Below are 57,217 nucleotides of genomic sequence, written 5' to 3'. Positions count from 1 at the left end.
CCCTGAGCCCGGGCGCGGCGGGGCCTCTGCCGGCGCAGTCCACCGTGCGTGCCGCGCACGTCGGCGGAAGGCTGGGGGCATGACGACTGCGCGGCCCATCGTGATCTACCCGCCCGCTGCCGACGGCGGCCGGCGGGTGCGGGTGAACGACCGGTTCGTGGGCATGGCGTACGGGGTGCTGGACATCGTCGAGTTCCTGCGCCTGGCGGGCATGGACGACGTGGACGACGTGTGGGTACGGCAGTCGGATCTGATCGAGTGGCGCTCGGGCGGTCCCGGCGTCTGGGCTCACTGACCGGCGTCCGGACTCGCCTTCGGCCGGCGCACCCTGCCGGGGAGCGCCGGGGGACTGGACACCAAGTTGATCTCGGGGCGACCATGACATGCGCAAGGCGGCGCCATGCGGGGGCCCACCGCTTGTCGGCGCAGGTTCACTGCCCGGGCCGTCACGTCCCCGACATCCGACGGAAGGGCCGATCGCCGTGAGTTCTGGCGTCCCGTACCACCCCTACGCCCGCAGCAGCCTCCGGGACAGCCCGCCGACGGTCACCCGCACCAGGCTCCGCAAGGCGTGCCGCAGCAGTACGGGCAGCCGCCGCGGTACGGCTCCCCACAGCAGCCGTACGGCGGCCACCCGGCGGCGCCCGGTGTGCCGGGCCTCGGCATGCCGCAACTCGCGCACTGGGGCCGACGCGTCGGCGCCTACCTGCTGGACGTCGTGATCACCGTGAGCCCGATGTACGTCCTCGGGCCTGGTCGACCTCACCACCGGCGACAACCCGGACGAGCCCGGCGTCCTCTTCGTCTGCGGTGTTGTCCTCGCCCTCGGCATGGGCCTGTTCCAGATCTACAAGGAGGGCACGACCGGCCAGTCCTTCGGCAAGAAGGTGCTCGGCATCAGCGTGCAGCGGGAGGCCGACGGCCGACACCTCGGCTTCGGCATGGCGCTCGTCCGGAAGATCGCTCACGGCCTGGACTCCCTGGCGTGCCAGGTCGGATGGCTGTGGCCGTTGTGGGACGAGAAGAACCAGACCTTCGCCGACAAGGTGTGCGGCACCGTCGTCGTCGAGGTGCCGCGGGGCTGACGCCGCCCCCTCGCCGCCCGTCCCGGATCCGGCCCGGTCCCGCCGCCGTACCCCCGTATGGTGGACGCGTTCACGTCCCGTCTCTCGCGCCGGAGGACTCAGTGACCGCCGCTCGTCTCCTCGCCACCGTCGCCGCCCCGCTGGACCCGGGGTCCGCGGACGCCCCCGAGGTCCTGGCCCGGGCCGGGCGCCGGCTGATCGTGCAGCGCGCCGACGCCGCACTCGCCGTGCTCGACCCGGACTCGGGCGACACGGTGTCCTTCCCCGCCCCCTGGCCGCGTGGCTTCGGCACCGTGACGGTCTCCCCGGACGGCGGCACGGCCGTGTTCGCCGGTGTGCACGCGGTGCGCTGCGTGGACGCCTCCGGTGCCACCCTGTGGGAGCTGCGGCACGGCTGCTGGGGCGGTGAATGCCCCGAGCTGCACCGCGAGTTCGCCGACTACGCCGACGACGAGGACGAGCACGGGTGTCCCGACAGCGGGTCCACCGCGTTCTCCACCGACGGCAAGCTGGTCTGGGCGCATGTGCGCGGCCCGCTCGCCGGCGACGGCGAGGACGCGGAGGACGACGAGCTGTGGGTCGTCCTGGACGCCGCCGACGGCCGGGTACTGGGCCGCGCGTCCACCGGGACGGTCGCCTCGGGTTCCTTCCACACGCCGCACCCCGATCCGGCGCAGATGGGGCTGAGCGTCGGCGAGGGCGAGGAGGGCTCCCCGGCGCTGTGGGGCCGCTGGGACGGACGCCGGCTGACCGTTGCGAAGATCGACGACGAGACCGTCCTGCTGGACGTCAGCCCGTCGGGCCGGCACCTGCTCGCCACCGACGTACAGCAGGACGCGCTCTACCTCCACGCGACCGGGGACGGCGCGATCCTGCGCGACCTGGACGCGGACGGCACCGTGCCCGGACACGCCGGCGGGGGACGGGTGTACTGGGACATGGCGGCCGCCTTCGTCGACGAGGACACCGTCGTCGCCGGCACCTCGGGCAGCGACGCGGGACACGGCCCGGCCCGCCACTGGCTGGTGGACACCGCCGGCATGACCCTGCGCGGCGAGATCTCCTACCCGCAGCCGGTCGCCGGACCGGCCCGGCCGGCGGGCGACGGCAGCTGGTACACGGTCTCCGAGGACCGCGCCTTCCTCCACCTCTGGAACCTGACGGACGAGGGCTGACGCGGCGCGGCCCGCCGGTTGCCACCGGCGGGCCGCTCTGTGACGTGCGTCAGCGGGTGACTAGTACCGCGTGGTGAGCCAGAACATCCGGAACCGCGTCTTGTCGGACGCGCCCCGGAAGGTCTTCCCGCCCAGGTTCAGGGTCTTCTGCACCAGGGGAGCGCAGACGCCCTTGCAGACGTTCCTGGACGTGCCGCCGTAGACCACCTCGTAGTCCGGGTTCTTCTTCACCCAGTTGAACACGGCCTCCTCGGCGTGCTCGTAGGCCTGCTTGCCCTTCGGCGTCAGCCGGCCGGGCACGGCCTGGCCCTGGACGAAGTCCTCGCCCTTCTTGAGGACGTTCTGACCGACCTCCGTGATGTTCTTGCCGCCGGCCAGCGACACCTTCTCGGTGATCTCGCCGGTGACCTTGTGCCGGACACCGACCACGGCGACCGTCGAGTAGTCGTGGCCCTTGCCCCACTGCTTCTTGAGGTCGTCGGCACGCTTCTGCGCGGCGATCGCCTCGTTCTCGTAGCCACAGTTGTGGACCAGGACGGCGGTGTGGCCCTGGCCCACGTAGTAGGTGTGGACACCCTCGACCGACAGGTTGTAGACGCGCGCCGAGCGGTGCGCGGTGTCGACCGCGGTGATCTGGACCCAGGTGCCGGCCGCGGTCTGCAGCCACATGCCCGACTTCAGGTCGCCGGCCTCGGCCCAGCGGCCGTAGTCCGGCAGCCAGTACAGGTGCGCGGCCGTCGACGTCAGCTTCAGCGCCTTGGCCTTGCCGTCCTTGCCGTCGGGGTCGATGGTCAGGGTGACGAGGTCCTTCTCGCCCTGGTGGCTGCGGGCGTCGGTGACGTACCGCGCCTCGGTGTCCCCGGTCTCCGGGTCCGTGGCCACGACCTGGTCGCCGACCTTCAGCTTCTCGATGGCGGTGGTGCTGCCGTCCGCGAGGACGACCTGGGTGCCGGGCAGGAAGCTGTTGGTCTTGCAGGTCTTCGCGTCGGGCTTGTCCGGCGACTTGGTCGTCGGCGCGTCCACCTTGCGGGCGTCGTTCGCCGCGTCGACGGCGTCCTCGGTGCGGTTGGCCGCCTTGCGGACGTCGTTGGCCGTGTCGGCGGCCTCCAGGCCCTTCTTGGCGTACTTGCCGGCCTTGACCGCCGTCGCCCCGTAGCCCACCAGCGGGATCGCCGAGGTGAGCGAGAGAGCGGCGTCGACGTAGTTGCCCTCGGCCGCGTACCAGATGCCGTTGGCGACGTCCGCGACCTCGCCGACGACCGGCACCATGCCGACCACGTCGAGCGCGGCGTGCCCGATGTCCGACAGGGAGAGCCCGAACAGGTGCCCGTCGAGCTCGACGAAGCTGATCGGGTTGCCGCCGCCGAAGGCGTACCGGTTGCCGGTGAACGGGTCGGTGGCCAGGGACATGTCGGCGAGGGCACCGCTGTAGGCGTCCCGGGTCAGGAAGCGGTTCAGCCCCGGGTCGTAGTTGCGGAAGCCCATGTCGTACGTGCCCGAGGAGCCGTCCCAGCGCGAGGAGTTGAACCGGAACGCGTTGTACGCGTCCTTGTCCTCGGTGCCGGTGCCCGGCTTGTCCTCACCGGTCATCTGCGACGTGTCGTCGCTGCCGTAGGCCGTGTAGCCGTACGTGGCGCGGGTCTTGCCGTCCTCCTTGGTGATCGCCTCGACGTCGCCCCGGGGACTGGTGACGTACTGCGAGTACTCCTCGCTGCCGTCCTTGTGCTTGATCTGCGTGGCCCGCTGCCCGCCGGCGAGGTACTGGTAGTCCTTGTCGGCCTTGCCGTCGACCGTCTCGCGCAGCAGCGTGGTGTCGAGCCCGAGGTAGGTGAAGGCGGTGGTCTTCCCCTCGGTGCCGGAGGTGGTCTGGGAGACCGTCCGGTCGAAGGGGTCGAAGACGTACGACGTCGTCTTCGCGGCCGCGCCGGTGCCGGCCCGCACCTTCACCGTGCGGTCGAAGCCGTCGTAGTAGTACTTCTCGGCGGTCTGGCCGCCGGTGCTGACCGTGTCGAGCCGGCCCAGCGGGTCGTAGTTGTAGGTGGACGTGACACCCTGCGACGTCGCCGACAGCAGCCGGTTGCGGTCGTAGTGCTGGGTGGTGGTGACGTCGTCGACCGTCTGCTCGACGATGTTGCTGTTGCGGTCGTAGGTGTAGGACTCGCCGGACGGGTCGTCACCGGCCTTGGTGACCTTGGCGATCCGGTCCTGCGGGTCGTAGTCGAAGGTGTAGGTGTTGTTGATGTACGCCGAGTTGTCGTCGGCGTTCATCAGCTTGAGCACGTCCTTGGAGCGGTGCCCGTTGGGCGAGTACTCCAGGTCGTGCTGCGCGACCACCGTCCCGCCGGACGTCTTCTCGGTGGAGTTTTTGACCGAGCCGTCCAGGTAGTAGGTCAGGTCGAGCGTGTTGCCGTTGGGCTTGGTCTGCTTCAGCAGCTGACCGCGCCCCGTGTAGGTCATCGTGGTGATCTGCTGGTTGCCCGCCGTCGGCGAGTCGGCGTTGGTCACCTTCCGGACCAGGTCGCGCTCGTCGTAGTCGATCTTCGACCAGGTCAGGTCGTGCTGCGAGGTGACGGGGTTGCCGTTCTCGTCGTAGGTCAGCGCGGTGGTGTTCTTCACCGTGCCGCCGGCGAGTTCCTCGACCTTGCTGATCTGGTTGAGACCGTCGTAGGCGATCCGGTACGTGTCGATCTTCGCGCCCGGCGAGTGGTCCTGGACCTCGACCATGTTGCCGTTGGCGTTGTACTTGTAGGTGAAGTCCTTCCTCTCGTCGTCCGTGTCACCGGAGTTGGAGCGCACCAGCTTCACCGTGTCGGCGAGGACCGTGCCGTCGGCCGCGTCGGTCAGGGTGACCTTCTGCGGGCCGTCCTCGACGAACGCGTACGAACCCAGCGAGATCCACTCACCGGCGCGCTGCGTCTGGTCGACGGTCTTCGTCGCGCTGCCGCCGTCGTGGTCGATGGTGAACTTCGCGTCGGTGGCCGCGCCGGTCATCCGCGGGTGGCGGACGAAGACCTCGTAGGTGCCGTCCTGCGGGATGGTGAGCTGCCAGGACAGCGAGGCCGCGCCGGTGCCGGCGGGGTGCGAGTAGGTGTCGTAGCCGTACTGCTGCTCGGCCTGGGTGTGCGACCAGGTGCCCTGGATCGCGGTGTTGTTGAAGTCCGAGCTGTCGACCAGGACGACCTGCCGGCCGACGGGGATGCCGTCGTCGGCGCGGGCCTTCTGGTTGCCCGACAGGTAGTAGTCCCAGGTCATCGTGCGCTGCTGGGAACCGCCCGCCGAGGTCAGCGTGTTCTTCGTCTGCTGGCCGAGCTTGTTGTACTCGTAGGACGTGGTGATGTCCCACGGGTCCGTGGACGTCCGGGTCCAGCCGTTGTCGTAGTACGTGTACCGGGTGACGTTGCGGACCGTCTGGCCGTCCGACGGCGGCGCGGACACCGACTCGAGGTTGCCGACCGAGTCGTAGGAGTAGTACGTCGCGTCCGGGGAGGAGTAGCGGGCGTCGTCCTTGTCGAACGGCGAGCGCTCCTCCTTGACCCGGTTCAGCTCGTCGTAGACGGTCTCCGAGGCGAAGTCCGTGGTGTCGTCGGTGGTGGCGACGCCACGCGGGGTGATCGTCCTCGTCCGGTTGCCGACCTGGTCGTACTCGTAGCGGGTGGTGCGGTAGGTGATGTTCCCGGAGCCGTTCTCGCTCACCGGGACCCTGGACTCCACCAGGTCGCCGCGCTCGTCGTACGTGGCGAGCGTCTCGTTGCCCTCGGCGTCGGTCTGCCCGATCTGCAGGCCGTCCTTGTCGTAGCGGACCGAGGTGGCCCGCTGGAGGGCGTCGATGGTGCGCTTCACCCGGTGGTTGAGGTCGTACTCGTAGCGGGTGGTGTAGTCGTCGGGGTCGGCGGTGGCGTTCTTGCGCGGGTCCACGACCTTGGTGACGTTGCCGACGGAGTCGTACTCCACGGTGGCCTTGTGGCCCTCGGCGTCCGTCATCTCGACCGGCTGGTACACCGCGTCGTAGCGCGTGGTGGCGGTGAAGTCACCGGCCTCGGGCGTCAGGTTGCCCTGCGGGCCGGTGACCGTGAGGACGTTGCCGACCTTGTCGTAGGTGGTCGTCGTCTTGCGGCCCGGGTCGGTCGCCTCGTCACCGGGGTCGACGCTCTCCACGACCTGGTCGGCCTTGTCGTACACCGACGTGGACACCGCTCCGTTGGGCGCGGTCACCCGGGTGATGTTGTCGTTGGCGTCGTAGACCGGGGCGGGCGTGAGAAGGAAGTCGTTCGCCGCCTGCCTGACGGGCTCCTTCTTCTCCAGTGGCCGGCCGAAGGCGTCATAGGCCTGGGTGACCTCGGCGCCCTTGGCGTTGATCACCTTCGTGACGTTGCCGCGCACGTCGTAGGCGAAGTGCGAGTCGTTCGACAGCGCGTCGGTGATGGTCTCGGGGAAGCCGACCGGGTCGTAGTCGCCGTAGCGGGTGGCGTGCCCGTTGGCGTCGGTCTCCTGGGTGACCTGGCCGTAGGAGTCGTACGCGGTGCGGGAGGTGTAGTCGCCCTCCGCGGCCGTGGCGACACCCTTGGGGTCGGTGACCGAGGTCAGGTTGCCGAGGGTGTCGTAGCCGAAGCGGTAGGTGCGTCCCTCCGGGGACTTCTTCTCGAAGAGGTCGGCGACATAGCCGTCCAGACCCGTGCTGTAGGTGAAGGTCTGGCCCGGCGTGCCGTTCTTGTTGGCCTCGGGGTCCTTCTGCTCCAGCGGGTAGCCGGTCCTGGGGTCGAACGCGAAGGTGGTGACGGCCCCGTTGGCCTCCTCCAGCCGCGTGACGTTGTTGTCGGTGTCCCACGCCAGCTTCGTCGTCTCCGACTTGGCGTTGGTGATCTCGGTGGGACGTCCGTAGCCGTCGAGGGTCTGGACGGTTCGGTGGTTCTCGGCGTCCGTCACCGTCGTCTCGATCACCGAGCCCGCGGTGCCGTCCGGGTCGGCGTAGGCGTAGCCGGTGGTGCCGCCGAGCCGGTCGGTGAGGGACTGGGTGTTCCAGTGGAACTTCGGGTCGTCGCCCTCGCTCGGGTAGTAGTAGTCGAGCGAGGTCGCGTTCCCCCGCGGGTCGGTGACCGTGACCAGCTTGACGTTCTTGTTGCCCTGGGTGGCGTCGTAGGTGAAGCGGAACACCTTGGGCTGGCTGCTGCCCGCACCGTCGGTGAGGGTGGTCAGCAGACCCTTGTCGGAGTAGTCGAACGTCAGGGTGCGGCCGGAGATGTCACTCATCGACCGGACATGGTCGATGATCTTCGGGTTGTTGGTGTCGGCCTTCGTCCAGTACGTGACGGTGAGCGACTGCCGGCGGGCCGGGTCCTCGATGTAGGTGAGGAACTTGACCGGCTTGTTGTTCGACTTGCGCTCGGCGTACGTGTACGTCTGCGTGTTGCCGTTCTTGTCGACGACCGACGTCAGATAGCCGTCGCAGTCGAAGAAGAACTGGGTGCGGTCCGGCCGGGTGAGCGACCAGGCGCGCGGGTCGCCGTCCTTGTTCGGCACGCAGTCCACGCCGGCGCCCTGCCGCAGCAGGTAGTGCACGCCCGCCGGGGCCCGCCAGGTGCCGTCGTCCTGCTTGCGGAAGACGTGCGCGGTGCCGTCGCCGTCGGGCAGCGTCACCTCGGTCGGGCGGGGGTTGGGGTGGAAGTCCAGCGCCGCGCCCAGCCGCAGCGGCATCGCGGCCTGCGCCGACCAGCCCGCGCCGAGCACCGTGTCGGAGGTGTCCTGCGAGTTGTACGCGAACCGTGCGAACGTGGCCAGGCCCCGCCCGGGGTTGTTGAACGCGTTGTACTGCCAGACGGTGTTGCCCGCGTACAGGTTCGTCATCAGCGACGAGCCGGCGCCCGTGTTCTTGCCGGCGTAGGAGTAGAAGTCCTCCATGCCGAGCTGGTCGGACGTCGGGTCCTCGGTGCGGACGTTCTGTGCGAGCGGCGCGATGCCGTCGGTGGCGGACAGCCACGTGCCGTTGGCGGTGTTCTTCAGGTCCCACTTCAGGACGTACTCGAGGCGCTTGTTGCCCGAGTCGGAGTTGATGGGAGCCTTCAGCTTCGCCGGCACGGTGATCGCGTCACCGGGCAGCACGTCGGCGGCCAGCGGCGTCGACAGCTGGTTGCCGCCGGTGGTGGCGTCGGTGCCGTCGGGCAGCGACCAGGTGTACGACAGCTCCCGCTCGCCCTTGCGCCAGATGCCCGTGGTGGTGTTGGTGAGCGTGACGTCGACCGTGTACTCGTCGCCCGGGATCATCCGCGCGGGGGTGTAGGGCGCGAAGTACGTGGTCTCCGTCGACTTGTCGAGATACGTGACGACCAGTTGCGGCCGCAGCTGCGGCTCCTCGGCCTCCGAGGAGAGGAACAGCGTCCGCTCCTGCGGGCCGGCCGACGACTCGTCCCGCAGCTTGAGCGCCACGCCGTGGTTGCTCGCCGGGTCGGCCACCCAGCTCTGCGCGAGCGAGGTCAGCGACCAGCTCTGCCGCGCCGGGTCGTTGGTGACCGTGCCGACGGTGTCGGACACGGCGGCGTCCAGGTCACCGCCGGGCGCGGTCCACGCGGTGGTCGCGTCCGCCTTGGTCCAGGACGCGGTGGCCTCGTCGAAGTCCCGGGTCAGCCCGTGCGCCTCGTAGACCGCGCCGGCGGTTCCGGTCGTGGTCGTGAAGCCCCACAGGTCCAGCTGCGCGTCCAGGACGCGAGCGCCGGCCGGGATGTCGCGCACGCCCGGGAAGTTCAGCAGCGCGCGGGTGGTGCCGTAGGTGGCGGAGTTGTTGCCCACCGACAGCCAGGAGCGGGCGATGCCCGACTCGTTGAGGGCGTCGTGCCCGGTGGCCGGTTCGGTGGAGGACAGGGTGGTGTCGTTCTGCCCGCTCTGCAGCACGACCGTCGTGCGGCCCGCCTTGGGCAGCCGCACCAGCTGCGTCGCGGAGGGCAGGACCTGTCCGTCGCGGGTCTTGACCGCGACCATGTAGTAGTAGGCGTTGCCGAGCGGGTCGGCGGAGTCCGCCGGGGTCGGTGTCGCCGTGGTGTCGGTGTAGGACCGCGTGTCCTTGGCGACCGGCGAGACCAGCGTCTGCGAGGACGGCGTGAAGTGCTGGAACACGCTGCGGTGGACCTGGTACTCGACGATGTCGTCGTCCGGCGCGGCCGACGGGTCGGTGTACGCCGGCCAGCTCAGCTCGGCGCCCGTGGCGTGGACGACGCGAGGGGAGTCGACCTCGACGCCCTGCCGGCCCCAGGTCAGCACCAGCTTCGGGTAGTTGGCGACTTCGCCCTTGTAGGCGTACTCGGAGGCCTCGTACCGCGGTCCGCCCTTGGGGCCGCCCGCGGACTCGTCGGCCGCCTTCACCACGAAGCCGTTGTTGGCGTAGGTGCCGTCGAGCCACTGCTGCACGGTCTTCGTCACGGCGAAGCTGTGCCAGGTGTTGGACTCGTCGGCCTTCTTGGTGACCACGCCGCCCTTGGTGAAGCGGACCGCGTCGGCGAGGACGGCGGTGGACGTCGAGGCGGGCCCGTCGCCGAGGACGACCTTGCCGGTCGTGCCCGCCTTGAACGGGTGGCTGCCCAGCGTCTTCCACACACCGCCGCTGCCGGCCTGCTGGTTGACCGTGTAGGTCTTGCTGCCGCCGTCGTAGGAGACCGTGTACGGGGCGCTGGTCGCGCGGTCGGAGGCCGGGACGTAGTGCACGTCGACCTGGTAGGAGCCGTCCTCGGGGAGGCCCGGCTGCCAGGTGTAGGTGTCACCGGCGGTGGCGTCCTTGTTGTACCGGTAGTCCTGGCCCACCGCGTACTGGGTGTACGCCGTGTTGGCCGACGCCGGCCAGGCGCCCTTGGCGGCGGTGGTGCCCGCGTCGCCGTCGTCGACCTGGACGGAGGTGCCGGACAGCTCACCGGTCAGCCCCTGGGCGTTGTTCCAGGTGGCCTGGGACTCGCTCCAGGCGCCGGTGGCCCGGTGCGCCTCCAGCTGGACCTCGTCGGCGCCGGTGGTGTGCGTCTGGTCGTAGTAGAGCTTCAGCTCGGCGGAGTCCAGCCGGGTGCCGGCGGGGATGCCGGACAGGCCGAAGCGCAGCAGCGCGCGCGTGGTGCCGGTGCTGGTGTTGCCGACGGACAGACGCCAGCTGCCGTCGTGGTTCGCGGCCGGGTCGTCCGAGGAGATCATGACGTCCTCGGACTGGGACGGGGTAGGTGCGATGGCGATGGTCGGGTCGACCACGACCGGGTAGCGGCGCTCGGGAGCGGCCAGCCACGCGGCGTCCGGCCGCAGGCTCACCGCGTAGGAGCCGTCCTTCCCCGTCAGCACCTGGCGCACGGCGTCGGTGCCGGCCGTGCCGTACGGGGACTCGGCGTCGGGCCGGGCGTCCGTCATGTACGGGGCCGGGATGACCAGGTCGGGGCGGTCGGGTCCGGCGTTCTCGCCGTGGAGCGAGATGCCGCCGTTCTTCTCCGCCGTGGCCTTCAGGCCGTGTGTGGTGAGCGTGAAGTCGAACGAGGGGGCGCCCCGCGGCCGGTCGCGCAGGACGATGCCTTCCTTCACCGTGCCGTTGCCCACCGTGTAGGTGAGGTCGACGCCCTTGGCGAAGGCGTCCCGGTAGGTGACGGTCGAGCCGTCGACCCGCGGGGTCAGCTTCTTGGCGGTTGTGCCCTTCAGACCCAGGGAGACCCAGTGGCCCGCGTCGAGTTCGAAGCGGACCAGCTCGCCGGGGCGGCTGCCGAAGTAGGTGCGGGCGAGATTGGTGGTGTTGGCCTTCTCGAAGCCCTCGCGGTCGGTGCCGGTGACCGCGGTGTCGATGGCCTTCCACGTGCGGTCCTTGCCCGTGCCGGCCGGGTAGGCGGTCGGGGCGGCGGAGACCTCGGCCTGGACGCGGCCGTCGGCCAGCTGCCAGTAGCGGGCGTGGGGTGTTCTGCGGTCGGTGAGCTCCCTGACCCGCTGCGGCTTGGCGGCGGCCCTGCTCTTGGCGAGGTGGTCGTTGCCGGGGACGTCGGTGTCGGGGAGCTTCGGCGGCTTCGCCTTCTCACCGCCCTCGTCGCCGCCGAAGAGACCGCTGAGTCCGTCGGCGAGCCGTCCGATGTCGGGTGGCGCGGCGAACGCGGGTGTCGTGGGCGCGACGGTGGCGACGACCGCCAGTGCCACGCTCATGGCCAGGAGCCTCGCGGCTCTCGGTCTGTGCATCGGTTTCCCTTCGCAGGAACCAGAGCCGTCCGCCGGACGGCGGACGGGCGGCGCGAAGTTGTACCCGAGCGGGTCCTCAACCTGTCAACCAAGTGGATGAATTGCTCAATTACCCGGAGAACAGGCAGCGTTGGGCTGTGACCTGGACTTTGCCGGCGTCCTCGGCAGACCGTTGCCGAGTCCTCGGCGGACGCTTTCCGGCCATGCTCATGACCAACCCGGGGTGCGTGGCGGCGGCTCTCCCGGGAAGCGGCCCCGGACCGGCCGACGGCGGCAGCGCACCGGGCAGCGTCTTTCGGTCAAAGTCAAAGGGAGCGTAAAGTCCGACCGTGGTGGGCGGATGCGTCCGGGAGTTCCCGCTTGCCCGAAAGGCTCTCTCGCTCGCCACGCGCCGCCACCGTCGTGTATAACCGCCCGGCAGTCAGACGCTGAGGCTCTGTCACGGCTGGGGGAACCACATGGGTGATGTCACGGAACCGGACACCGGCGCTGTTCGAGAGCCCGGCGAGAAGCACCTCACCGGCGGAAAGGTCATGCCACGGCGGGGCGTTCGGCCCCTGCGGGCGGCTCTGTGGACGGCCGCCGTGGCGCTCGCGGCGTGCGGGGCCCTGCTCCTGTACGGCGTGCTCTCGCCGCAGGACGCCGACCCGGGGAAGCGGCCCGCCGTGGCGAGCGTGGAGGTGACGTACGAGGTGACCGGCACCGGCACGGCCGACATCACCTACCAGGCCCACGGTGAGGGGGGAAAGGCCGCCGTGGTCACGGCGGCGGCCCTGCCGTGGCGCACGACGGTGCGGGTGCCGCTGGGCAGGACACCGGTGGTCGGCGTCGTGCTCGGCGCCGAGGGGGGCCGGGCGCGCTGCGCGGTCGCCGTCGGCGGGCGCCATGTGCAGAGCGCCACCGCCACCGGGGGCTTCGGCCGTGCCACGTGTGCGGGGTCGGTCCCGGCAACGGGACGGGGATGAGGCAGGCCGGCAGGCTCCCGGCGGGCCGGCGGGCCGGCGGGAGCCGCGGACGGCACCGTCCCGGTACGGCCGGACAGCCGCTCCTTCGCGGGCCGGCCGTACGGACGAGTGGGAGTCCCGGTCCCTCAGTCCTCCGTGACGCGGATGATCGTGCGGCCGTTCACGCGCCGGCGAGCCGCGAAGACGGTGGCTGCCTCGTCCAGCGTGTGGACGGCTCCGACGCGGACCTCGAGACGGCTGTCGCGCAGTCGCCGGGCGAGGTCGGCCAGGCGGACGCGGTCGGGTTCCACGACGAAGAAGACGGCGTGCCCGTCGGCGGGGCGCACGGTGGGCGGGTGGGCGATGGTGACGAGGGTTCCGCCGGGGCGGACGAGCGCGGCCGAACGGTCGAGGATCTCGCCGCCGATGACGTCGAAGACCACGTCGACCTGGCCGGAGTCCTGCCACCGGTCCGTCTCCAGGTCGAGGAACGCGTGCGCGCCGAGGCCCAGCACGACGTCCCGGTCGGCGGTGCGGCCGGTGCCGACCACATGGGCTCCCGCCTCGCGGGCCAGCTGGACGGCGAGCGAGCCGACTCCGCCGGCAGCGCCGTGGACGAGGACGCTCTGACCGGTGGTGAGCCGGGCGTGGTCGAACAGGCCCTGCCAGGCGGTCAGCCCGGAGATCGGCAGGGCGGCGGCCACCGTGTGGTCGATGTCGGCGGGCAGCGGGGCGAGGTTGCGGGCCTCCACGGCGACGTACTCGGCGAGCGAGCCGTCGCGGGTCCAGTCGGTCGGTCCGAAGACGCGCTGCCCGACGGTGAGGCCGGTGGTGCCGTACCCGAGTTCCGTGACGACGCCCGACACCTCGTGCCCGGGCACGCTCGGGGTGCGGTCGCGGCCGGCGCGGTCGGTCCAGGTCGCGGGCCAGTCGAGCTCGCCCCGGGTGAAGCCCGCGGCATGCACCCGGACGACGACGTCGTTCTCGGAGGCGTGCGGGTGGGGGAGGTCTTCCAGGGTCAGCCCGTCGATTCCGGCTTCGCGGTCCCGGACAGTGATGGCTCGCACGATGTTTCCTTCCGTGAATGTGATGACAGAGATGGGTGCCGCGGGATCACTGCGGCCAGGGGGAGTGCAGGACCCGCTCGACCATGGAGGGGCGGCGGAATCCGGGGACGAAATGCTCCAGGACATCCGCGTTGACCGTCCCGTACGTCGTGTCCGGACGGTCCTTGAGGCCGTCGACGAACGCTCGCAGGAATTCCCGCTTGAATTCCCCGCGCGGATGAGCGGCGACGACCTCGTCCACCCGGTCGCCGTCCAGCCGGTCCAGTCCCCAGCCGATCGCGTCGGTCAGCACGCCCAGGTTCGTCGCGGCGATCTCCGGACCCATCCGGCCCGGAATGCCGGGCGTGGTGTGCAGGGCGATCGCCGACCAGACCACCTCGGCGGCGCTCTCGGGGAATCCGCGCTCCAGCAGGAACCTCCGCGCGTGATCGGCGCCGTCCAGCTCGAAGCGCTGTTCGGTGTCGGAGTACGGGACGACCAGTCCCGCGTCGTGGAACATCGCCGAGACGTACAGCAGCTCCGGATCGGGCCGCAGCCCCTGCTCGCGCGCGTGCAGGGAACCGAAGAGGAACACCCGCCGGGAATGGTGGAAGAGCAGGGGCGAGGTCTTTTCCCGCAGGAAGCTCGTGGCCTGCGCCACGGCCGCGGTGTCGGGGATTTCCACCCCTGCGATGATGTCGGTCATGCTGTCCGCGCTTTCCGATGTGATGTGCTGGGAGTGGACGCGGTGTCCGTGGTCCACGGTGCCGACCACGGGGTCTTCCGCGCCGCATCGGTCCGGCCGTGAACCCCTCGAATTCAGCCATTGCAGGATGGAACTGTGAGCAGCGACACGCATCAGGTGGTGATCGTCGTCTACGACGGGGTGAAACTGCTGGACGTCGCCGGCCCCGCGGATGCCTTTGCGGAAGCGAACAAGCTGGGGGCCGGCTACCGGATCAGCCTCGTCTCGGCGACCGGCGCCGACGTCGCCGCCTCGATCGGGATACGGACCGCCGTCGACGGGAGCGCCGCGTCGCAGGCGGACCCCGACACCTTCCTCGTGCCCGGGGGAGACCTCTATCCGCGCACCCCGGTCACCGGGGACCTGGTCGAATCGGTCCGGGACCTTGCGGCCCGCTCGGGCCGGGTCGCCTCCGTGTGCTCCGGCGCGTTCGTCCTCGCCGCCGCCGGCCTGCTGGACGGCAAACGGGCGACCACCCACTGGAAGATCGCCGGCGAACTCGCCGCCCGGTATCCGAAGACCCGCGTCGAACCCGACGCCATCTACGTGCGCGACGGCACGACGTACACCTCGGCGGGCGTCACCGCCGGCATCGACCTGGCGCTGGCGCTCATCGAGGAGGACCACGGTCCCGAGGTGAGCCGGGAGGTGGCCCGCTCGCTGGTGGTCTATCTGCAACGGGCGGGCGGCCAGTCGCAGTTCTCCGCACCCCTGCAGGGCCCGCCGCCCAGGTCCCCCGCCCTGCGCAAGATCACCGACCTGGTCACGGCGGACCCGGCCGGCCGCCACACCCTGCCCGAACTCGCCCGTCGGCTCCACATCAGCCCCCGGCACCTCACCCGGCTGTTCCGCGAGGAGCTGGACACCTCACCGGCCCGCTACGTCGAGTCGATCCGCTTCGACATCGCGAAGTCGCTGCTCGACCAGGGCTACACCGCGACCCAGGCGGCGGCCCTGGCCGGCTTCCCGGGCTACGAGAGCCTGCGCCGGGTCTTCGCCCGGGAACTGTCCCTCAGCCCCACCGCCTACCAGCGCCGCTTCTCCACCGCCCGCCGCGGCCAGGCGGGGTGACGGCCGCAGCGCGAGGCGTTCCGCCGGTGGAACGCCGCGGTCGCCCTGGCGGGCATCGCCGGTGGCGGCGGCCGCGGTGGCCCTGGCGGCCATCGCCGGTGCGTGGCGGGCATCGCCGGTGCGTGGCGGGCCCGTCGTATGTCCGGATCCGTGGGAGGTATGGCCCGACGAGCATGGCGGGCCGCTCGGTCGCCGAAGAAGACTCGGGAGCGCGGAACACGCAGCGGACACCACCCGACATCGAAAGGCGAGCTGAGGAGCCATGGCGACTGAGACGGTCCTTCCCGCCGGCATCCCGGTACCCGACACCGAACTGGCCCGTGAGGCGACGGAGCTGGTCCGGGACAGCACGAGCGAGCTGATCTACCACCACTCGCGCCGCGTGTACTTCTTCGGCAGCCTCCAGGGCCGCAACCGGGACCTGAGCTTCGACCCGGAACTGCTGTACATCGGCGCGATGTTCCACGACCTCGGACTGAACGAGGAGTTCCGCGGCAGCGGCCGGCGTTTCGAGGTGGACAGCGCGGACGAGGCGCGGCGCTTCCTGCGGGCGCACGGTGTCCCGGAGGACGGCGTGCGGCGGGTGTGGACGGCGATCGCCCTGCACACCACGCCCGGCATCCCCGCGTTCATGGAGCCCGAGGTGGCGCTGGTGACGGCGGGCGTGGAGTACGACGTCCTCGGCATCGGCTACGCGGACGTCCCCGACGCGGACCGGCAGGAGATCGTCGGCCTGCACCCCCGGCCCGACTTCAAGCGGCGCATCCTCGCGGCGTTCACCGACGGCGTCAGCCCCCGCCCTCAGACCACCTTCGGCAATGTCAAGGCGGACGTACTCGCCCACTGCGTACCCGGCTTCCGCCGCGGGGACTTCGTACGCACGATCCTGGACTCGCCGTGGCCCGAGTAGGGGACCGGAGGTGAGCCCGCCGGTGTGAGCGGGACGTGGTCATGTGATCCGGCGGCGGGCCTGCCTCACCTCGCGGTCGACCGCCCAGGCGTCGGCGACCGGTCCGAGGTGGCCGAGCTTGTCGGGGTTGATCACCGAGCGCACGGTGGAAATGCGCCCGTCGAGCACGTCGAGCGCCAGGACGTGCAGCACCCGTCCGTCGCGGTCGCGGAAGATCGCGCCGGGCTGGCCGTTGATCTCACGCGGCTCGAACGTCACGTCGACGCGGGCCATCAGGGGGTACACGGAGGCGAGCAGCCGGGCCACGTTCCCGGCGCCGGCGACGGCCTGGGCGAGCTGCGGGGCCTTGCCGCCGCCGTCCCCGACCAGCTGCACGTCGGCGGCCAGCAGATTCTGCAGCGCGCCCACGTCGCCGTCCTTCAGCGCCTCGAAGAAGCGTGCCGCCAGCTCCTGCCGCTCCCGGCGGTCCGCCGCGAACCGCGGCCGTTCGGCCCGTATGTGCTGCCGTGCCCGCACCAGCAGCTGCCGGCACGCCGCCTCGGACCGTCCCACCGCCGCGGCGACCTCGTCGAACCCGAAGCCGAACACCTCCCGCAGGACGAACACCGACCGCTCCAGCGGGCTGAGCCGCTCCAGCAGGAGCAGCGCCGCCATCGACACCGAATCGGCCAGCTCCGCCGACCGCGCCGGGTCCTGGTACGGATCGCTGAGCAGGGGCTCGGGGAACCAGGGGCCCACGTACTCCTCGCGCCGCATCCGCGCCGAGCGCAGCACGTCGATCGAGACGCGGGTCACCGTGGCCGACAAGTACGCCTTGGCCGACGCGACCCGGCTCGCCGAGCCGTCGAAGCGCAGCCATGTCTCCTGCACCGCGTCCTCGGCCTCGCTCACGCTGCCGAGCATCCGGTAGGCGATGGAGAACAGCAAGGGCCGCAGTTCCTCGAACACCTCGGCCTTGTCCACGACGAACTCCCCCTGTGCGTCCCGTCGTACGGCCGCGCTCCCCGGCGCGGTCGTCCCTGTGATCATCCGGACCCCGCTGGATCAGGTCAACGGCGACCGGGCCCGGGTCCCGCGGGGAACCCGGGGCCGGCCGGTCGCCGCCGGCCGCTCAGTGGAACTGCCCGGGCTCGTAGTTCCCGGCCGGCTGCCGCGTGATGATGTTCAGCCGGTTCACCGCGTTCAGGAAGGAGACCAGGAACACCAGGGCGGTGAGCTGCTCCTCGTCGTAGTGCTTGGCGGCGTACTCCCAGACCGCGTCACTGACGCCCTGCGAGGCATCCGCGACCCGGGTCCCCTCCTCCGCCAGCTCCAGCGCGGCGCGCTCGGCCTCGGTGAAGACCGTGGCCTCCCGCCACGCCGCGACCAGGTTCAGCCGCACCGCGCTCTCACCGGCCGCTGCGGCCTCCTTGGTGTGCATGTCGAGGCAGGCGGCGCAGCCGTTGATCTGGCTCACGCGCAGCGCGACCAGTTCCTGGGTCGCGGCCGGCAGCGGCGAGTCCTTCAGCGCCCTGCCCGCCGACATGAAGTGCTTCAGGGCCTTGCCGACGGCCGGGGCGGCGAGGTAGTTCAGTCGCGCGTCCATGGTGGGTGCTCCTCAGGGGTCGTGTGTCGTACACCCCTGAGACGAGACAGCCCGAGGCCCTGTGACATGGACGCGTGTGACCCGCGTCACCGGCGCCGCGGCCGGTCCGTCAGGCGGGCCGGGGCCCCGCGGCGCGGCGGAGCCGGTTGGCGATAGCGAGACCCAGCCCCTCCTCGACGGGCAGGGAGGCGAAGATCAGGTCGGACCCCTGTTCGTCGAGCTCGCGCAGGAAGCCGTACAGCCCGCGTGCGTACGCGGCCGCCGACCCGGGGAGCCGCACCACTGCATGCGCCTTCACCGGCGCGTCGCCGAAGGAGGAAGGCAGCAGGACGCCCACCCGGTGCCCCAGCTCCTGCGCCTGCTCCGCCTCGACGACGACCTTCTCCGGCTCGACGAGGACGACCCGCGCACGCGGCGCGTAGTGGGACGGGTGCTGGCCCGGCACGCGGACGCTGCTCGTGGCGGGGACCGCGAGCGGGTGGCCCAGGACCTCTTCGAGAGCCTCGCGCGTCACGCCGCCGGGTCGGAGGATGCTCGGAGTGCCGCCCGACACGTCGACGATCGTCGACTCGACGCCGACGTCACAAGGGCCGCCGTCCAGCACGAAGTCGACGGCGTCGCCGAGCTCGGTCCGGACGTGCTGCGCCGTGGTGGGGCTGACCGAGCCGAAGCGGTTGGCGGACGGCGCGGTGACACCGCCGCCGAAGGCCGAGAGCAGCGCGAGGGCGACGGGGTGGTCGGGGACCCGGACCGCCACCGTCTCCAGACCGCCGGTGGCCTCCAGGGGCACCCGGCGGCCGCGCCGCAGGACCAGCGTGAGCGGCCCGGGCCAGAAGCGCCGGGCGAGCAGACGCGCCGTCGCGGGGACGTCCTCGACCCAGTCGTCGAGCTGCTCCGCCCGGCCGAGGTGGACGATCAGCGGGTGGTTCGGCGGGCGTCCCTTCACCTGGAAGATGCGCGAGACGGCGACGGGGTCCTCGGCGTTGGCGCCCAGACCGTAGACCGTTTCGGTCGGGAGGGCCACCAGGCCTCCGTCGCGCAGCACACCGGCCGCCTTCTCGATGTCACTGGTTGTTGCCGTCACGCCGTCATCTTCTCACTGTCCTGCCACGCGCCGGCCCAGGGCCCCGGCGCCGGCCCGCGGGGCTCATGCGTGAGGGCCGTGCCGATCGAGGCGGGGCTTGCGCGGAAACAGGGTGTAACTGAACGACCAGACGAAGTCGATCGCCAGGACGACGCCCCAGGCGCCGACGAGGCCGACCAGGGGGCCCATGCGCCGGCTGTCCTGGACGATCGCGGCATCCAGCAGGATCAGGGCGCTGCCGATGGTCCAGGCGAGCAGGTGACGCAGCCACGTGCGACGTTCATGGGCGGCGTGCTCCGGTCCGGTGCGCGGGGGACGGTTCGGCGGCGGCCCGCCGAAGCGGTGGGCGAGCCGGCTGTCCGCCCATGCCACCAGGTGCGTCCCGAATGCGATCGACACGCCCAGGTAGACCGCCGCCAGCCCGTGTGCGGACGTCGGCGCCGCACCCCGGACGAGGTCGACGGTGGACGCGGTGAAGAGCAGCAGGTCCACGGCGGGCACCATCAGCAGCAGGGCGGCACTCGCCCGGCGCCGGCCCAGCGCGTAGCGGCACAGCAGACCGGCGAGCAACAGCACCCAGAAGGCGACCTCGCACCCGACGATCAGCAGATACAGCACGGGTCCCCCTTGGATTTAGTACGGTCGTGTTACATCAAAGTAGCACGGTCGTGCTAAAAAGGCCGGGTGCCGAAAGTCGTTGATCCCCAGGCGCGGCGGGCCGCCGTCGCGGAAGCCGTGTGGCGTCTGATCCTCAGCCGGGGGCTGGAAGGCGTCTCCGTACGCACCGTCGCCAAGGAAGCCGGCCTCTCCACAGGGGCCCTGCGTCACTACTTCGCCGGCCAGTCGGACGTCCTCACCTTCGCCATGCAGCTGGTCATCGACCGGGTCCGCGCCCGCGTCCAGGCGCTGGAGCCGCAACCGGACGCGGGCGCGACGGTCCTCAGAGCGGTCGAGGAACTGCTCCCCCTGGACGCCGAGCGCCGGGCGGAGGCGGAAGTCTGGCTGGCCTTCACCGTGCGGGCCCAGACGGACCCGGCGCTGCGGGCGCTGCGCGACACCAGTTACGAACTGCTGCAGGACCTCTGCCACCGCCTGGTCGAGGCCCTCCGGCAGGACGATCCGGGAACGGATCCCGACCTCAGGGTCGAGGGGGAGCGGCTGTACGCGCTCATCGACGGGCTGGTGGTGCACTGCGTGATCCGCCCGGACCGCGCCACGCCGTCGCTCATGCGCGACGTGATCGCACGCCACCTGTCCGAACTGACGCGCTCCGGCCGGCGCTGAGGTCCGCCCGGCCGGCGTGCGGAAGAAGGGCAGCCGACGCCGAGCGGGGGTCCGCTCCCCCGGCTCACGAGCCGCACGCTCGTGTCGGATTCCTGCCAGCCGTCGCGCCCGTACGGCTGGTTGAGTGGTCCGCATGACGCCGAACCCCGCACTCCGTGACCAGGCCCTCGCCTTCCGTTCCCTCCACGTCCCCGGACGCCCGCTCGTCCTGCCGAACGCCTGGGACACGACCAGCGCCCGCATCGTCGAGGACGCGGGTGCCGCCGCGGTGGCGACCACCAGCGCCGGGCTGGCCTGGGCCCTCGGAGCAGCCGACGGCGACCGGCTGGACCGCGACCGGGCGCTGGACGCCGTCGCCCGCGTCACCGGCGCGGTCCGGGTCCCGGTGACCGCCGACGTCGAGAGCGGCTACGCGGCCGACGCGGCCGGCGTCGGTGACACGATCCGCCGGGTGATCGCGGCCGGTGCGGTCGGCGTGAACATCGAGGACGCCCTCTACGGGAGCGGCGAGGATGCGTTGCGGCCGGTCGCCGAGCAGGCCGAGCGCCTCACCGCCGCCCGTGAGGCCGCGGACGCGATAGGGGTGCCGCTGTTCGTCAACGCCCGGATCGACACCTTCCTGCGCGGCGCCGGGGGAGTGGACCTCACCCTGGAACGGGCGGCGGCCTTCCTCGCCGCGGGCGCCGACGGGATCTTCGTGCCCGGTGTGGTCGACCCCGTCGCCGTGAAGGCGCTCGCCGAGGGCATCGACGCCCCGCTGAACGTCATGGCGGGCCCGGGGGCACCGTCGGTCGCCGAGCTGGCCGCGCTCGGCGTCGCCCGCGTGAGCATCGGGTCGGGCATCGCCCAGGCCGCGCACGCCGTCGTCCGCCGCGCCGCGCGGGAACTGCTGGGCGAGGGGACGTACGGGGCGCTGGCCGGGGGCCTCGACTACGGCGAGCTCAACGCGTTGCTGGGCGCACCCGCCGCGGGAACCGAGGGCGTGTGAAGGAAGCGCGCCGGGCCGGTGCGGTCGCCCCGGGTGGGGGACCGCACCGGCCCGGACCGGCGGTCGTCAGCGGGAGGCGAGGAGTTCCAGCGTGTCGATGACGCGGTTCGAGAAGCCCCACTCGTTGTCGTACCAGGCGACGACCTTGATGTGGCGGCCGTCGACGCGGGTGAGGGCCGAGTCGAAGATCGACGAGGCGGGGTTGCCGGTGATGTCGGAGGACACGAGCGGGTCCTCCGAGTACTCGAGGATGCCGGCCAGCGGCCCCTCCGCCGCGGCCCGGTAGGCCTCCAGCACCTCCTCGCGCGTCACGTCGCGGGCGACCGTCGTGTTGAGTTCGACGATCGAGCCCACCGGCACGGGGACGCGGATCGAGTCACCCGACAGCTTGCCGTCGAGGTTCGGCAGCACCAGGCCGATCGCCTTGGCGGCGCCGGTCGTCGTCGGCACGATGTTGACGCCGGCCGCGCGGGCGCGACGGGGGTCGCGGTGCGGGCCGTCCTGCAGGTTCTGCTCCTGCGTGTAGGCGTGCACCGTCGTCATGAACCCGTGCTCGATACCGGCCAGTTCGTCGAGGACCGCGGCGAGCGGCGCGAGCGCGTTGGTGGTGCAGGAGGCGTTGGAGACGATCGTGTGCAGATCGGCGTCGTAGGCATCGGTGTTGACGCCGAACGCGAGCGTGACGTCGGCGCCGTCCGACGGCGCGCTGACGAGCACCTTCTTCGCGCCCGCGTCGAGGTGGGCGCGGGCCGCCTTGGCGGAGGTGAAACGGCCGGTGGCCTCCAGCACGATGTCCACACCGAGTTCGGCCCACGGCAGCTGCGCCGGCTCACGCTCGGCCAGCACCGTGATCCGGCGGCCGTCGACGACGAGGGTGTTCCCGTCGACGGTCACCGGGCGCCCGAGCCGGCCGGCCGTGCTGTCGTAGGCGAGCAGCCGGGCGAGAGCGGCGGGCTCCGTCAGGTCGTTGACGGCGACGACCTCCAGGGCGCTGTCGCGCTCCAGCAGCGCGCGCAGCACGTTGCGTCCGATGCGGCCGAATCCGTTGATGGCGATACGCGTCATGAGTGGTGTCCCTTCCCTTCGCCACCAGGCTCGCTCGCGGCGCGCCCCGTCGACAGTGGCGCGATCGCCATGGTTCACAAGGATCTCGCCACACGATCCCTGCGGTGGGCGGCGGCCTTGCGCGGGGGCCCCGGGCGGGTCACTCGCCCCGGGTGAAGGTGCGCCGGTACTCGCTCGGCGTGGTGCCGAGGATGCGCTGGAAGTGCAGGCGCAGGTTCGACCCGGTGCCGAGCCCGACGTCCGCCGCGATCTGCTCGACGCTGCGCTCCGAGCGTTCCAGCAGTTCGCGGGCCAGGTCGATGCGGGCGCGCATCACCCACTGCATCGGCGTGTAGCCGGTCTCCTCGACGAACCGCCGGGAGAACGTGCGCGGCGAGACCCCCGCCTGCCGCGCCAGGATGTCCAGGGTGAGTGGCTCACCGAGCCGGTGCAGCGCCCACTCGCGGGTCACGGCGAACCGCTCGCCGAGCGGCTCGGGCACGCTGCGCGGCACGTACTGCGCCTGCCCGCCGCTGCGGTAGGGGGCCGCGACCAGACGCCGGGCCGCGTGGTTGGACGCGGCCACGCCGAGGTCGCCGCGCACGATGTGCAGGCACAGGTCGATGCCGGAGGCGGCGCCGGCCGAGGTGAGCACGCTGCCCTCGTCGACGAACAGCACGTTCTCGTCGACCTGGACGAGCGGATGCCGGGCCGCGAGCGCCCGCGTGTAGTGCCAGTGCGTCGTGGCGCGCCGGCCGTCGAGCAGGCCCGTGGCGGCGAGCGCGAAGGCGCCCGTCGAGATGGCGGCGAGCCGCGCGCCCCGGTCGTGGGCGGCGATCAGCGCCTCGACGACGGCCGGCGGCGGGTCGTCGCGGTCCGGGTGCCGGTAGCCGGGGACGAAGACGATGTCGGCCCACTCCAGCGCGCCGAGCCCGTGCGTGACGTGGTACGCCAGGCCGTCGCCGCCGGTCACGAGGCCGGGCGCAGCCCCGCACACCCGCACTTCGTACGGCATGCTCGCGCGGGTCGTGAAGACCTGCGCGGGGATCCCGACGTCGAGCGGTTTCGCACCGTCGAGCACGAGGACGGCGACGCGATGGAGGCGGGGTGAGGTCACGGCGAGAGGGTACGCGGACCACCGCCCGGACGACGGTGCGGACCACCGCCCGGAGGTCGGCGTGGAGCCTCGCCGGTAGTCGGCGTGAACCGCCGCCTGGCAGTAAGCGTGGACCGCCGCGCACAAGACAGCGGGGACCGCCACGAAGCGCACCGCACCCCCCGTCCGGAAAACCCGGTGACCGCCCACGGCGGCCCCTGCTATCTTTCCGGAGGCCGTGCGAGAGACCAGGAGGTGGTACCCGTGAACGCAGTTTCGACATGGGTGCTCCCCTCCGGGGTCACGGTCGGGCGATAGGTCGTCCGGGAGCGCCGTAACCGCGCACTCCCGAAAGGCACGACCGTGCACTTCACCTCCGAACAGCGCCTCGACGACGGTGTCCTCGAACGCGCCTTCACCCTCGGCGAGATCCCCGGCACCCTGTGGACGCCCGAGTCCGCCGCCCCCGTCCCGCTGGTCCTGATGGCCCACAACAACGGCCTGCCGATGGCGGACCCCCGGCTGGTGGCCCGGGCCCGGTTCACGGCGGCACGCGGGTACGCGGTGGCCACCATCGACGCCGCCGGGTGCGGTGACCGTCCCCGTTCCGCCGCCGACGAGCAGGCCCGTGCCGACCTGCGGCGGGCGATGCGGGCCGGCGAGCCGGTCGACGACATCCTGGAGTCCTTCGTCGGCCCGCTGGTCGCCCGCGCGGTCCCGGAGTGGCAGGCCACCCTCGACGCCGTCCTCGCCCTGCCCGGGATCGGCGGCCCCGTCGGATACTCCGGCGGGTGGGCCGCCCTCGGCATCCGGCTGGCGGTGGTCGAGCCGCGCATCGTGGCCGCGGGCCTGTTCGCCGGGGGTTACGTGCCCCGAGCCCAGCGCGAGGAGGCCCGGCAGGTCACCGTTCCGCTGCTGTTCCTGCTGCAGTGGGACGACGAGGGCAATCCGCGGCAGCGGGCCCTGGACCTGTTCGACGCCTTCGGCAGCAAGGAGAAGACGCTCCACGCCAACCTGGGAGGACACACCGGCACCCCCTCGTTCGAGCTGGAGGACGGGTGCCGGTTCCTGGACCGCCACCTGAAGTGAGGTCCTGCCCCCGGACGGACAGGGGACGGTAAGCGGTAAGCGGTGCCGGCTCGGAAGGGCCGGCACCGCCCTACTTGCCGGTCCCGCCGAGGTGGGCCGCCCACGGGTAGTAGACGTAGTCGAACGCCGCCGGCGCCCCGGTGATCCTGTTGCCGAGCCACACGTCGTTCGTCAGCTCGATCCCGGCGAACATCGGGTCCGTCTCGTCGTGCAGCTTCCGTTCCATCTGCAGCACCAGCTGCGAGCGGGTCCGGGCGTCCTTCGTGCCGATCGCCCGGGCGTAGAGCGCGTCGATGCCGCGGTAGCCGGACTGGTTGAAGGTGCCGCCGGTCACCGCCGTCAGACCCAGCCAGTCGAGCGGGTTGGGGATGTTGGGCCAGAACTGCGTGTACAGCAGGTCGGTGCCGCCCCGCGTCGCCGGGTCGTACAGGTAGTTCGAGTAGCCCGTCGCGGGCACCACGTCGAGCTTGAAGCGCAGGCCGATCCTGTCGGCCGCGGCCTTGACCGCGAGGCCCAGTTGCTGGGTCTCCGCCTGCTGCGGCACGACCAGGCTGATCTGCTGCGCCTTCACCTCGGCCGGGACCCGGGCCAGCAGCCTCTTCGCCTCCTCGATCCGCGCGGAGCCGTCGGCCTTGACCGACCCGGCGTACGCGGCCAGTTCGTCCTTGGCGAAGCCGTACACCGCCGGCACGGTCTGCAGCGCGGCCGGGGTTCCCTCACCGCCGTACACCTGGTTGCCGATGCCCTTCCAGTCGATGGCCATGCGCAGGGCTCTGCGCACGTCGGCGTTGCCCATCGCGCCCTTGTGGTTCGCGACCACGAGCGTCACGGCCAGGGGCGCGGGACCCGAGTACAACTTGCCCTCCGAGGACGCCCTCAGCTGGGCCAGCCCGGCCATCGGCGGGCCGTACGTGCCGTCGATCTGGCCGGAGAGGAGGCCGGAGGTGATGGCGGAGTCGTCGGTGAGGAACGTGAAGTCGATGTTCTTCACCTTCCGCGGCAGCGCCTTGTTCCAGTAGCCGTCGTAGCGGCTCACGCTGATCGACTGGCCTCGCGCCCACTTCCCGAACCGGTAGGGGCCGGTGCACATCACCCCGACGCCCGGCGTCCCGGCCTTGTCACCGTGCCGCTCGTGGAACTTCTTCTCGACGACGACACCGGCGAAGCTCGCCAGCTCGTCGTTGAAGAGGTAGTCGGGCCGCTTCAGCCTGACCGTCACCTCGGCGGCGCCCGTCTTCGCGATCGAGGCCACGTTCGCGTACAGGTAGCCGTAGAAGCTCGACTTGTCGGTCAGGTTGTGCCGCATGCTCCACACGACGTCGTCGGCCGTCATCGGCGAGCCGTCCCAGAACGTGACGTCGCCGCGCAGCTTGTAGACCCAGGTCGTCGGGTCCGGGTTCGAGAAGGACGCCGCCAGGTTGGGCTTGATCCGGAAGTCGGGCGTCTGGACGAGCAGCGTCTCGCACAGGTTCGAATTGATCATGTTCGGCGTGTAGTCGGCCGACTGGAAGGGGTCGATGGTCTGCGGCTCGCCCTGGAAGACGTTCCAGGTGATCGAGTCGACCGCGCCCGGACCCGAGGGCGTGAACGTCGTCAGCGAGCGGGCGGATCCGTTCGCCTGGGAGCCGGGAGCGCCGGAGGAGCAGCCGGCCAGGGCGAGCGCGGTGGCGGCGGCGACGGCCAGAGCCGTGGTCCGTCTGCGCGGGTGGGATGAGGACATGGCGCATCTCCTGGTCAGGGTCGGGCGGTGAGGGTCTCGGGGTCCCACCCGCTGCGCGGGACGCTGTCGCGCAGCAAGCGGGTGTAGGGGTGCTGAGGGTGGTCCAGGACGTCGGCGGTGGGCCCCTGCTCGACGACGGCGCCGTGCCGCATGACGATCGCGTCGTCGGTGACCTGCCGGACGACGGCGAGATCGTGGCTGATGAACAGGTAGCTCACGCCGCGCTCGCGCCGGATGTCCGTCAGCAGGTTGAGGATCTGCGCCTGGATGGAGACGTCCAGGGCGGACACGGCCTCGTCGAGGATGAGGACGGCCGGGTCGGCGGCGAGCGCACGGGCGATGGCCACGCGCTGGCGCTGCCCGCCGGACAGGGACCTCGGCAGCGCCGCCAGCTGGCGGTCGTCGAGCCCGACCAGCTCGGCGAGTTCGCCCACCCGCTTCCGGGTCGCCTCGCGGCCCAGCCGGGCGTGCACGCCGACGACCTCCGCGAGGCAGTCGCCGATGCGCTGACGGCGGTCGAGCGAGGTGTAGGGGTCCTGGAAGACGATCTGGATGTCCCGGCCGCGCTCACGGCGGCTGCGCGCGGAACGCGCCGGACGGGTGCGGTCCTCGCCACGGAAGAGGACGCGCCCGCCGGTGGGACGCTCCAGGCCGATGATCATCCGGGCCGTGGTGGTCTTCCCGGAGCCGGACTCGCCGACGATGCCGAGGGCACCGCCCGGGGCCAGGGTGAAGCTGACGTCGGCGACCGCGGTCGCCTCGGTGCGTCCCCGGCCGAACGTCTTGGTCAGGTGCTCGACCACGAGCAGCGGTTCGGTCATGGCTGGATCTCCTCGTTCGACGCGGGGCCGGCATACTCCCGCGGCCCCGTCCGGCCGCGCAGCCCGGGCATCCGCACGCACCGGGTCTCCGAGGAGCCGATCCGCAGCAACGCAGGCACGCTCTCCCGGCATTCGGGCTGCGCGACGTGGCAGCGCGGCGCGAACGCACAGCCGTCCGGCGCCTCGTAGGCGGTGGTCGGATGACCGGCGATCGCGGGCAGCCGTTCCACCCGCCGGCCGATCTCGGGCCGCGCCTGGACCAGCGCGGCCGTATAGGGGTGCAGCGGGTCCTCGTGCAGCCGCGCCGATGCCTGACGCTCCATCACCTGGCCCGCGTACAGCACGATCGTCTCGTCGCACACGGCACCGGCGAGCTCCAGGTCGTGCGTGATGAAGAGCATCGCCATGCCGTACTCGCGCCGCATGCGCCCGAGGATCGCCATCACCTCGGCCTGGGTGGTGACGTCGAGCGCGGTCGTCGGCTCGTCGGCGAGGACGAGCCGGGGCCGCGCGGCGACCGCGGCGGCGATCATCACGCGTTGCAGCAGGCCGCCGGACAGCTCGTGCGGGAACTGCCGCAGCCGGCGCTCCGGGTCCGCGATCCCGACCTCGGCGAGCAGGTCCCCCGCGCGCCGGAGCGCGGCGGGCTTCGGCATCCGGTCGTTGGTGCGCAGCGCCTCGGTGAGGAAGTCGCCGATCGTGCGGACGGGGTTGGTGTGGGCCCGCGCGTCCTGGAAGATCATCGCGACGTCCTTCGCCCGGTACGCGCGCAGGGCGTCGCCGCGCAGCGCGAACACCTCGGCGCCGTCGAAGCGGACGCCGCCGCGGACATCGGCCCCCTCGGGGAGCAGGCGCGCGATCGTGCGGACCGTCATCGACTTGCCCGACCCGGATTCGCCGACCAGGCCGAGCGCGCTTCCCCGGTCGAGAGCGAACGAGACGTCGCGCAGCACCGTGCGCAACTCGCCCCCGACGGGAAGCCGGACGGACAGAGCGTCGACTTCGAGGAGTGGGTTCACGAGCGTGCCTCCCAGCGTTCCGTGAGCCGGTCGCCGAGCAGGTTCACGGCACCGACGGTGATGACGACGAGCGCACTGGCGAAGAGGGCCTCCTGCGGGCGCTGCTGCAGCACACCGGACATCCCGGTGCCGACCATCGCGCCCCAGTCGGACGTCGGCGGCTGCACTCCGAGGCCGATGAAGGACAGGCCGGCCAGGTCCATCAGCGCGAACCCGAAGGCGAGGGTGGCGTTGGCGACGATCAGCCCGCCCACGTTGGGCAGGATGTGGCGCACCGCGATCCGCACCCCGTGCACCCCCTGCACCTGCAGGGCCGCGACGTACGGCAGCGAGCGCTCGCGCAGGGCCGCACTGCGCACGATGCGCGCGATGTACGGCACGTACGCGACGGACAGCGCGACGACGGCGGCGTTCAGGCCCGAGCCGAACAGGGCGGTCGCCAGGATCGCCAGCAGCAGCCCGGGGAAGGCGAACACGGCGTCGACGACACGCACCACCAGCTGGTCGAACCAGCCGCCGAACCACACGGCCGCGAGCGCGAGCAGCGTCCCGAGGAGCGTGGAGACCACCACCACGAGGAACGGCCCGACCAGCGCCGTCCGGGCGCCGTGGACGAGGCGCGAGAGCAGGTCCCGCCCGCTCGCGTCGGTCCCCAGCAGATGGGTGCCGCTCGAACCCTGGTAGGCGCCGGAGAGGTCGACGGCGTCCGGATCGTGCGGTGCGAGCAGGGGAGCCAGCAGGGCGCAGCACACGAGGAGTCCGAGGACGGTGAGCGCCACCCAGCCGGACACGCCGATGGATCCGGTACGCCGCGCCGCCCGCGCCCCGGCCCCTCGGACCCGGAAGCGCCGTACCGCTGTCGTCGTGCTCATGCGTCCTTCTTCCCGACCGACACCCGCGGGTCGAGCAGGGTGTAGGCGATGTCGATGAGGGTGTTCAGCACGATGAAGGCTGCGACGTACAGCAGGCAGATCGCCTGGACGACGGGGAAGTCCTTCTGCTGCACGGCGTTCACGAGGAACTGACCGAGCCCGCCGAGCTGGAAGACCTGCTCCACGACGACGCTTCCCGCGATCAGCCCGGCGATCGTGAGACCCGCGACGGTGAGCACGGGCATCGCCGCGTTGCGCAGCACGTGCCGGCGCACCACGGCCCCGCGCGGCAGCCCGCGGCTGATCGCCGTCTGCACGTGGTCGGCCGTCAACTCCTGCCGGACCGCGGTCTGGGTGAGCCGCGCGACGAACGCCACGGAGGCGAGCGCGAGCGCCAGCGCCGGCAGCACCAGGTGGTGGAGCATGTCGAGACCCGCACGGCCGGCCCCGAACACCGGGAACCACTCCAGGTCGACGGCGAACACGATGATCAGTACGACCGCGCCGACGAAGGTCGGCACCGCCATGACGCCCGTCGCGCCGGCCATCGCGGACCGCGACAGCCAGCCGGGCCTGAGACCCGCGAGCGTGCCGATGGCCAACCCGAGCATCAGGACGATCGCGGCGGCCATGAGGACGAGCAGCGCGGTGGTCACCGCCCGGCTCGCGACCAGCGACGACACCGGCTGGTGGTAGATGACCGACGTGCCGAAGTCACCGCGCACGACGCCGGACAGCCACCGCAGGTACTGCTGCCCGACGGAGTCGTCCAGGTGGTACTCGGCCCTGATCGCGGCGATCGCGTCGGGGCTCATGGTGCGCCCGTGCGTGAGATAGGTGAGCGGGCTGCCCGGCGCGGCGTAGAGCGCGCCGAAGACGACCAGACTCGCGATGAACAAGGTCACCACCAGCCCCACCACGCGAGCGGCGACGAACCGCAGCATCGCCCCGGCGGGCCGCCGCCTCCCCTTCACCCGTGCCGACGGCACCGCCGCCGGCACGGTGGCCTGGCTCATCGGTGCACCCCCGGCTGTGCGCGGTGCACCACACGGCCGCCCACGACGGTCCGCAGCACCCGGGTGTCGAGCAGTTCCTCCAGCGGCCGGGCGAAGATGTCCCGGTCGAGCACGACGAAGTCGGCGTACAGCCCCTCGGCGAGACGGCCGTGCAGGTGCTCGGAGCGGCTCGCCCAGGCGGCGTCACGGGTGGCGTGCACGATCGCCTCGGCCAACGGCAGGGCGTAGTGGGGGATGTTGGCGGGCAGCGACGGATCCAGGGCCGAACGCCGGGTCGCCGCGACGAACATGTTGGGCAGCGGCGCGTGCGGCGAGGTGGGGGAGTCGGTGCCGAGGACGAGCGTGGCCCCGGCGTCGGTCATCTCGGGCCACGGGAAGCCGCGGTCGACGCGCTCGTCGCCGAGGACGCGGCGCCAGTTCTCCTGGATGGCGGGGTCGGCGTGCACGGGCTGCATGCTCGCCGTGATGCCGAGGGCCGCCAGGCGGTCGATGTCCGCGGGGTCGACGACTTCGAGGTGCTCGATGCGGTGGCGGCGCTCCCGGGGGCCGTTGACGGCGACGGCGTGCTCCACGGCGCCGATCGCGACGCGGATCGCCTCGTCGCCGATGGCGTGCAGGGCCACCTGGAGGCCGGCCGCGTCCGCGGCGGCCACCACCGGCGCCAGCTCGGCGAGACTCCAGACGAGATCGGCGGTCGTGCCGTCCACGTAGGGCTTGGCGAGCGCCGCGGTGCACCCGTCGACGGTGCCGTCGACCATGACCTTGATGCCGGTCACGCGCAGGAACGGCGTCGACCGGTGGGCGGCGAGCTCCGCCGCGCGCTCGACCTGGGCGAGGTTCGCGGCCTCGTCCCCGGTGGGCTGGATGCGCCAGAACGCCGCGATGCGCGCGGTCAGGCCGCCCCGCTCGTCGGCGCGACGCATCGCCGCGTAGTCGCTCTCGCCGAGCGCCATCTCGGTCGACCCGACGACACCGGACTCCGCGTACGCCGCCAGGGCGGCCGCCAGCGCCGCGTCACGGTCGGAGTCGGTGACGAAGCCTTCGAGCACCGGCCACACCAGGTGGTGCATCGCGGTCTCGTCGACCAGGCCGGTGGCCGCGCCCCGCTCGTCCCGGTGGACCGTCCCGCCCGGTGGTGACGCCGTGGTGTCGTCGATCCCGGCTTCGGCGAGGGCGGCCGAGTTCAGCCAGATGGAGTGGAAGTCGTAGGCCTGCGCGTAGACGGGCCGGTCGGCGACGACGGCGTCGAGCATGCCCCGGTCGGGCAGGCCGCCCGGGATGTCACCGTGCTTCCAGCCGGTGGCGAGCACGCGCGGCGCGCCGGGGTTCGCCCGCGCCCAGGTCCGGATGCGGCGCTGGATCTCCTCCACCGTGCCGGCGCCCCAGAGGTCGACCTGGGACGCCGCCTCGCCGGTGCCGACCACGTGCGCGTGGCCGTCGACGAACCCGGGCAGCACGGTCGCGCCGTCGAGGTCGTGGATCAGGGCGTCCGGCCCGGCCACCCGGGCCGCCGTGTCGCCGTCGCCGACGTAGGCGAGCCGGTCGCCGGCCACCACGAGGGCCTCGGCCCAGGGGCGTTGGCCGGAGGTGAAGATCCGGGCGTTGCGATAGAGATGTGCGGGCATGGTCTTGTCCTTGTCCATCGGGTTCCTGGGGGGTTCCTAGAACCGGTCGAGGCCCTCGCGGGCCGCCGCGGCGGGGTCGGCCGCCCGGTACTCGAGGGCGAAGCCGGGCAGGTCGAGAGCAGCCGTGAGCAACGTGCTCCAGCGCTCGTGGTCCGGCTCGCAGGCGTCGGCGTGGACGCACACCACGGCGTCGGTGCCGTCATCGCCGCAGAAGGCGGCCGCGCGCCGAGGTGTGGAGCGGCCGGCCATGGCGGTGCGCACGGTCCGTGCGTGCCGGTGCCGCTCGGCCGACAGGGAAGCCGGGAGGCCGGCGTCGCCCTCGGCGAGGCGGGGGTCGAGGAAGTGGTTGGTGTGGATGATCCAGCCGTCGCTGCCGGGCGGCACGACGGCGCAGCCGGCGGGCGACATCTCGAGGGACGCCGCCGCCGCGTGACCGTCACGGTAGGTGGCCACGGTCAGCACGGTGGACGCGCTCACCCTCGCGGAGGCGACGATGCCGTGGGCCTCCGCGACCGTGGCGGCCTCCTCGAGGACACGGCGCGCGACGGCGTGGACGGGGACGCCGCCGGTGGCCCGGTCGGAGCGGTGGTGGAGGATGTTGAAGTGCAGGCCGAGGCCGGCGTCGTTCACCCCGATCTTGGCGGCCGTGCCGAACTCGGTGAAGAGCTTCACCCGGCGCCCGGTGGCGGTCACGAGGGACAGCAGCAGGCCGTCCGGTGTGAGGGCGTCGTGCCAGTCCCACGTCTGGATCGTCTCGGGCGGACCGCCGCGCGGCGGTGCGAGCACCGCGGTCGTGCACTCGCCCTTGCCGGGCGCGGCGGCGAGGATCTCGGTCCGTGCGCCGACCGCCGCCACCTGCCACGGTTCGAGTCCCGATGCCTCGGCCACGGCGTCGGACTCCTCGACGAGGGCCGGGTACCAGGCGTGCAGGGCGTCGCGGCTGCGGGCGACGATGTCACGGACGGTCGCGTCCGGGATGCCCAGCACCTCGAAATGGGCGAGGTAGCGGGCGCTGACCTCACGGACCTGGTCCGCGTGGCGCGTTCCGATCTCGCGTCCACGGGCGCGGGAGTCGGTGGTGGTCGTGCGCAGGGTGTGCAACTTCATGGTGGTGCTGTCCGACCTTTGCTGTGAGGCCCGTCACGGCGAGGGGCGGGCGCCACGCTAGGTAGGTAAAACGTTTAATACAATGGTCTGGCCGACGTCGCTCTCCGTAGTCGCTGCCGCCCGGTCCGTGTCGGCACCACGGTCCGGCGGCGTGAGGCGCACCGGCGGGCGGTACGCACCAGGGAGGTCCCCCATGGCTCGTTCGAAAGGCGTCACGATTCGCGACGTCGCCCAGCGCGCGGGTGTGTCCGTCGCGGCGGTCTCGATGGCGCTCAACGGCACCGGGACGCTGAGCGCGGCCACACGGCTGCGTGTGCGGGCCGTGGCCGAGGAGATGGAGTACCAGGCCGACGCCCTCGCGCGCGGTCTGCGGCGTTCGTCGGTCGGGGCGATCGGGCTCGTCGTGCGATCGCTGGACGCGGCAGGGGAGTACGCGCTGACGGGCGTCGACGTGTTCACCCGCTACATCGGCGCGGCATCGGCGCAGGCGATGGACCGCGGACTGAGCATGATGCTCGTGCCCGACCCCACCAAACGGCCGGCGCCACCCCTCGCGCTGTCGCTCGACGGCTACATCGTGATGATGCCGCATGTGGACGATCCCGTGATTGCCCTCCTCGAACGGCGCGGGATCCCCTACGTGACGCTCGGACGCGACCCCAGCCGCCCCGAGTTCACCGACTGGGCCACCGAGGACGACGCCTCGAGCTTCCGGCGCGTCTACGACCACTTCGCCGCATCCGGCGCCCGGTCGATCGCGCTGCTGCGCGGAACCGACCCCAACGCGTGGAACATCGACAGCGAGGCGACGTACCGCGCCTGGTGCGAGAGGGCGGGGATCACCCCGCGCGTCTACGCGTCGTCCGAACGCGCCGGAGAGCAGGGCGGCGAGACGGTCGCGCACACCATCGTGGACGACGGGATCCCCGACGCGATCCTGTGCCACACCGGCCGTCAGGCGGCCGGCGTGCTCGCGGGACTCACCTCTCGCGGCGTGGCCGTGCCCGAGCGGACCCTGCTCGCCGCCGCGTCCGACTCCGAGCACACCCGGCACAGCCGGCCCGCCATCTCGGCAGTGGAACTCCACGCCGCGGAAACGACGTTGGCGCTGCTCGACCTCCTCCAGGCACGCATCGCGGGGGAGCCCAGCGCGGGCCCGATCCTGACGACGGCCCGCTTCCGGATCCGCGCGTCCTCGCGGCGTACGGAACCGCATCCGTGACGTCGGCCGTGCGGGGCGGGCAGGTCTGCGCGAGGTTCGCCGTCGGCGCGGGGCAGGTGACTGTGGCGTTCGCCGTACGGCATGGGCCCGCGTCGCTTGCCGCGCCGGCGTTCCCGCACCCGCGCGGACGCCGGCGTGGCACGGATAGCCTGCCCGCATGAAGCGGATGCAGCGTGTCGCCGGGGCGGTCGTCGGCTCGGCGGTGGGGGACGCCCTGGGCGGCCCCTTCGAGTTCGGCCCTCCGGGAGCGTTCTCCGCGCGGTTTCCGGCGCCCGGTGGCGGCGGCGAGATGTGCGGAGGCGGTGGCTGGGACCCCGGCGAGGCCACCGACGACACCCAGATGGCCGTCCTCGTCGCGGAGTCGCTGCTGGAACGGGGCCGGCTGGACCTGCCGGACATCTTCGCCCGCTTCCAGCGGTGGGTGGCGTCGGAACCCAAGGACATCGGCCTGCAGACCGAGGACGTCCTGACCAACGGCATGCCCTGGAACCGCGCCGCCGCGACGCACTTCCGGGTGAACCGGCGAGCCGCGGGAAACGGCGCCCTGATGCGGGCGACGACCTCCGCCGTGCACTTCGCCGCCGCCGGCCGCGAAGCCACCCTGGACGCGGCCCGCCACATCGCCGCCCTGACTCACGGGGACCCCGCGGCCTGGGAAGGCACCGCGATCTTCCACGAACTCGTCCGCCTCACCCTCCAGGACGCCGACCCCCTCACCGCGATCCCGGACGTCCTGGCCGTCGTCCACCCCGATCACCGCGACCGCTACGCCACCGTCCTCGCCCCCGACTGGCACCCCGACCGGGCCACCGAGTTCAACGGCGCCGTCTGGCCCTGCCTCGGCTCCGCCGTGTGGGCCCTGCGCACCACCGGCGGCTTCGAGGACGCGCTGCGCGCGGCGGTCGACCTCGGCGGTGACACGGACACCGTCGCCGCGGTGACCGGAGGGCTGGCCGGGGCGTACTACGGCCTGGACGCGATCCCCGCCCACTGGACCCGGCCGCTCCACGTGCCGCTCCCGGGCTTCGACGGACGGGTGCTGCGCCTGCCGGACCTGCTCGCCCTCGCACACCGCCTCGGAGGCGGCCCGTGACCGGCTGCGAACTCCCTCCGACTTGAGGCCCGTCGACAAGGAGTCACGGCATGACCGTCCCGAAGACCTTCCCCCTGGAGCCCACCCCGATCCATGTGCCCGACGAGGTGCTCGATGATCTGCGCACCCGTCTCGCGCTGACCCGGCCGCCGGTCGACGAGGGGAACGAGGACTGGTCCTACGGCGTCCCCGACAGCTATGTGCGTGAGCTGATCGCCTACTGGCGAACCGGCTACGACTGGCGCAAGGCCGAGTCCGCCCTCAACCGCTACGAGCACTACGAGGTGAGCGTCGCGGGCGTCCCGGTGCACTTCCTGCGCAAGCCGGGCCGGGGGCCCCGCCCGATTCCGCTGATCCTCACCCACGGCTGGCCGTGGACATTCTGGCACTGGTCCAAAGTGATCGACCCGCTCGCCGACCCGGCCGCCTTCGGCGGCGACCCCGCCGACGCGTTCGACGTCATCGTGCCGTCGCTGCCCGGCTTCGGCTTCCCCGGCCCGCTCACCGGCTTCCCGGACGTCAACTTCTGGAAGGTCGCCGACCTCTGGCACCTCCTGATGACCCGGACCCTCGGCTACGACAAGTACGCCGCCGGGGGCTGCGACATCGGCGGGCTGGTCTCCAGCCAGCTCGGCCACAAGTACGCCGACGAGCTGTACGGCATCCACATCGGCTCCGGGCTTCCGCTGGACTTCTTCAACGGGCCCCGCGCCTGGGACTTCGCCCGCAACCGGCCCCTCACCGACGACCAGCGCCCGGACGTCCGTGCCCGCACCGTCGAGCTCGACCGCCGCTTCGCGTCCCACGTCGCCGTGCACATGCTCGACGGCGCCACCCTGGCCCACGCCCTGAGCGACTCACCCGCCGGACTGCTCGCCTGGCTGCTGGAGCGGTGGAACGCCTGGAGCGACAACGGCGGCGACCTCGCATCGGTCTTCTCCAAGGACGACCTGCTCACCCACGCCACGATCTACTGGGTGAACAACTCCATCGCCACGTCGATGCGGTACTACGCCAACGCCAACCGCCACCCGTGGACACCGGCCCACGACCGCACCCCCGTCGTCCAGGCCCCGGTCGGCGTCACCCTCATGACGTACGAGAACCCGCCCGGCATCCACACCGCCGACGAGCGGATCGAGGCGTTCAAGAGGGGCCCGCAGTCGACCTGGTTCCACCACGTCAACGTCAACGCCCATGACCACGGGGGCCACTTCATTCCGTGGGAGAACCCGGAAGCCTGGGTGAACGACCTGCGCCGCACGTTCCACGACCGCCGGCAGGCATCCGCCCCGCGGACCACGTGAACGACTAGGACGCTGCCTCGCGGGTCATCACATGTCGTTGATCTGGAAGGTGATGACGTCGACTTCGTCGGTGTCCGTCAGATCCGGGTAGTGGCCCTTGAGGACTTCACGGAGTTCGGATGCGGTCGACAGCCCCTCGGCTTGGGCGTCCTGGTCGGTGAGATCGCTGACCAGGCAGTGCCTGATGCCGGTCACCTCTGCCGGCAGGACGACTTCGGGGTCGCTCTCGAACACCAGCCGTGCCGGCCCCGGCTGGGCCGGGTCCCGGAAGCGGGTGGTCCTGGTCTTGGCACCGGAGCGGACGTCTTCGAGATAGCGAGGGTGGAACCGGATGATCGGCGGGCCGGACGTCTCGGGGTCCTGGTAGAGCGACGGGTCGAGACCGTTCATGCCTCCTTCCGGGGTCCATCGCTGAGTCAGCGGCATCAGGTCGGCGGCGAGAACGGACCTGGGCCCCTCGGGTGTGGGCACGATGACGCGCATGGTGGGGTAGTAGTCCACGAAGACCTGCCGATCGCGCCCGCACGGGCCGACGACCCCGCGCCCGTGATTCCCCACGGCGACGATGCAGCGCATCTGGCGGGCACCCTGGGCCCGTGCGGCGCCCAGGGCCACGAGCTCGGCGCAGGGCCCGCCGGTGAAGTGATAGAGGTTCACGCCGGCGAACATCCGGTAGTCGGCGGCCATGACCGCGGCCCCCATCGTGTGGATCCCGTCTTCGTCGGGCCCGGCGTCGGTGTGCGCGTCTATGGTGCGGCGGGCCAGCTCCACGAGCTCACGCTCGTCATCGTCGAGAGCTCGTGCGGATGACGGTACGTACACGTTTCCAGCCTTCCCTTCCGTCGGCAGTCGCCGAAGAGCATTCCACGCCACGCACATGGCCTCCACGGGATTTCGGATCATCTCGACCGGGCCCCATGGGGTGGTGACCAGCGTCTCGGATTGAGCCGGCGCCGTCAGCGGTACCCGTAAGCACCCCAGTTGTCCCGCACCCGCTGCCGCAGCTCCCGCGGGTAGGAGGTCGCGAACGAGGCGGTCGTGCCGCGGACTTCTCCGCTGAACTCCTCCGGGCGCAGGCAGCTGAGCACCGACTTGCCGCCCCGGCCCGTGCGGATCTGTTCCGGGGTGAGGTAGGGGACCATGGGGATGCCGGGGGCGTCGGGGAAGGTGTACTCGGTGCCGGGGCGGTAGCGGGTCGCCAGGGCCCAGGCGACCTGGCCGATGTCGGTGACGTCGATGTCGGAGCCGACCAGGATCACCTTGGGCACCAGCCACCCGGCGTGCGAGTCGAACAGTACCCTCGCCACGTCCTGGACCAGTTCCGCCTCCGTGGTGGCGCGGGCGGCCAGCTCGTGCCGGTCGACGGAGACCACCATCCAGCAGGTCGCCGCCTCGTACGAGCACCACGCCAGGTCGACCGGCAGCCCGGCCGAGCGCAGCAGGTCCGTGGCCTCCGCGGCGATCATCGTGCCCCAGATCGTGTGGTTCTCCTCCGGCGGTAGACCCGCCACGCACACCGGCAGGATGGCCTGATCGCGGAAGGTCATCGCCTCCACGTGGAACACCGGCTGCGGCTTGCTGCCGGAGAACGCGTAGCCGTGGTACTCGCCCATCGGCCCCTCGGGCAGGGTCTCGTCGGCGCTGATGTACCCCTCCAGCACGATCTCCGCGTTGGCCGGCACATACAGGCCGTTCGTCTCCGTCCGTACGACCTCGACGCCGGTGCCGGTCAGCGCGCCCACGTAACCGTCCTCGTTCACCCGGGCCGGCAGCGGCATGCCCGCGGCCGCCAGCGCCGCCGGCGGAGCGCCCAGGACCATCGCCCAAGGCGTGGGCTCGCCCTGCGCGCGCCACATGTCGCGGATCATGCCGACGTGCTGCTGGGCCATGGCCGGACCGACCAGCGTCCTGCGGTCGTGCAGCATGGTGCGGGCCACGGACCAGCTCGTCCACGTGCCGTCGGGGCTTTGCACCACATGGAAGCCGTACGTGCCCAGGTACCGGCCCCCGTCCTCCTGGTGCAGCAGCGGCACGGGCAGCCGTTCCAGGTCGACGTCCTCGCCGAGCAGGATGTTCTGCTTGCACGGCCCGGTCGGCACGATCCGCGGCGGCACCGGGTCGGCGTGCATCGCGGCCACCAGCTTCTCCACGATGTCCCGCGGGGTGCTGTGGCCGGGCAGGCCGAAGTGCGCGGCGAGCCTGCCGTAGGCGCTGCTCAGCCCCGCCGGAGCGCCGAGGATCCGCATCCCGGCGGCGCCCGCGGACAGCGCGGTGAACAAGGGCGCGGGGGCGTGCGTCTCGTAGACCCGGCGGGTCACCGCGCCGACCTCCAGGTGCGGGTCCACGGTCCTGTCGATCCGTACGGCGTCCTCGCGGCGCAGCAGTTCGTCGACGAAGTCCCGGAAATTCAGTGCCGGGCCGTGCTGGGGCATGAGCTCTCTCCTGGTGATGACGGACGTACGGAAAACGGTGAGCGGCAGCGCGACGCCGGCGCGGTCAGGCCGCCGGGGCCCGGCGGCGGGCCTCGCGCATGCCCTCCCAGCGGCGGGCCCGCGGGACGGGCAGGTCGAACTGGTCGAGGACGCGGCAGACGAGGTGGTCGACGATGTCGTCGACGGAGGCCGGGTGGTTGTAGAAGGCGGGCATCGGCGGCACGATGCGCACGCCCATCCGGGCCAGGGCGAGCATGTTCTCCAGATGGATCTCGCTGAGCGGGGTCTCACGCGGCACGAGGACCAGGGGCCTGCGTTCCTTGAGCACCACGTCGGCCGCCCGGCCCACGAGGCCCTCGGCGTAACCGGCGCGCACACCGGCGAGGGTCTTCATGCTGCACGGCACGATGACCATGCCGTCGGTGCGGAAGGAACCCGAGGAGATCGCCGCGCCCTGATCGGAGGGGTTGTGGACCACGTCGGCGAGATCCGACACCTCCCGCACCGAACGGCCGGTCTCCAGCTCGATGGTGGTGCGGGCCCAGCGGCTGAGCACCAGATGTGTCTCCACGTCCGCCAGGCCCCGCAGGACCTCCAGCAGCCGGACCCCCAGGACAGCGCCGGTCGCGCCGGTCATCCCCACGATCAGCCGCATCGGGCCACCTCGTCTCTCACTCGCTCGCGTCGGCCCAGGTCGCTGGCAGGACAAGTTCGGCCATGCGTCCGTCCGTGTGGACCGCATGCCCGATTGGCTTCTGACCTGGGACTTCTTAGACTCTAGGCGTCGGATCCGGTCGATCCGGGCAGAAAAGTCGCCACGTGATGTGCAAAAGGAGACGTGCAGCCCTCCATGGCAGGGATCCCGCAGCTGGCCTTCCCCCACCGGCCGGGAAGCCTCCCCGGTGTGCAGGTGGTCGACCTGCCGGAGCTCCTGGAGCGTGCGGCGCGCCCCGCGGACGGCCGGTTCGATCCGGTACGGCCCGCCTTCCATCTGCTGTTCACCGTGCACGCCGGGCACCTGGTGTGCGCCGTCGACGACACCGAATGCCTGGTGACCAGCGGCAGTTGGCTGTGGGTGCGCCCCGGTCAGGTGCTCCAGCTCGGCGCGGGCAGCCCGGAGATCCAGGGGACGGCAGTGCTGTTCATGGCCCACGCGCTGGGGGCGGACGCGGTCACGGCCATCGGACTCGACCAGCGGGCGTGGCGGCTGCCGGTCACCCTGACGGCCGACGCGGACGCCTCGGTACGCCAGACCCTGGCCATGCTCACCGACGAGTACCGGCAGCTCGGTCTGCTGCCCCTGGAAGCGCATGCCGAGGTGGTCCGCCATCTGCTCGCGGTCCTCCTGCTGCGGCTGACCCATCTGCCGGCCACGCCGCGGGCGCCGGCGGCGGGCAGCGAAGCCTTCCACCGCTTCCACCAGGCCGTCGAGGACCACTTCACCCGCACCCACCGCGTGGAGGACTACGCGGCCCGGCTCGGCTACAGCGTCCGCAACCTCAGCCGCGTCACCCAGGCGGCCGTCGGACTCGGCGCCAAGCGCATCATCGACGACCGGGTCCTGCTGGAGGCGCGCCGCATGCTGCTGCACACGGATCTCCCCGCTGCCTCCATCGCCGAACGACTCGGCTTCCCCAGCGCGACGGCCTTCGCCAGGTTCTTCCGCCGGCGCACGGGCGAAACCCCCACCGGCTTCCGGGCCCGTCCCCGACGCGCGCAGCCCTCACCGCCGCCCTCCGGCCGGGGACGCCCGAGCGGCGCGCCGACGACGTAGGAACGCGCGGGCCCGGAGGGCGTCCGGGCCCGCGCGCGGGGCAGTCCTGGCGAGCCGAAACGGTGTCAGCCGCCCTCGGTTTCGAACGCGCGCAGCAGGTCGGCGGCGACGCTGACCGCGATCGTCGCGGGTTCCTTGCCGGTGATGTCGGCCAGCCCGATCGGGGTCTTGATGCGGTCGATGGTGGCCTCGTCGTGGCCGCCTTCGGTCGCCAGACGCTTGCGGAACCGCGCCCACTTGGCCGCCGACCCGATCAGCCCGATGGAGCCGAGGTGGGGGAGGCGCAGCGCGGCGTCGCACAGGGCGGCGTCCTCGGCGTGGTCATGCGTCATGATCAAAACGTGCGTGCCGTGCGGCAGTTCGGCCAGCACCTCCTCGGGCAGCAGGGGCGTGTGGTGCACGTGCACCTGTGCCACCGCGTCGGCCAGTACCGCCAGCCGCTCCTTGCCGAGGAGGTCGGAGCGGCTGTCGATCAGATGCAGGTCGAGATCCTGGCGGGCCAGGATCCGCGCCAGCTCCATCCCGACGTGACCGACGCCGAAGACGGCCACCGCCCGCACCACCGGCAGCGGTTCGAGCAGCACCGAGACACTGCCGCCGCAGCACTGCACGCCGTGCTGATTGACCACCTTGTCGTTCAGGGCGAAGTCGATCAGCTCCGGCTCCGGCTTGGGCGCGGCGATCATCTCCCGCGCCCGGTCGATGGCGACGGCCTCGACGTTGCCGCCGCCGATCGAGCCCCAGGTCCCGGTCGCTCCCACGACGAGTTTCGCACCGGCGTCGCGCGGGGCGTGGCCGCGCACGGTCGCGACGGTCACCAGCACCCCTGGCTCCCGGCGTGCCCGCAACCGTGCGACCGCTGCGACCCACGTCATGTCAGGCACCGCTCAGCGCTTCTGCCGCCTCGGCGTGAGGACGGCTGCCTTGCCGGTCATCTCCCCGGCGAGCGGCCTGGATCGCCCAGTACACCGCCTCCGGCGTCGCGGGCGAGGCCAGCTCCACGCTCACCCCGTCCGGCCCGAACGCCGCCGCGGCCTGCCGCAGCGCCTCGCGCACCGAGAACGCCAGCATCAGCGGAGGTTCGCCCACCGCCTTCGACCCGTAGACCGCGCCCTCCTCGGTGGCGTTCTGCAGGAGCGTGACGTGGAACTCCTCGGGCATCTCCGAGAAGCTGGGCAGCTTGTAGGTGCTCGCGGCCTGGGTCTGCAGCCGGCCGCGGTGCGGCCCGTCACCGGTGTCCCAGCGCAGGTCCTCCAGCGTCAGCCAGCCCGCGCCCTGCACGAACCCGCCCTCGACCTGACCGATGTCGATCATCGGGGACAGGCTGTCGCCCACGTCGTGCACGATGTCCACCCGGCGGATGCGGTAGGCGCCGGTGAAGCCGTCGACCTCCACCTCGGTCGCCGCGGCACCGTAGGCGAAGTACTTGAACGGCGAGCCCCGGAACGCCTTCGCGTCCCAGTGCAGCCCCTCCGTCCGGTAGAAACCGGCCGCCGACAACTGCACCCGCTGGAAGTACGCCGTGCGCACCAGGTCGTCCCAGGCCAGCTCCCGGTCGCTGCCCAGCGCACGCGCGACACCCTCGACGATGCGCACGTCCGCCGCGCTCGTGCCCAGCTGCGTGGCGGCCACCTGCAGCAGCCGCTCGCGCAGCTGCTCGCACGCGTTCTTCACCGCCCCGCCGTTCAGGTCCGCGCCCGAACTGGCGGCGGTGGCCGAGGTGTTGGGCACCTTGTCGGTGCGCGTGGGCGCCAGCCGCACCTTGTGCAGCGGGATGCCCAGCGTGGTCGCGGCCACCTGCAGCATCTTGGTGTGCAGACCCTGGCCCATCTCGGTGCCGCCGTGGTTGATCAGGACGGAGCCGTCCTTGTAGATCAGCACCAGCGCGCCGCCCTGGTTGAAGGCGGTCAGGTTGAAGGAGATGCCGAACTTGATGCCAGTGAGCGCGAGCGCCCGCTTGGTGTGCGGGTGCGCCGCGTTGAACGCGGCGATCTCGCGCCGCCGGTCGGCGAGGCCGGCGTTCTCCTTCACCTGCTCCCAGACGGTGGAGATCCGCTCGGACTGCGTGACCGGCTGCCCGTACGGCGTCGTCTGGCCCTGGCCCGGCCGGTAGAAGTTGCGCTCCCGCAACTCCATGGGGTCCAGGCCCAGTCGAGGGGCGCAGCGGCCCAGGATGTCCTCGATCACCAGCATGCCCTGCGGTCCGCCGAAGCCGCGGAAGGCGGTGTTGGAGACCGTGTGGGTCTTGGCGATACGACCGGCGACGCGCGCGTGGGGGATCCAGTACGTGTTGTCGATGTGGCACAGCGCCCGGGCCAGCACCGGCTCGGACAGGTCCAGGCTCCAGCCGCCGTCCGCGGTCAGCGTGGCGTCCAGGGCCTGGATGCGTCCCTCCGCGTCGAAGCCGATCTTCCACGTGGCGTGGAATCCGTGGCGCTTGCCGGACATGGTCAGGTCCTGGGTCCGGTTGAGCCGGAACCGCACGGGACGGCCGGTCAGCTTGGCGCCGAGCGCGGCGATGGCCGCGAACCCGTGCGGCTGCATCTCCTTGCCGCCGAAGCCGCCCCCCATCCGCAGGCACTGCACGGTCACCTCGTGGGCGGGCACGCCGAGCACGTGCGAGACGATCTCCTGGGTCTCCGAGGGGTGCTGGGTGCTGCTCTGGACGAACACCTGCCCGTTCTCGTCGACCTGGGCCAGCGCCGCGTGCGTCTCCAGATAGAAGTGCTCCTGGCCGGCGAACTGGAACTCGCCGGTGAACACGTGCGCGGACTCGGCGAAGCCGGCGTCCACGTCGCCGTGCGTCATCACGGGCCGGGCGCCGTGGAAGCTCCCGGCCGCGATCGCGTCCTGCAGCGTGACCAGCGAGGGCAGTTCGTCGAGTTCCACCTCCACGGCCGCCGCGCCCAGCCGGGCCGCCTCCAGGGTCTCGCCGAGAACCCAGGCGACCGCATGGCCGTAGAACATGACCTCGTCGGGGAACAGCGGTTCGTCGTGCTTCATGCCGGCGTCGTTGACGCCCGGCACATCGGCTCCGGTCAGCACGCGGACCACGCCGGGCACGGCGAGCGCGGGCTCGGTGCGCAGCGCGGTGATCCGGCCGTGGGCCTTCATCACCTGGACCGGGTACGCGTGCAGCACGTCCTTGGTGCGGTGGACCAGGTCGTCGGTGTAGAGCGCGGTGCCGGTGACGTGCTGGAAGGCGCTCTCGTGCGGCATCGACACACCGACGACGGGCTTGTCGGGTCGCTCGGACAGATGGCTCATGACGACACCGCCTCGGTGGTCTGTGCGTACAGCTTCAGCAGGCTCTGGCCGAGCATCGCCGAGCGATACAGGGAGCTGGCACGGTGATCGTCCATCGGCGTGCCGTCGCCCCGCAGCACCCGCGCCGCGGCCTCGACGGTCGGCGCCGACCAGGGCTCGCCCTCCAGGGCCGCCTCGGTGGCGTACGCGCGGATCGGGGTGGCGGCCACACCGCCCAGGCCGATGCGCGCCTTGCGGACGACCCCCTGCTCGATGTCGAGCGCGAAGGCCACGGCCACGCTGGAGATGTCGTCGAAGCGCCGCTTGGCGATCTTGTGGAAGGCCGTGACCGGCGACAGCGGCAGCGGCACGCGCACCGCGCGGATCAGCTCACCGGGCCGGCGCACGCTTCGCCGGTAGCCGGTGAAGTACTCGGCCAGCGGGACCGTGCGCTCCCCGTCGGCGCCGGCGAGGACGATCGAGGCCTCCAGCGCCAGCAGCACGGGCGGGCTGTCGCCGATGGGCGAGCCGGTTCCCAGGTTGCCGCCGAGGGTTGCGCTGTTGCGGATGAGCCGGGACGCGAACTGCGGGAACAGCTCCGCCAGCAGCGGTACTTCGCCGTCGAGGCGCCGCTCGATCTCGGTGAGCGTCAGCGCCGCGCCGATCTCGACGTGATCGGCTTCGACGCGCAGTTCCCGCAGTTCGGGCAGCCGGTCGACGGCGACCACGCAATCGGCCCGGCGGGAGCGGATGTTGACCTCCACACCCCAGTCGGTGGAGCCGGCGACCACGACCGCGTCCGGACGCTCACGCAGCAACCGCAGCGTCTCGGCAAGGCTGTTCTTCCGCACGAACACACCGCCGCCTTGCGCGTATTCGGTGGCGACCGGCGCGGGCGGGGCCTGGTCGCGGCGCTGCGCCAGCGGGTCGTCTTCGGTGGGCGCGCCGACGGCGAACGCGGCGTCGCGGATCGGGCGGTACCCGGTGCAGCGGCACAGGTTCCCGCTCAGGGCGTGCAGGTCGAAGCCGTTCGGACCGTGCTCCGCGTCGGCGCTGCCAGCCGACTCCTGTGCAGAGGCCGGGTCCGCGTGCGCGCACCGGTCCGGCCGGTAGTACTCCGCGGCCATGCTGCAGACGAACCCGGGCGTGCAGTAACCGCACTGCGAGCCGCCGCGGACCGCCATCTCCTCCTGCACCGGGTGCAGGGTGGGCGGCGTGCCGGGCTCCCCGGGGACGGCGAGGCCCTCGGCGGTGACGACCTCCTGGCCGTCGAGCGCCGCGACCGGCACCAGGCAGGCGTTGACGGCCACCCAGTCGGTGGGCTTGTTCACCCCGGGACGGGCCACCAGCACCGAACAGGCGCCGCACTCACCCTCGGCGCAGCCCTCCTTGGTCCCGGTGAGGCCGCGCTCGCGCAGGAAGTCCAGCACCGTGGTGTGGGGCGCGGCCGGTGAAATGGGTGCTTCTTTCCCGTTGACCGTGATGCGCGCCCCTACCATGTCGGGCCTTCGTTTCGGTGCGCGATCGGTTCGTTCATCATGTACGCCAATGTCAGGCATTCTTTCTGTGATCGGGCGCGCCACGGGGGAGGAACCGGCGCTCAACGGCACGTGACGGCTACGTGCCGGGAAAAGAAATGGTGACGGGGGAACCCGGAAGGTGCCACGAACGGGCACGGCGGAACGGCGCGCGAATTCAGCAGCCGTGCGCGATGCGACCCGGAACCCACACCGTACGGCGGGCGAGACGACCGAGATCAGAGCTGGCGTGCATCAGCCGGTCGCCTCCTTCTCGGTCCTCATGGGTCGGCTTTCCAGCGCAAAGTAACGGCAGGGCGCCACGGAGGTCAAGAGCCCGACCTCCGCCTTGCGGTACGGCACGGCACCGCCGGCGCCGGCGACCGTGGCGGGGCGCCTGGACGGGGCTGCTGTCTGGCATCCCGGGCGCAGAAGCGGTTCCGCTCCAAGCCCGCCGGCCGGGGCACCGATCGGCCCGCGGGTCCCCGGACACCCCTTAGCGCACGACGCGGTGGCGCAGGTAGACGATCTGCGAGGGGAACGTGCGCGTCTCGACGAGTTCGAGATTCACCCGGCGTTCGTCCCGGGGAAAGTACGGGATGCCGCCGCCGACCAGCACCGGGTGGACCATGATCCGGTACTCGTCGATCAGGCCCGCCGCGGCAGCCTCGGCGGCGAGCGTCGCGCCGCCGATCGCGATCTCGCCTTCTCCCGGCTCGGCCCGCAGCCGCTCGATCTCCTCGGCCACCGTGCCTGAGGCCAGACGGGCATGGCCCTGTACCTCCGACAGCGTGGTCGAGAACACGACCTTCGGGAGCGGCTTCCAGAGCGCGGTCCACTCCCGGTTCGCGTCGTCGAGCGAGGGGTCCTCGTCGGCGGTCTCCCAGTACAGCATCGTCTCGTACAGACGGCGTCCCAGCAGATGGACGTCTACGTTCCGGATGTCGTCGATCCAGAAGCGGAAGATCTCCTCGTCGGGCTCCGACCAGTCGAAGCCGCCGTCCGGCCCGACGATGTAGCCGTCGAGTGAGACGCTCATCGAATAGGTCACGCTGCGCATGGGGCGCCCTCCTCGGTACCGGGTTCGACAGTACGACCCCGGGACGCGGCAGAACTCATCGCGGCGCGCGCGAATCGTTGCGTGTCGTCCGCGAGCTGCCTGACGAATCTCCCGGCGGCGTTCCGTGACCGGCATGGCCTGGTGGACGCGAGGGGCGGCGAGGCGGGTGGGTGAACGCCGGGGCCGGGCGTCATTACTCCGGAGGTAATGGCACCCGGCGTCCGCGGCGGCGAGGATGTCGATCACGCGTCAGACCGGCGCGCACGTCGGATCGGAGTGATGAGTCATGTCCCCAGCCGCAGCCGCGACCACCCGGAGTGTCGTGGACGAGCTGTTGCGACGGATCGGTGAGGGCGATCCCGAAGGCGTCGCGGAGCTGTACGCCGAGCGGTGCGACTGGAGGCTGGACTGGCCGGAGGCGGAGCACGGCCGTACCGCCACCCCCTGGATCCGTCACCGGTCCACCCGCGCCGACGCCGCCGCACACTTCCGCGAGCTCGCCGAGCACCACGTGCCCGGGCAGGCGGCGACCGAGATCGAGCGCATCCTCGTCCACGGCCCCGACGCCGTCGTGCTCGGCGAGATCCGTCAGACGGCCCGCTCCACCGGACGCCCCTACCGTGCCCGGTTCGCCCTGCACCTGACCGTCGAGGACGGCCTGGTCACCCGGCACCACGTCTACGAGGACAGCCTCGCCGTGGCCCAGGCGTTCGCCACGAAGTGAGCGTGCAGGCCCCGCGCCGCATGCGCCCCACACGACACCCACCGTCGCCCCCGTCGGCTGCCGGCCGGTTCGCGGACGCCGGGGGACCGGCCGGCTCGTGCGGCACGCGCTACCGGAGGGTGGTCCGCCGGGTCACGCCGCCCGCCACAGGGCCGGTACCGCCGGAGGCTCCCAGCCCGGCTGGGCCGTGTGCGGCTGGAGGCAGACGTAGCCGCGGCCGGCGTACGTCACCCGGTCCCCCGACCGGTACGTGACACCCACGGCCCACGTCCCGCCCGGCGGGGTGGGGCCGGGTCCGGGCCCGGGGTTCTGCGGGACGTCGAGGACGAAGTCGAAGGCCGCCTCGCGGCCGCCGCCCCCGTCGCGCACGGACATCACCAGCCGCGGATCGAAGATCGTGTCGGTGGTGTTGCGCGGCTCGTTCGGGAAGTAGAGCTGCGTGGTCAGCACCGGGCGGCCGGGCGCCTGCAGTTTGACGTGCAGGTGTCGCGTGCGCCCCGGGTACAGGCCCGGCACGATGGTGGTGAGCGCGAAGGAGCCGCGGGAGTCGGTGAACTGGTGCCCGCGCAGCCGGAATCCCGTGTTGTCGTAGGCGCCGCTCGCGTCGGCCTGCCAGAAGTCCAGCAGGACACCGGCCAGCGGGAGGCAGGCGCGGCCGAAGACGAATCCGGTCACGGTGAGCGGGGTGCCGGGCAGACCGGGTTCCAGGAGGCTGGTGCGCTGCGGTGAGTTCGGTTTGAAGTAGGGACCCTCCATCTGCTCGGGCGTCGGGTCGTCGCCGTCGTCGCAGGACGGGGTGAGGTCCGGTGCCGTGCCGCTCGCCGCCGAGGTGCGGGCGAGGGCCGGGCCGCCGGCCAGGGCCACAGGTATGGCCGCGGTGGCCGCGAGCGCCGCGCGCAGCACCGTCTTGCGGCGGACGAGCCGGGGAGGGCCCGGTTCGCGCTCGGATCCCGTGCCGGACCTATCCACGTCGTGCGTGCCTGCTCCGTCCATGTCTCCTCCTTGTGGGGGGCGGTGGGCATGAAACTAGGCGGGCGCCGACGGGGCTTCGAGGGACTGATGGTGGCGGCTGTGGTGTTTTCGGAAGGCTCCGGGGCTGCTGCCGGTCTCGCGCCGGAAGAACCGGCCGAAGTAGGCCGGGTCGGCGAATCCGGTGCGGGCGGCGACCTGCCGTATCGGCAACTGCGTGTGCACGAGCAGCTGTTGGGCCAGGTACACCCGCGCTTCGATGAGCAGCCGCCCGGGGGTGCGGCCAGTGGCGGACCGCACCGCCTGGGTGAGGTATCCGGGCGTGACGCCCAACCGGTCGGCGCACTCCCGCACGGTCCACCCTGCCGTCTCGGACCGGGCGATCAGCCCCGAGAACGCCTCGGCGACGGCGGCCGTACGTCCCTGGGCGCGCGGCTCGGCGGCATGGTCCCTACGCCGTGGGAGCCGGGCGGCGCGCACGACGAGCACGTGGAGCAGGGACCGCAGCACGCTCTCGTGCCCCGGGGCACGCCCCCGGTGCTCCGCGACCAGCTCGGCGATCAGGCACCGGATCGAGCGGTCGTGCTCGGGGTCCAGCCCGAGCCGGCACCGCGCCCCGAGGTCCCGCAGCAGCCGACGGTCGCCGGGGTGGTCCACCAGGAAGTCGTCGGTGAACAGCACGAGCGACCCCTCGGGGCCCCGGCCGCCCTCCCAGTGGTGCACCTGACCGGGCAGGATCACGGCCAGCTGGGGCGGGCGCACCGGCCACCGCGCGAGATCGACGACGTGGGTGCCGGAACCGGCACGGACATGGACGATCTCGTAGAAGGTGTGCCGGTGCGGCTGGTCCCACCGGGACAGCGGACCCACCTCCTCGAAGGAACCCGCCGCGAAGGGCGGGGCGCCGGGTCCCGGCACCTCCAGCCGGTGCAACGGCACGTCCCCCGTGCCGGCGGGCAGACCGGGAGCTCCCGGTAAGACGGTGGTGCTGCGCATCGGTCGCACTCCTCTCCACGACAGGTGACGGTCGGGCACATCCGTTCCCGTCCTGGTCTGCACCAACCCCTTGCCCCTCGCCCCTGGGCACCGCAAGCTCGGCTCATGGAGCTGGAGTTGCGGCATCTGAAGACCATCCGGGCCATCGCGGACGCGGGCAGCCTGACCAGGGCGGCGACGGCGCTCGGGCTCGCCCAGCCCGCACTGAGCGCACAGCTCAGACGCATCGAACGGGCGCTGGGCGGAGCGCTGTTCGAGCGGGGCCGGCACGGGGTGCGGACCACCGCCCTCGGAGAACTGGTCCTGGAACGCACCCGGATCGTGCTGCCCGCGGTGAGCGAACTCCAGCGGGAGGCGGCCCGCTTCGCCCGGAGGCGGCGGGACGGGGAGCGGCTGCGGTTCGGCGGCACCCACGGACCGCTGCTGGGCGCGCTGGTGGACCGGCTGGCCGACGCCGCACCCGGCACCGACGTGACCACCTGCGCCACCTGGTCGGAGCGGGAACTCGCCGAGCAACTGGCCCAGGGACGGCTGGACTTCGTACTGACCGGCACCTGTGGCTCCGCTCCGCCGCCGGACGGACCGCACCTCCTCTGGGAGGAGATCGCCGTCGACCCGGTCCTCGTGATGCTCGCCGACGGTCACCGGCTGGCCCGCCGGCCGGAGATCGACCTGGCCGCGCTCGCCGACGAGGAGTGGGCGTGCGTGCCCGGCGACGGCTGTTTCGCGGACTGCTTCACCGCGGCCTGCGCCCGGGCCGGCTTCACGCCCCGGCGCATGTACGAGACCGACACCGCGTCCTGCGTGCACCTGGTGCAAGTGGGCCGCGCGGTAGGCCTGTGCCGGGCCACCTTCCCACCGACACCCGGGCTCACCATCCGGCCTCTGACCGGCACTCCCCTGACGTGGCGGCACCTGCTGGGCCGGCACCCGGCCGGACCACGGCCGGACACCGCGGCCACGGTGCTGGCCGAGGCCCGCGCGGCGCACGCGGACGCGCTGGCCCAGGCGGGCGCGGCGCACGCCTCGGTGATCGGGGGCGCGCGGTGATCGGGGGCGCGCGGTGATCGGGGGCGCGCGGTGTCCGGGACCGCCGGCTCCCCGCACCCGCTCGCACAGCGCCACGCGTATGCCGTGTCCCACCCGGCGTATGCGATGCCTCCCGGCGCGGGTTCCATAACGCGGGGGCAGGGGGTCGGGTGACGTCTTACGCACCGCTGCGGGTGCTCCCTACGGTTTCGGCACTCCCACCGAATCCGAGGAGACCTCCCCATGCTCCCACGACACCTCAGGGCCGCGTGTGCCGCCGTGACGGCGGCGGGTGCCCTGCTCGCGGCCGGGCTCAGCGGCTCCGCGAGCGCCCAGCCGTCGTCCCCCTCGACCGCCCCGCCGACGGCGGCCGAGAGCCTGCGCACCACCGCGGCACCGCCCGGCCTCCTCGCCGCGCTCCAACGGGATCTCGGCCTCAACCGGCAGCAGGCGGACCGCCGCCTGGCCAACGAGGCCGAGGCCGGCGCCACCGCGGGCCGGCTGCGCGCCGCCGTCGGCGCGCACTTCGCGGGCGCCTGGGTGAGCGGCACCCTGTCGGACACGCTCACCGTGGCCACGACGGACCCGGCCTACGCTCCCGTCATCCGCTCCCGGGGAGCCGACGCGGTCGTCGTGGACCACTCCCTGGCCGCACTGGACGCGGCCAAGGCACGCCTGGACCGGGCCGCCGCGCACCACGCCACCACCGGCACACCGGTCTGGTACGTCGACGTACGCACCAACAGGCTGGTGCTGGAGGCGATACGGCCGGACGCCGCCCGTTCACTGCTCGCCACGGCCGGCGTCGACGCCTCCCTCACCCGGATCGAGAAGACCGCCGAACACCCCCGCCCGCTCTACGACCTGCGCGGCGGTGACGCCTACTACATCGACAACAGCAGCCGCTGCTCGGTCGGCTTCCCGGTCACCCGGGGCACCCAGCAGGGATTCGCCACAGCCGGCCACTGCGGACGCGCCGGCAGCAGCACCACCGGCTCCAACCGGGTCGCGCAGGGCACCTTCCAGGCGTCGATCTTCCCCGGCAACGACATGGCCTGGGTGGCCACGAACGCCAACTGGACGGCGACACCGTACGTCAACGGCTCCAGCGCCCAGGTCGCGGGATCCGCGCAGGCCACAGTGGGCGCCTCCGTGTGCCGCTCCGGCTCCACGACGGGCTGGCACTGCGGCACGGTGCAGCAGCTCAACTCCAGCGTGACGTACCAGGAGGGCACCGTCTCGGGCGTCACCCGCACCTCGGTGTGCGCCGAACCGGGCGACTCGGGCGGCTCGTTCATCTCCGGCAGCCAGGCCCAGGGCGTCACCTCGGGCGGCTCGGGCAACTGCACGAGCGGCGGCACGACGTACTTCCAGCCGATCAACCCCATCCTGCAGAACTACGGCCTCACGCTGAAGACCACCACGTCCGGCCCTGGCGACCCTGGAGACCCGGGCGATCCCGGAGACCCGGGCGGCACCTGGTCGGCGGGCGCCGTCTACCAGGCGGGGGACACGGTGACGTACGGCGGTGCCACCTACCGCTGCCTGCAGGGCCACCAGGCCCAGCCGGGCTGGGAGCCGCCGAACACGCCGGCCCTGTGGCAGCGGGTGTGATCGGCGAGGAACGGCTGCCGGCCCGACGCCGACGGTGACGCCCGGGCGAGTTGAATCTCCCCTGACGGGAGAACCTACCGTCCGGGCTGGTCACAGAACCGAGTGAAGGAGCCGACCATGGCGACGTTTCTGCTGGTGCCCGGATTGTGGATGGGTGGCTGGGCCTGGGATGCCGTGTCCGCGGGGCTGTCCGCGCGGGGGCACCGGGCGACAGCGGTGACGCTGCCCGGCCTGGGGGAGGCCGACGAGGACGCCGCCGGGATCGGGCTGGCCGACCACGTGGACGCCCTGACCGGGCTGCTCCGGGCGCAGGAACAGGACGTCGTGCTGGTGGCGCACAGCTACGCCGCCTTCCCGGCGGTCGGTGCCGCCGACCGTGTGCCCGAGAAGGTCGCACGGCTGGTGTTCGTGGACACGGGGGCTCCCGAGTCCGGTGAGGCGGTGGTCACCCAGATGCCGCACCTGCTGGACCTGGCCGACGGCGGGGTCCTCCCGGTGCCGGGCGGGATCGACGCGACGCACGGCGTGCCGGACACCGAGGGGGAGCGTTACCGACACCTGGCGAAGCCGCATCCCCTGCGTACCGTCACCGACCCGATCACGCTGACGGGCGCGTGGCTGAAGGTGCCGACCACGGGCGTCCTCTGCCTGGCGGGCGGCCGCCTGAGCCTGGAGGTCGTCCGTGCCCTGTACGGCACGGGCGACCCCAGGTTCGCCAAGCTGGCCGAGCCCGGGGTGACCTTCTTCGAACTGGCCACCGGCCACTGGCCGATGCTCTCCACCCCGACCAAACTGACCGACGTACTGGTGCGTGCGGCCGCGGGCGAGGGCGAGAGCCTCCTCCAAGAGGGCTTGGGCCGCTAGGGCGAGGCAACCTTTCGGGGTCCGGCGAGGTCATCTGGGCATGATCCGACGCTCTGCCCTCGCCGGTGCGCTGCTCGCCATCGCATCCCTCCTGCTGACCGCCTGCTCCGGCACGGAGGACACGGCCGCCCCTGCTGCCGCCACGCACCCCGTCTTCGACCAGAAGCTGGACCGGCAGGTCTTCCTGGCGCTGCGCCGGACACAACAGGAACGGAACGTCGCCTTCACCCAGACGATCACCTTCGTCTCGAAGAAGGGCCGGGCGGTGCAGACCGTGAGCGGACGGATGAACTTCGCCGAGGGAACGGGCGCGGCGACGACGAAGTGGGAGCTGTCCAAGGGGCTTCCGGAGGACATACGGGACACGGTTCTCGGCCTCACACCGGGCAAGGGCAACGCGGCCGCCTCCGGGAACCTCCTCGTCGACCGGCAGGCCATCCGCTACCGCGCCGGGACGGCGGCGTACTGGCTGGAGTACCGGAGCGGTGACGCCGGCCCCTACTTCGGCGACAACTCCATCGATTCTCTGCGCGGAGCGGAGGCGCCGATCGGCGGCACGCTCGTCGAAGGGCTCGGAGCGACGGAGGCCGAGTCCGGCCGCCCGGCCGGCTCAGGGCGGGTCTACCAGGCGCAGATGCCGAGTTCCACGGCGTGGGACGTGTTTCCCACGGATCTGAGGGATCACCTCCGGATCGAAACGGACGGCCCGGGTGCCTACCGATCGAGCGACCCGTTGCCGGCGCGGGTCACTGTCGACGGAGAGGGACGCATCACGCAGGTGCACGCCGACTTCTCCCAGGCGCTGCACCGGCAGGACGGTGTCTTCAAGGACATGACGTCCCTGACGATCGACCTCCGGCTGACCGGACACGGCACCGCGCAGCCCGCCATGAAGCCCGACGGGCCCGTCCGCGCGGCTCGCAAGGCGGTCCTCGGCATCACGTCCGTCAAGCGGGGCCAGTGCATCGATTTCAACACGGGCCAGCGTCACCTGGCCACGGTCGTGGACGTGCCGTGCACGGGGCCGCACGACGGCAGGGTCTTCGCTCAGAAGAAGCTCGGCACGGGCACCTACCCCGGCTACCAGGCCGCCAAGGACAAAGCCATGAGCGCCTGCCGCACGGCGTACGGCACGGCCTCGCGCACCTGGACCTCCGAGGCCGCGGAACCCGGTGTCTTCTGGGTCATGCGCTCGTCCGAGGGGGAGTGGAACGAGGACGGGGGCCACGCCACCTGCTACGTGATCACCAACAAGGGAACGGCCGACAAGTCGTGAGGCCGGTGCCTGACCGTCGCCGCCCAGGTCTCGGTCGAGACACCCCCTAGGCTCACGCGCATGGCCGAGCCCTCCTTTCTGACCGCCGTCCGCGAGTCGTACGACACGGTCGCCGCCGATTACGTCGAACGCGTCCCGCCTCCCGCGGCGTTGGACCCCCTGTCACGTGCGATGCTGGCAGGCTTCGCCGAACTCGTGCGGACGGCAGGTCTGGGGCCGGTCGCGGACCTGGGCTGCGGCCCCGGTCGTGTGACGGCGCATCTGGCCGGGCTGGGGGTGTCCGCCTTCGGCGTCGATCTGTCACCGAGGATGATCGGGCTGGCTCGGCAGGCCTATCCGGACCTGCGGTTCACCGAGGGATCGATGACTGCGCTGGAGACGCAGGACGGCGCGCTCGGCGGCATCCTGGCCTGGTACTCCACCCATCACACGCCCCCGCAGTGGCTGCCGGCGGTGTTCGCCGAGTTCCACCGCACGCTGGCGCCCGGCGGCTTCCTGCTCTGGGGGGACTACGTCGGCGACGAGCGGCTGCGGCCGGCCCAGGGCTATGGCCGTCCGGTGTCGTACGAGTCGTATCTCCTGCCCCTGGACCGCGTGGCCGGCCTGTTGCGGCAGGCCGGCCTCGTCGTCACCGCGAGGCTGGAGCAGGAGCCCGGCGGACGGGTGAACAGACCACACGCCTGCCTGCTGGCCCGCAAGCCCGAGGACACCTGACGGGTCCCGCTTCCGGGGCGCTCAGCCGTCCTGGCCGACCCCAGGCCTTCAGGGGATCGGACCGCGTCGCCCTCGTTTGGTCTTGGCACGCATCCGTTCGCGAAGGGCGGCCTGGTAAAGGGCGGCTTTGTCGCCCCCCAGTTCGAAGAACTCACAGATGTCGGCGACCGTTTCGGCGTCTTCCGCAGTGCCCGTGAGCCCGAGGTGGAGGAGCCTCCAGAAACCCTCCTGAGCGCGGGCACGGCAGGCGTCACCCAGACCGGCGCCTTCGCTCTCCGGCTCGTGGTCACCGGAGCCTGCGGCCACGAACGACAGCGTCTGCAGCAGCACGCCCCGCGCCAGGGCCGAGAGGTCGCCCGCCAGCGCGGCCATGATGACGCCGACCGCGGGCGGCGTGCACTCGAAGATGATCGTGCTTTCCTCGACGTGACCCTCGAGGGTGTATCCGATCATGTCCTTCGGCGTCTCGGCAGTGATGATCGCCTCGAACATGAGGGGCACGTGCTCCGCGGAATCGCCGCAGCCGCACCTCAGCGAGGCCCAGTCGACCCGTCGCAGCTCCGCGCGCACCAGCTCGCTCACGACCATCGCGGCCCCCCTTGAGCCCACCGGCAGGGGCTCACCGCAGCAGTGACCGTTCGGTGGGGGCCAGCCGGAGCTGCTGCGGGGGAGTGGCCCACCGCTGTGTGAGCATCGGGAGCAGTTCGTCGCGCCAGCGTGCCGACTGCCGGAGGCGCTTCAAGTGATGGTCGATGCCGTCCGCATCGGTGAAGCGTGCCAGCCATACGAAGACTTCCTCGTCCGTGCGTACCGGCAGCGCCGGGAAGGTGTTCGGGGAGTGCTCCGACTGCAGATACGCGATGGGCTCGGCGCCCGTCTCGGCCAGTACGGGGCGCACGCGCTGCTCGAAGAACTCGACGAACGACGCGTCGAACGGGCGGTTGCCGTACCAGATCGTGGCGAGGACGAGCGACGGCGGCGCGGGCGCCGGCTCACCGGGGACCGGCCGGACGTCCACCGGAAGCGGGAAGCCACCGCCCGCCGAGGCCGGCCGCAGCAGCAGTACGTCGTCGGAGTCGACCATCGTCGCGTTCGCCGCGTCGCGATGGGCCTGCCACACCGGACCGCCGTAGAAGCTCTCCAGCGCCCTGGCGCGGCGCGGCATGTCGGCGAAGCCGCGGAGCCAGACGAACCGGTCGGGGTCGTCGAGGTCGCGGAACTGCCCCAGGACGGTCGCCCCCACTTCCTCCTGGGACTCGACGAACTCACGGTCGAACAGGTCGATCAGGACGTCCCGCTGTCCTGGATGGAGCGTGTACTGCCGCAGTTCGACGACGGGGCACAGCAGGGCTGTCACCGGTCTTGCTCCTCGCTCGGTTGTCGGAACAGGTTTTGTCACAACAAGGGGCAGGGTGGGCGCCTGACCGGCTGACGGCCTGTCGGCTCATTTCACCAGCGTCTCGCGCAGCACGTCGGCGATCGACGTGTCCGCCAGTTCCCGGCGCATGGCCTGCTCGACCCGGTCGTACACGCCCCCCAGGGCGGGCCGGATGCCCCGGCCGACCGGACACTCCAGGTTGGGTTCGGTGCGGTGCAGGCCGAACGGTGGCTGCGCGTCGACGGCGTCGTACACCTCGAGCAGGGTGATCTCCTCGGGTTCCCGGGCCAGACTCCAGCCCGCACCGGCGCCGTGGCGGACCTCCACCAGGCCGGCTCGCCGCAGATCGCCGAGGCTGCGCCGGATGATCACGGGGTTGGTGTTGACGCTGGCGGCGACCTGCTCGGACGTGAGCACGTCCTGGCCGCGGCGCTGCGCCAGCGCCATCCAGGCCAGCGCGTGCGTCGCGATGGTCAACCGGCTGTTCGCCGCCATCATCACCCCCTCTTTGCTGTAACAGCTTCTATTACACACTCCCTCGGAGTCAAGCCGCGCCGAGGTCTCGGCGTATGCCGCCGTGGCCGAGTTGGGTGAGCGCCACGTCGAGCATGTCGGTGAAGAAGTCCGCCGCTTCGGTGTCGATGCACAGGGGCGGCTTGATCTTGAGGATGTTGAGGTGGTCGCCGGTGGGCTGGACGACGACGCCGAGGTCGAGCATCCGGTCGCACAGCTCGGCGGTCTCCTCCGTGGCCGGCTCCAGGGTCACGCGGTCCCGGACGAGTTCGAGTCCGAGGTAGAGCCCCGACCCGTGGACGGCGCCGACGATGCCGTGACGGCCGGCCAGCGCTTCCAGCCGGCGCTTCAGATGGCCGCCGACCCGTACCGCGTTGCCCTGGAGATCCTCGTCGCGCAGGGTGTCCAGGACGGTGAGGCCCACGACGCTGGAGACCGGACTGCCCCCGGTGGAGGAGAAGAAGTAGCCCTGGTCGCGGTAGCGCTCCGCGACCGCCTTCGACGTGATGACGGCGCCGAGGGGATGCCCGTTGCCCATGGCCTTGGCGACACAGACGATGTCCGGGACGACCCGCTGCTGCTCGAAACCCCAGAACCAGTTCCCCAGGCGGCCGTACCCGACCTGCACCTCGTCGGCGACGGCCAGGCCGCCGTGACGTCGTACCGCGGCGTAGACCTCGGCGAGATAGCCGTCCGGAAGGGCGACTCCTCCCGCGTTGCCGTAATAGGCCTCGCCGATGAACGCTCCTGCCGGGCGCCCGGAAGCGGCCAGTTCGTCAATCAGCGCCGCGGCTTCCGGCCCGTAGCGCACGGCGTCGGCCCCACGGTGGCGGCCGCGGTAGGAGTTCGGAGAGTCCACGGTGTGCACCCAGCTCGGGCGGGTGGCGAGGGCGTTGGGGTTGTCCTGCAGCGACGTGGACACCGCGTCGGAGGCGTAGGTCCAGCCGTGGTACGCCTCGCGCAACGCGACGACGTCGTGCTGACCGGACGCC

48 protein-coding genes and 1 pseudogene (2 of these 49 running past the window's edge) are annotated in these 57,217 nt (G+C 71.9%); 20 read left to right on the top strand and 29 right to left on the bottom strand.

Annotated elements, in window-relative coordinates; translation table 11 throughout:
• The 4 genes and pseudogenes from ACF1AL_RS34655 to ACF1AL_RS34640 all read left to right on the top strand — a co-directional run.
• Window positions 1–6, top strand: partial view of a helix-turn-helix domain-containing protein gene (locus ACF1AL_RS34655; RefSeq protein ID WP_391777785.1) — the 3' end only. It extends 894 nt beyond the left edge of the window; 6 of the gene's 900 nt are visible here — the last part of the coding sequence; the start codon falls outside the window, past its left edge; its stop codon occupies window positions 4–6.
• Window positions 7–79: 73 nt separating this feature from the next.
• Window positions 80–295, top strand: a complete 216-nt coding sequence (locus ACF1AL_RS34650) for a hypothetical protein (RefSeq protein WP_384204961.1) — start codon at window positions 80–82, stop codon at window positions 293–295.
• Window positions 296–502: 207 nt separating this feature from the next.
• Window positions 503–1,085: pseudogene (locus ACF1AL_RS34645) on the top strand (RDD family protein); the annotation flags it as partial.
• A gap of 101 nt (window positions 1,086–1,186) precedes the next feature.
• The gene (locus tag ACF1AL_RS34640) at window positions 1,187–2,260 is read left to right on the top strand and encodes a hypothetical protein (RefSeq protein WP_391777786.1); all 1,074 of its coding nucleotides are present in this window, start codon (window positions 1,187–1,189) and stop codon (window positions 2,258–2,260) included.
• A 60-nt stretch (window positions 2,261–2,320) separates the two neighbouring features.
• Here ACF1AL_RS34640 and ACF1AL_RS34635 read toward each other — a convergent pair whose 3' ends face one another.
• Window positions 2,321–11,398: a DNRLRE domain-containing protein gene (locus tag ACF1AL_RS34635; protein WP_391777787.1), complete on the bottom strand. Its 9,078-nt coding sequence runs from the start codon at window positions 11,396–11,398 to the stop codon at window positions 2,321–2,323.
• Window positions 11,399–11,889: 491 nt separating this feature from the next.
• Here ACF1AL_RS34635 and ACF1AL_RS34630 point away from each other — a divergent pair, with 491 nt between their 5' ends.
• Entirely contained in the window at window positions 11,890–12,396 is a 507-nt protein-coding gene (locus ACF1AL_RS34630; protein WP_391777788.1) for a hypothetical protein, read from the top strand.
• 125 nt (window positions 12,397–12,521) lie between these two features.
• Here the strand turns inward: ACF1AL_RS34630 and ACF1AL_RS34625 are convergent, their stop codons facing one another.
• Window positions 12,522–13,442 carry an NADP-dependent oxidoreductase gene (locus tag ACF1AL_RS34625; protein ID WP_391777789.1) on the bottom strand — a complete coding sequence of 307 codons (921 nt, stop codon included), beginning with the start codon at window positions 13,440–13,442 and terminating at the stop codon, window positions 12,522–12,524.
• Between the two features lie 46 nt (window positions 13,443–13,488).
• Entirely contained in the window at window positions 13,489–14,127 is a 639-nt protein-coding gene (locus ACF1AL_RS34620) for an HD domain-containing protein (protein ID WP_386415643.1), read from the bottom strand.
• A 135-nt stretch (window positions 14,128–14,262) separates the two neighbouring features.
• Here ACF1AL_RS34620 and ACF1AL_RS34615 point away from each other — a divergent pair, with 135 nt between their 5' ends.
• The gene (locus ACF1AL_RS34615) at window positions 14,263–15,237 is read left to right on the top strand and encodes a GlxA family transcriptional regulator (RefSeq protein ID WP_391777790.1); all 975 of its coding nucleotides are present in this window, start codon (window positions 14,263–14,265) and stop codon (window positions 15,235–15,237) included.
• 262 nt (window positions 15,238–15,499) lie between these two features.
• Window positions 15,500–16,147, top strand: a complete 648-nt coding sequence (locus ACF1AL_RS34610; protein ID WP_391777791.1) for an HD domain-containing protein — start codon at window positions 15,500–15,502, stop codon at window positions 16,145–16,147.
• A 39-nt stretch (window positions 16,148–16,186) separates the two neighbouring features.
• Here ACF1AL_RS34610 and ACF1AL_RS34605 read toward each other — a convergent pair whose 3' ends face one another.
• The 4 genes from ACF1AL_RS34605 to ACF1AL_RS34590 all read right to left on the bottom strand — a co-directional run bounded on the left by ACF1AL_RS34605 (window position 16,187) and on the right by ACF1AL_RS34590 (window position 19,434).
• A complete protein-coding gene (locus ACF1AL_RS34605; RefSeq protein ID WP_391777942.1) occupies window positions 16,187–17,110 on the bottom strand; it encodes an RNA polymerase sigma-70 factor in 924 nt (307 codons plus the stop codon).
• 148 nt (window positions 17,111–17,258) lie between these two features.
• Window positions 17,259–17,732, bottom strand: coding sequence for a carboxymuconolactone decarboxylase family protein (locus ACF1AL_RS34600; RefSeq protein WP_366841571.1), 474 nt, complete (start codon window positions 17,730–17,732; stop codon window positions 17,259–17,261).
• Between the two features lie 109 nt (window positions 17,733–17,841).
• A complete protein-coding gene (locus tag ACF1AL_RS34595; RefSeq protein WP_391777793.1) occupies window positions 17,842–18,816 on the bottom strand; it encodes an L-threonylcarbamoyladenylate synthase in 975 nt (324 codons plus the stop codon).
• 63 nt (window positions 18,817–18,879) lie between these two features.
• Window positions 18,880–19,434, bottom strand: a complete 555-nt coding sequence (locus ACF1AL_RS34590; protein ID WP_391777794.1) for a hypothetical protein — start codon at window positions 19,432–19,434, stop codon at window positions 18,880–18,882.
• Window positions 19,435–19,500: 66 nt separating this feature from the next.
• Here ACF1AL_RS34590 and ACF1AL_RS34585 point away from each other — a divergent pair, with 66 nt between their 5' ends.
• Together ACF1AL_RS34585 and ACF1AL_RS34580 are read left to right on the top strand one after the other, a co-directional pair.
• On the top strand, window positions 19,501–20,100 hold the full coding sequence (locus ACF1AL_RS34585; RefSeq protein ID WP_391777795.1) for a TetR/AcrR family transcriptional regulator: 600 nt from the start codon (window positions 19,501–19,503) through the stop codon (window positions 20,098–20,100).
• Between the two features lie 133 nt (window positions 20,101–20,233).
• Entirely contained in the window at window positions 20,234–21,088 is an 855-nt protein-coding gene (locus ACF1AL_RS34580) for an isocitrate lyase/phosphoenolpyruvate mutase family protein (RefSeq protein WP_391777796.1), read from the top strand.
• A gap of 66 nt (window positions 21,089–21,154) precedes the next feature.
• Here the strand turns inward: ACF1AL_RS34580 and gap are convergent, their stop codons facing one another.
• Entirely contained in the window at window positions 21,155–22,153 is a 999-nt protein-coding gene (gene gap / locus ACF1AL_RS34575; protein WP_366841576.1) for a type I glyceraldehyde-3-phosphate dehydrogenase, read from the bottom strand.
• Between the two features lie 139 nt (window positions 22,154–22,292).
• Complete coding sequence (locus tag ACF1AL_RS34570) at window positions 22,293–23,249, bottom strand: helix-turn-helix domain-containing protein (RefSeq protein ID WP_366841577.1); 957 nt, start codon at window positions 23,247–23,249, stop codon at window positions 22,293–22,295.
• 342 nt (window positions 23,250–23,591) lie between these two features.
• On the opposite strand from ACF1AL_RS34570, the gene ACF1AL_RS34565 reads away from it, so the two are divergent.
• Window positions 23,592–24,317: a dienelactone hydrolase family protein gene (locus tag ACF1AL_RS34565; protein ID WP_391777797.1), complete on the top strand. Its 726-nt coding sequence runs from the start codon at window positions 23,592–23,594 to the stop codon at window positions 24,315–24,317.
• Window positions 24,318–24,387: 70 nt separating this feature from the next.
• On the opposite strand, the gene ACF1AL_RS34560 is transcribed toward ACF1AL_RS34565, so the two are convergent.
• The 7 genes from ACF1AL_RS34560 to ACF1AL_RS34530 are packed head-to-tail and all read right to left on the bottom strand — an operon-like array spanning window position 24,388 to window position 32,497.
• Window positions 24,388–26,037 carry an ABC transporter substrate-binding protein gene (locus ACF1AL_RS34560; RefSeq protein WP_391777798.1) on the bottom strand — a complete coding sequence of 550 codons (1,650 nt, stop codon included), beginning with the start codon at window positions 26,035–26,037 and terminating at the stop codon, window positions 24,388–24,390.
• 14 nt (window positions 26,038–26,051) lie between these two features.
• Window positions 26,052–26,858 (bottom strand): ABC transporter ATP-binding protein, encoded by an 807-nt coding sequence (locus ACF1AL_RS34555; RefSeq protein WP_391777799.1) that lies wholly within the window; start codon window positions 26,856–26,858, stop codon window positions 26,052–26,054.
• Window positions 26,855–27,877, bottom strand: coding sequence for an ABC transporter ATP-binding protein (locus ACF1AL_RS34550; RefSeq protein WP_391777800.1), 1,023 nt, complete (start codon window positions 27,875–27,877; stop codon window positions 26,855–26,857). The genes ACF1AL_RS34555 and ACF1AL_RS34550 overlap by 4 nt, the downstream gene beginning before the upstream one ends.
• On the bottom strand, window positions 27,874–28,749 hold the full coding sequence (locus tag ACF1AL_RS34545) for an ABC transporter permease (RefSeq protein WP_391777801.1): 876 nt from the start codon (window positions 28,747–28,749) through the stop codon (window positions 27,874–27,876). The genes ACF1AL_RS34550 and ACF1AL_RS34545 overlap by 4 nt, the downstream gene beginning before the upstream one ends.
• On the bottom strand, window positions 28,746–29,765 hold the full coding sequence (locus tag ACF1AL_RS34540; protein ID WP_391777802.1) for an ABC transporter permease: 1,020 nt from the start codon (window positions 29,763–29,765) through the stop codon (window positions 28,746–28,748). The genes ACF1AL_RS34545 and ACF1AL_RS34540 overlap by 4 nt, the downstream gene beginning before the upstream one ends.
• Window positions 29,762–31,390 carry an amidohydrolase gene (locus ACF1AL_RS34535; protein ID WP_391777803.1) on the bottom strand — a complete coding sequence of 543 codons (1,629 nt, stop codon included), beginning with the start codon at window positions 31,388–31,390 and terminating at the stop codon, window positions 29,762–29,764. The genes ACF1AL_RS34540 and ACF1AL_RS34535 overlap by 4 nt, the downstream gene beginning before the upstream one ends.
• 36 nt (window positions 31,391–31,426) lie before the next feature.
• On the bottom strand, window positions 31,427–32,497 hold the full coding sequence (locus tag ACF1AL_RS34530) for a C45 family autoproteolytic acyltransferase/hydolase (protein ID WP_391777804.1): 1,071 nt from the start codon (window positions 32,495–32,497) through the stop codon (window positions 31,427–31,429).
• Window positions 32,498–32,690: 193 nt separating this feature from the next.
• Between ACF1AL_RS34530 and ACF1AL_RS34525 the strand changes: the two genes are divergently transcribed.
• The 3 genes from ACF1AL_RS34525 (at window position 32,691) to ACF1AL_RS34515 (ending at window position 36,119) form a co-directional block, all read left to right on the top strand.
• Window positions 32,691–33,719, top strand: a complete 1,029-nt coding sequence (locus tag ACF1AL_RS34525; RefSeq protein ID WP_391777805.1) for a LacI family DNA-binding transcriptional regulator — start codon at window positions 32,691–32,693, stop codon at window positions 33,717–33,719.
• A 157-nt stretch (window positions 33,720–33,876) separates the two neighbouring features.
• Window positions 33,877–34,812 (top strand): ADP-ribosylglycohydrolase family protein, encoded by a 936-nt coding sequence (locus tag ACF1AL_RS34520; protein ID WP_391777806.1) that lies wholly within the window; start codon window positions 33,877–33,879, stop codon window positions 34,810–34,812.
• A 50-nt stretch (window positions 34,813–34,862) separates the two neighbouring features.
• The gene (locus ACF1AL_RS34515) at window positions 34,863–36,119 is read left to right on the top strand and encodes an epoxide hydrolase family protein (protein WP_391777807.1); all 1,257 of its coding nucleotides are present in this window, start codon (window positions 34,863–34,865) and stop codon (window positions 36,117–36,119) included.
• A 27-nt stretch (window positions 36,120–36,146) separates the two neighbouring features.
• Here the strand turns inward: ACF1AL_RS34515 and ACF1AL_RS34510 are convergent, their stop codons facing one another.
• From ACF1AL_RS34510 to ACF1AL_RS34500, 3 genes are all read right to left on the bottom strand, one after another.
• Window positions 36,147–36,998, bottom strand: coding sequence for an ASCH domain-containing protein (locus tag ACF1AL_RS34510; protein WP_391828550.1), 852 nt, complete (start codon window positions 36,996–36,998; stop codon window positions 36,147–36,149).
• A 77-nt stretch (window positions 36,999–37,075) separates the two neighbouring features.
• Window positions 37,076–38,551, bottom strand: a complete 1,476-nt coding sequence (locus ACF1AL_RS34505; RefSeq protein WP_391777809.1) for a UbiD family decarboxylase — start codon at window positions 38,549–38,551, stop codon at window positions 37,076–37,078.
• 64 nt (window positions 38,552–38,615) lie between these two features.
• Window positions 38,616–39,206, bottom strand: coding sequence for a non-oxidative hydroxyarylic acid decarboxylases subunit B (locus tag ACF1AL_RS34500; RefSeq protein WP_391661194.1), 591 nt, complete (start codon window positions 39,204–39,206; stop codon window positions 38,616–38,618).
• Window positions 39,207–39,401: 195 nt separating this feature from the next.
• Between ACF1AL_RS34500 and ACF1AL_RS34495 the strand changes: the two genes are divergently transcribed.
• A complete protein-coding gene (locus ACF1AL_RS34495) occupies window positions 39,402–40,325 on the top strand; it encodes a helix-turn-helix transcriptional regulator (protein ID WP_391777810.1) in 924 nt (307 codons plus the stop codon).
• A gap of 65 nt (window positions 40,326–40,390) precedes the next feature.
• Here ACF1AL_RS34495 and xdhC read toward each other — a convergent pair whose 3' ends face one another.
• The 4 genes from xdhC to ACF1AL_RS34475 form a co-directional block, all read right to left on the bottom strand.
• Window positions 40,391–41,200, bottom strand: a complete 810-nt coding sequence (gene xdhC, locus ACF1AL_RS34490) for a xanthine dehydrogenase accessory protein XdhC (protein WP_391777811.1) — start codon at window positions 41,198–41,200, stop codon at window positions 40,391–40,393.
• 1 nt (window position 41,201) lies between these two features.
• Window positions 41,202–43,592, bottom strand: a complete 2,391-nt coding sequence (gene xdhB, locus ACF1AL_RS34485; protein WP_391777812.1) for a xanthine dehydrogenase molybdopterin binding subunit — start codon at window positions 43,590–43,592, stop codon at window positions 41,202–41,204.
• Window positions 43,589–45,070, bottom strand: a complete 1,482-nt coding sequence (locus tag ACF1AL_RS34480) for a xanthine dehydrogenase small subunit (RefSeq protein WP_391777813.1) — start codon at window positions 45,068–45,070, stop codon at window positions 43,589–43,591. Before ACF1AL_RS34480 ends, xdhB begins: the two co-directional genes overlap by 4 nt.
• A 514-nt stretch (window positions 45,071–45,584) precedes the next feature.
• Window positions 45,585–46,148 (bottom strand): dihydrofolate reductase family protein, encoded by a 564-nt coding sequence (locus ACF1AL_RS34475; protein WP_391777814.1) that lies wholly within the window; start codon window positions 46,146–46,148, stop codon window positions 45,585–45,587.
• A gap of 286 nt (window positions 46,149–46,434) precedes the next feature.
• Here ACF1AL_RS34475 and ACF1AL_RS34470 point away from each other — a divergent pair, with 286 nt between their 5' ends.
• Window positions 46,435–46,872, top strand: a complete 438-nt coding sequence (locus ACF1AL_RS34470; protein WP_391777815.1) for a nuclear transport factor 2 family protein — start codon at window positions 46,435–46,437, stop codon at window positions 46,870–46,872.
• 132 nt (window positions 46,873–47,004) lie between these two features.
• Here the strand turns inward: ACF1AL_RS34470 and ACF1AL_RS34465 are convergent, their stop codons facing one another.
• A complete protein-coding gene (locus ACF1AL_RS34465; RefSeq protein ID WP_391777816.1) occupies window positions 47,005–47,865 on the bottom strand; it encodes a carbohydrate-binding protein in 861 nt (286 codons plus the stop codon).
• 33 nt (window positions 47,866–47,898) lie between these two features.
• Window positions 47,899–48,837, bottom strand: a complete 939-nt coding sequence (locus ACF1AL_RS34460; RefSeq protein ID WP_391777817.1) for an AraC family transcriptional regulator — start codon at window positions 48,835–48,837, stop codon at window positions 47,899–47,901.
• A gap of 105 nt (window positions 48,838–48,942) precedes the next feature.
• On the opposite strand from ACF1AL_RS34460, the gene ACF1AL_RS34455 reads away from it, so the two are divergent.
• The 5 genes from ACF1AL_RS34455 (at window position 48,943) to ACF1AL_RS34435 (ending at window position 54,334) form a co-directional block, all read left to right on the top strand.
• Window positions 48,943–49,887, top strand: a complete 945-nt coding sequence (locus ACF1AL_RS34455) for a LysR substrate-binding domain-containing protein (RefSeq protein ID WP_391698887.1) — start codon at window positions 48,943–48,945, stop codon at window positions 49,885–49,887.
• 222 nt (window positions 49,888–50,109) lie between these two features.
• A complete protein-coding gene (locus tag ACF1AL_RS34450; RefSeq protein ID WP_391777818.1) occupies window positions 50,110–51,480 on the top strand; it encodes an alpha-lytic protease prodomain-containing protein in 1,371 nt (456 codons plus the stop codon).
• 117 nt (window positions 51,481–51,597) lie between these two features.
• A complete protein-coding gene (locus ACF1AL_RS34445; protein WP_391777819.1) occupies window positions 51,598–52,344 on the top strand; it encodes an alpha/beta fold hydrolase in 747 nt (248 codons plus the stop codon).
• A gap of 40 nt (window positions 52,345–52,384) precedes the next feature.
• Window positions 52,385–53,620 (top strand): hypothetical protein, encoded by a 1,236-nt coding sequence (locus tag ACF1AL_RS34440; protein WP_391777820.1) that lies wholly within the window; start codon window positions 52,385–52,387, stop codon window positions 53,618–53,620.
• Between the two features lie 60 nt (window positions 53,621–53,680).
• Entirely contained in the window at window positions 53,681–54,334 is a 654-nt protein-coding gene (locus ACF1AL_RS34435) for a class I SAM-dependent methyltransferase (RefSeq protein WP_391698894.1), read from the top strand.
• A gap of 48 nt (window positions 54,335–54,382) precedes the next feature.
• Here the strand turns inward: ACF1AL_RS34435 and ACF1AL_RS34430 are convergent, their stop codons facing one another.
• The 4 genes from ACF1AL_RS34430 to ACF1AL_RS34415 form a co-directional block, all read right to left on the bottom strand.
• Complete coding sequence (locus ACF1AL_RS34430) at window positions 54,383–54,916, bottom strand: hypothetical protein (protein WP_391777821.1); 534 nt, start codon at window positions 54,914–54,916, stop codon at window positions 54,383–54,385.
• A 37-nt stretch (window positions 54,917–54,953) separates the two neighbouring features.
• Window positions 54,954–55,691, bottom strand: coding sequence for an NIPSNAP family protein (locus tag ACF1AL_RS34425; protein ID WP_391777822.1), 738 nt, complete (start codon window positions 55,689–55,691; stop codon window positions 54,954–54,956).
• An 87-nt stretch (window positions 55,692–55,778) separates the two neighbouring features.
• On the bottom strand, window positions 55,779–56,207 hold the full coding sequence (locus tag ACF1AL_RS34420) for an Rrf2 family transcriptional regulator (RefSeq protein WP_391698900.1): 429 nt from the start codon (window positions 56,205–56,207) through the stop codon (window positions 55,779–55,781).
• A 49-nt stretch (window positions 56,208–56,256) separates the two neighbouring features.
• Window positions 56,257–57,217: the 3' end of an aminotransferase gene (locus ACF1AL_RS34415; protein WP_391777823.1), read on the bottom strand. Its footprint extends 2,024 nt past the window's final position; 961 of the gene's 2,985 nt are visible here — the last part of the coding sequence; its start codon lies beyond the right edge, outside the window; its stop codon occupies window positions 56,257–56,259.

It is taken from the genome of Streptomyces sp. NPDC014801, from assembly GCF_043082085.1.
GTDB lineage: Bacteria > Actinomycetota > Actinomycetes > Streptomycetales > Streptomycetaceae > Streptomyces.
Note: the sequence above shows the minus strand (reverse complement) of the source record. Positions and strands in the feature narration are given on the sequence as shown.

Bases quoted from the DNA above. Each gene is read 5' to 3' on its own strand.
- ACF1AL_RS34450 (WP_391777818.1), top strand. From the start codon at position 50,110: ATGCTCCCACGACACCTCAGGGCCGCGTGTGCCGCCGTGACGGCGGCG.
- ACF1AL_RS34650 (WP_384204961.1), top strand. From the start codon at position 80: ATGACGACTGCGCGGCCCATCGTGATCTACCCGCCCGCTGCCGACGGC.
- ACF1AL_RS34420 (WP_391698900.1), bottom strand. From the start codon at position 56,207: ATGGCGGCGAACAGCCGGTTGACCATCGCGACGCACGCGCTGGCCTGG.
- ACF1AL_RS34530 (WP_391777804.1), bottom strand. From the start codon at position 32,497: ATGAAGTTGCACACCCTGCGCACGACCACCACCGACTCCCGCGCCCGT.
- ACF1AL_RS34545 (WP_391777801.1), bottom strand. From the start codon at position 28,749: ATGAGCACGACGACAGCGGTACGGCGCTTCCGGGTCCGAGGGGCCGGG.
- ACF1AL_RS34495 (WP_391777810.1), top strand. From the start codon at position 39,402: ATGGCAGGGATCCCGCAGCTGGCCTTCCCCCACCGGCCGGGAAGCCTC.
- ACF1AL_RS34470 (WP_391777815.1), top strand. From the start codon at position 46,435: ATGTCCCCAGCCGCAGCCGCGACCACCCGGAGTGTCGTGGACGAGCTG.
- xdhB (WP_391777812.1), bottom strand. From the start codon at position 43,592: ATGAGCCATCTGTCCGAGCGACCCGACAAGCCCGTCGTCGGTGTGTCG.
- ACF1AL_RS34540 (WP_391777802.1), bottom strand. From the start codon at position 29,765: ATGAGCCAGGCCACCGTGCCGGCGGCGGTGCCGTCGGCACGGGTGAAG.
- ACF1AL_RS34445 (WP_391777819.1), top strand. From the start codon at position 51,598: ATGGCGACGTTTCTGCTGGTGCCCGGATTGTGGATGGGTGGCTGGGCC.
- ACF1AL_RS34630 (WP_391777788.1), top strand. From the start codon at position 11,890: ATGGGTGATGTCACGGAACCGGACACCGGCGCTGTTCGAGAGCCCGGC.
- ACF1AL_RS34555 (WP_391777799.1), bottom strand. From the start codon at position 26,858: ATGACCGAACCGCTGCTCGTGGTCGAGCACCTGACCAAGACGTTCGGC.
- ACF1AL_RS34580 (WP_391777796.1), top strand. From the start codon at position 20,234: ATGACGCCGAACCCCGCACTCCGTGACCAGGCCCTCGCCTTCCGTTCC.
- ACF1AL_RS34510 (WP_391828550.1), bottom strand. From the start codon at position 36,998: ATGTGCGTGGCGTGGAATGCTCTTCGGCGACTGCCGACGGAAGGGAAG.
- ACF1AL_RS34515 (WP_391777807.1), top strand. From the start codon at position 34,863: ATGACCGTCCCGAAGACCTTCCCCCTGGAGCCCACCCCGATCCATGTG.
- gap (WP_366841576.1), bottom strand. From the start codon at position 22,153: ATGACGCGTATCGCCATCAACGGATTCGGCCGCATCGGACGCAACGTG.
- ACF1AL_RS34460 (WP_391777817.1), bottom strand. From the start codon at position 48,837: ATGCGCAGCACCACCGTCTTACCGGGAGCTCCCGGTCTGCCCGCCGGC.
- xdhC (WP_391777811.1), bottom strand. From the start codon at position 41,200: ATGACGTGGGTCGCAGCGGTCGCACGGTTGCGGGCACGCCGGGAGCCA.
- ACF1AL_RS34455 (WP_391698887.1), top strand. From the start codon at position 48,943: ATGGAGCTGGAGTTGCGGCATCTGAAGACCATCCGGGCCATCGCGGAC.
- ACF1AL_RS34480 (WP_391777813.1), bottom strand. From the start codon at position 45,070: ATGGTAGGGGCGCGCATCACGGTCAACGGGAAAGAAGCACCCATTTCA.
- ACF1AL_RS34635 (WP_391777787.1), bottom strand. From the start codon at position 11,398: ATGAGCGTGGCACTGGCGGTCGTCGCCACCGTCGCGCCCACGACACCC.
- ACF1AL_RS34610 (WP_391777791.1), top strand. From the start codon at position 15,500: ATGGCGACTGAGACGGTCCTTCCCGCCGGCATCCCGGTACCCGACACC.
- ACF1AL_RS34500 (WP_391661194.1), bottom strand. From the start codon at position 39,206: ATGCGGCTGATCGTGGGGATGACCGGCGCGACCGGCGCTGTCCTGGGG.
- ACF1AL_RS34505 (WP_391777809.1), bottom strand. From the start codon at position 38,551: ATGCCCCAGCACGGCCCGGCACTGAATTTCCGGGACTTCGTCGACGAA.
- ACF1AL_RS34600 (WP_366841571.1), bottom strand. From the start codon at position 17,732: ATGGACGCGCGACTGAACTACCTCGCCGCCCCGGCCGTCGGCAAGGCC.
- ACF1AL_RS34535 (WP_391777803.1), bottom strand. From the start codon at position 31,390: ATGCCCGCACATCTCTATCGCAACGCCCGGATCTTCACCTCCGGCCAA.
- ACF1AL_RS34465 (WP_391777816.1), bottom strand. From the start codon at position 47,865: ATGGACGGAGCAGGCACGCACGACGTGGATAGGTCCGGCACGGGATCC.
- ACF1AL_RS34440 (WP_391777820.1), top strand. From the start codon at position 52,385: ATGATCCGACGCTCTGCCCTCGCCGGTGCGCTGCTCGCCATCGCATCC.
- ACF1AL_RS34620 (WP_386415643.1), bottom strand. From the start codon at position 14,127: ATGACCGACATCATCGCAGGGGTGGAAATCCCCGACACCGCGGCCGTG.
- ACF1AL_RS34520 (WP_391777806.1), top strand. From the start codon at position 33,877: ATGAAGCGGATGCAGCGTGTCGCCGGGGCGGTCGTCGGCTCGGCGGTG.
- ACF1AL_RS34475 (WP_391777814.1), bottom strand. From the start codon at position 46,148: ATGCGCAGCGTGACCTATTCGATGAGCGTCTCACTCGACGGCTACATC.
- ACF1AL_RS34435 (WP_391698894.1), top strand. From the start codon at position 53,681: ATGGCCGAGCCCTCCTTTCTGACCGCCGTCCGCGAGTCGTACGACACG.
- ACF1AL_RS34560 (WP_391777798.1), bottom strand. From the start codon at position 26,037: ATGTCCTCATCCCACCCGCGCAGACGGACCACGGCTCTGGCCGTCGCC.
- ACF1AL_RS34525 (WP_391777805.1), top strand. From the start codon at position 32,691: ATGGCTCGTTCGAAAGGCGTCACGATTCGCGACGTCGCCCAGCGCGCG.